The organism is Proteus vulgaris (assembly GCF_033708015.1).
In the GTDB taxonomy this organism is placed as follows: domain Bacteria; phylum Pseudomonadota; class Gammaproteobacteria; order Enterobacterales; family Enterobacteriaceae; genus Proteus.
Window position 1 is genome coordinate 1557127 of the sequence record NZ_CP137920.1, and the last position, 57671, is coordinate 1614797.

A 57671-nucleotide genomic window follows, 5' to 3' on the forward strand; every position below is an offset into this window, starting at 1 on the left:
AAATATTAACACTGACAAACAGCGTATTGATAATAGTGGTACGTCAACAAATGGCGGTATTATAAGTAAAGGCGAATTAAAAATTAATGCCGGTAATATTGATAATTTTGAAGGTAAAATCACGTCAACGGCTAAGCAGTCACTGTTTGTTGACGATATTAATAATAAGAAAGGTAAAATTGGTAGCATAGAAGAACGCGTATTAATCGAAAGTGGTGCCATTAATAATCAAAATGGTCTTATTACAGCAAAAACACAATTAGCTATCACAACAAAAAATAATCAATTAGATAATAGCAATACATTGTCTCAAGCTGGGATTATTAGTCATGGGATATTGAACCTTGTGACAGGGAATTTAAATAATCAATCGGGCTATATCTTTTCTGCTAAATCTTTATTGCTTAATAGCTTAGGTATGAACAACCGTGGTGGCGAAGTTATTAGTCAGGCAAACGGCTTTAAATTAACGACTCAAACGTTAGATAATCAACAAGGCACACTCTATTCAGCCGATAATTTCACTTTAGATACACAAGGTTATGTATTAAATAATAATCAGACGTTATCGGGTGGTATTATTAGCCAAGGAAAACTAGATCTAAAAAGTGGTGAGCTTAATAATACTCAAGGGCGCGTTATTTCTGATGACGACTTAAATATTTCTAGCGCAAAACTGATTAATCACCAAGCACAATTAGGCAGCAAACAGGGGGGATTAAATTTAAAATCGGCTGAACTTGATAATAAAAAAGGTGTGATTAGTGCAGATCAAAATGTCGTTATTAATACACAGAAACAGAATATTAATAACCAAAATGGACTAATAAGCGCATTAGCTAACCTGACGATTTACAGTGGGCAGCTGGTTAATCAAACAGGAAAAATAACCACTAATCAGCAAGCAACGATTAACTCAGCCGATCTTGATAATAGACAAGGCAGCATCGCCAGTAATAGCCATCAATTAACCATTAATGCCAATAATATACATAATGCGAAAGGACTAATTTACGCTGTTAAAGCGCTCACCATTAATGCCGATGGTAAGTTAACGAATACGGATAACAAAGCGACAGCGGGCATTATTACGCAACATAACCTGAATACAACGGTTAAACAGCTAGATAATCAAAATGGATTAATTTCTGTCGCGGGTATGCTGAAACTTATTAGCCCTGAAAAATTAAATAATCAGCAAGGGTTAATAACGGTGGGTCAAAAAACAGACCTACAAACAGAACGGTTAAACAACTATCAAGGAAAAATCTCTGCTGGGGATCTATTAACGATTAGCCACGCCAATACACCCCTAATTAATCGTGAAGGGGCGCTTGTCTCTGCGGGTAAAATTTCATTAAACAGTGGTGATATTGATAACCAACAAGGGAAAATAACGGCGCTTAATGCCGTTACTATTAACAGCGGTGAGTTACAGAATAATCAAGGCACTCTATACGCTAAAAAAGAGTTAAATATCCATTCAAAAAAATTGGTTAATACGGATGGATTATTGCAATCAGACAGCCAGCTTAAGTTAAATACCAGACAAAATGATCTGATCAATTTAAATGGTAAAGTTATTGGTGCGACTGAAACCCAACTTAATATTGCTGGGCTTAATAACCAAAAAGGACATATTCAGGCAACTGACAAACTGGCGCTTCAGTTAAACCAAAGTGAGTTAGATAATCAGCAAGGAACACTGTTATCAGCTAATAACTTACTGATTGACGGTAAAAGTATTGATAACCAACAAGGTGTTATTCTTGCGGGTAACAATACGGATATCACGCTCAGTCAGGACTTAAATAACCAGATAGGGCAGATCCAATCTCAAGAACAACTCACTGTCACGGCTCAACAGCTTGATAATCAGCAAACAGATGATGAAAACCTAGGGTTAAAAGCCAATAATATTCATATTGCAGTAAACGATTTGCTTAATCATCAAGGCGTTATTCAAGCCAGCGAACAACTCAAACTAATTCCTGCTGAAAACCTGAATAATCAGCATGGCTTGATATCTGCTGCCATGTTAGCCATTGAAGGCAAAAACGAAAATAAATTAGCTATTGATAATAAAAAGGGACTATTAGCTGCGACACAACAGCTTCGTTTATGGGCTGAAAAGCTGAGTGGTAATGGTGAAATTATCTCGGCGGGTGACAGTGAAATTCAATTAAAAACCGCCTTTAAGTTAGAACAAGATGCCACAATTAAAGCGCAGAATGCTTTAACACTCTCTTCAGAGGATAAGATCCACAACGCTGGATTTATTTATGCGGGTGAGAGGCTTTCACTTCAAGCGATGAACTTAAATAACAGTGAGTCAATAGCATCAGTAGAAAGTGATGATTTGGTGACGACTCGCAGCAAAAGAAGTATCGATGATAATGAAAAACGTAACGGCGAAATAAGTGCAAAGCAGCTGACATTAACTATTTCAGAAAAACTGCAAAATACAGGATTGATTGATGCTTTTGGTGGCACACTCACATTAGCTGCTCATACTATTTATAACCAAGCGGGTGGGCGTATTTATGGTGATAATATCCAGATAAAAAGCCAGCAATTTGATAATCATGCACCGTTTGAAGATATTGCTCCGGTATTAGCTTCTCGTGAAAATCTACAACTATTTAGTAATACAATAAATAACCGTGATCACGCCCTTATTTACAGTGGTGGCGATATGGCTATTGCAGGTTTTGAAACAGAAAATCTGCCAGAAAGTGTTGCTGCTGATGTACTAAATAATGAAAGCGCATCAATTGAAGCAAGTGGAAATTTATTTGCTCATGTTTCAGAAATTAATAATCGTGACCTCTATTTAAAAATCAGCGATCCCGAAAAAGTATCAGAAGTACCAATGTATCAATTTGGTGTCGATCATAGTGGTGATAAATTTGATTCTGATGATGAGCGGATCTGGTACAACATCAATACGCGTGAGCATTTATTAAATATTAATGGTCGTCAATACAAAGACTTCTATGAGTTTAAATATAAGATAATTACAGAAGAGTCAAAATTATTACATCGTGATCCAGCTTTAATATTAGCGGGCAAAGATATCACTTTAAAAGGTGATAATTTAAACAATATTGATAGCCATATTATTGCGGGCGGTAAACTGATCATTGATGGTATGCATATTAATAATCAAGAAACTGCAGGTCAGCGTATTGAATACCATGAAGGTACAGCAATAAAACATAAACGCCCAGGTAAGCGTAGAGGCGGTAAGAAAAAAAGTAGTTCGACTTCATATTCTCAATATGGGCCGTTTGAAGTGGTTACTGATTTACCATTAGGTTTATTGGAATATAAAGAAAATACTGATCTCACCTCAGATAAACGCCCAGAATTAAGTGAACAGAGTGAAATAAAAGTCTTCACTACTCGAAGATTAGGTCGATTAATTACTCATCATAATCAAGTCGATGTTGATACAGCGGAGTTAACTGCGATTACGCCTGAAAAAACAGATTATGATTTGGGTGATGCTCTCTCACTAACAAAATATAAAGAGGGATTATTAACAGACCAAAGTGATCTTGCTCTCTTTGATAAAATAACCACCACAAAACTTGATGATACGATTAATGGTAATCAATCGACAGAAATCGTATTAGAAAGTAGTGATACGGCTTCCACATTTAACGCTGAAAAAACGGTAATTACGCAGCCTAATAGTGTATTACCCGAAATAAAACGATCAGAGAAACACCCTGAGTTTCCTATTGGTAAAATAATTACGGTTCCTCAATTAGAAAAACCAATGGAAGAGAAAACCATAGAAGTTAAAATTCAGACCGTAGCGCCTATATTAAAGCTCCCTGAAAACCGTTTATTTAATGTCAATAAAGGAACTGATAGCCAATATATTGTTGAAACAGACTCCCGCTTTACCAATAAAAGAGAGTGGTTAAGCTCAGATTATATGCAGAATGCATTATCGGTTGATCACAATAATACCCATAAGCGTATTGGCGATGGTTTCTATGAACAACGCCTAGTCCGTGATCAAATTATTCAGCTTACCGGCAATCAATATCTAGATGGGCATAATGATAACGAACAGCAATATCACGCTTTAATGGATGCGGGTATTCGTTTTAGTGAAGAGTTTGGCATTAAACCCGGTGTGACATTAACGGCTGAACAAATGGCAATGATCACAACGGATATGGTGTTATTAACCAGTAGGGAGATCACACTCGCTAATGGCTCCGTTGAAAAGGTATTAGTGCCTCAAGTTTATGCACGTGTTCTACCAGGGGATTTACAAAACAGTGGTGCATTACTTTCAGGTAGCGAAGTTATTTTAAATAACATTCCTGAGTTAAAAAACAAAGGCACGATTTTAAGTAAAACGAGCTTACAAGCTTCAACTAATAATTTAATCAACCAAGGACTAATTAAAGGGCAAACGGTAGATTTATTTGCGTTGCAAGATATTAAAAATGAAGGCGGACAAATTGCAGGACAAAACCGCATTAATCTGCAAGCAGGTAATAACATTATTAGTACAGCAACCGTATCGGGTAATAGTACCGACCAATGGTTAAACCGTGGGGCGGCTATTTATTTAACAGAGCCAGAAGGTGAGATTGCATTAAAAGCAACGCATAATTTAACGCTGACAGCAACAGATATTCTCGCCAGTGGTGATAACAGCCAATTGGCGTTAACCGCAGGTAAAAATATTGAATTAGGCACTATTAATACGCGTCGCCAAGAGAATATTGATTGGGATAGTAATAATTATCTGCATAAAACCAATGAAGAGGAGATTGGATCTCATCTTTATGCGGGGGATATCTCAATAACATCGGGCGAAGATCTTCATCTTACGGCAACAGATATTCAAACCACAGGCTCGCTAGGATTAACTGCAGGTAATGATATTTCGTTACAAAGTGGTTATTCCTCTATTGACCAAATCGCACACAGTGTGACGAAAGACAAATCATTTGGTTCTTCGGAAACTCGCACTACACATGCTGAAATTCATAATAAACAAGCAACGGGAACACAGCTAAAAGGAAATGAAATTTCTCTTTCTGCTGGCAATGATTTAATTGCACAGGGTGGTGAGATTATTGCGACACAAGATATCAATCTTGATGCGGGTAATCAATTATCGCTGACGACCGCAGAAGAGCTTGCTTTCCAATCTTATGAAGAAAAAATCAAAAAATCAGGCATTGGTGGTACTGGCGGTATTGGTTTTACCGTCGGAAAATCAACTTTTGAACAACTGAATAACAGTGATGCTATTACTTATAAAGGCAGTGTAATCGGCAGTACGGATGGCAATATTCGCATTAGCTCAGGGAATAATCTCACCATAGATGGCAGTGAAATGATTGCCAAAAAGGAGATATCGCTTACTGGGGATTCTGTGGATATTTCCTCTGCTGAAAATAGCTATACGGAATTAAGTCGAACCAAAAGTAAACAAAGTGGTGTGACGGTTGCCTTAAGCGGTACGGCAGGAAGTGCTATCAATGGCGCTATTGCGGGATACAAAGCCGCCAAAGAAGCTGATGATAGCCAAATTAGTACCTTACAAAGTATCAAAGCGGGGCTTTCGGGGGCTCAAGCAGTGGGAGCTGTGGCGTTAGATAATGCCCAATCAGGTACAGATAATGAAAGCACAACGTTAATTGGCGCTAATGTTTCTTATGGTAAAAGCTCGTCTGAATCAGAAACCATACACCAACGAAATATTGCTCAAGGCAGCAGTTTAAGCGCGGGTGAAAACCTCTCTATTACAGCAACAGGAAAAGAGCAAGGTGATATCACCATTACAGGCAGTGAGTTACAGGCGGGGGGTGATCTCACCCTAAGTGCCACGCGAGATATCACATTACAATCAGCACAAAACCAAGAAACAACAGACAGCAAAAACAGCAGTAAAAGCGCTTCTGTTGGTGTTGGTGTCACGGTGGGCTCGGGTGGTGTTGGCGTTAACATTAATGCGAATGGAAGTCGAGGTAAGGGATTTGAGGAGGGCGATCACACCTATTACACCAATAGCACATTAAATGCAGGGCAAACGCTCACCTTACAAAGTGGTCAAGATACGACCTTAAAAGGCGCACAAGCTCAAGGTGATAAAGTTATTGCGAAAGTGGGTGGAGATTTACACCTTGAAAGCCAGCAATCCATTGATGACTATCAGTCGAAGCAATCGAGCGAAAGTGTGGGGGGGAGTGTCAATGTGATCGGCACACCGGGAGGCTCGGCAAATATTTCGTTTAGTCGCGATAAAATGGACAGTAAATACCGCTCAGTGGAAGAACAAACGGGCTTATTTGCAGGCAATCAAGGATTTGATCTTACCGTGGGTAAACATACCCAACTTGATGGCGCGGTGATCAGCAGTAAATCTGATGCAAAAAATAATCAGCTAGATACAGGTACATTAGGCTTTAGTGATATCCATAATTACGCAGAATATAAAGTTGAGCATCAATCCGGTGGTGTAAGTACTTCTGGTGGTGTTGAAGGGAATATGCTGGCGAATATGGGACATGCATTAGCCATGGCAGGCAACCATAGTGACAGCGCTGAAAACACCACCCGATCTGCGGTATCACAAGGGACATGGACAGTGCGTGATAGCGATAATCAACAGCAAGATATTGCGCAATTAAGCCAAGATACCGACAACGCTCACAGCACGTTAACTAAAATCTTCGACAAAGAAAAAGAGCAAAATCGCCAACAAAAACAGCAATTAGTAGGCGAAATTGGGGCGCAGGTTATCGATTTGGCAACCACGGTTGATACTCTTCGTGGTACGAACCAAGCGAAAGCTGATTCAAAACTCGATAATCTTTCTGATACGGCTTACGACGATCTCTACCAAGCCCTTTCTGAAACTAAAGAGAATGTTACTGAGCGTGACGTTCAAAATTACCTTTTCCAGCAAGCATTACAGGACTATACCAACCAATCCGATTTTGGTACGGGCGGTAAATACAACCGAGCTATTCAAGCCGTTACGGCATTTACGCAAGGCATAATGGGTGGCAATATTGTCACCGCGATTGCCAATGGCTCTGCACCTTATCTTGCCAATGAAGTAAAAAACCAAATCCAAGGTAACAGTGTTGAAAGTGATATTCAGCGCACACTTGCCCACGGTTTACTCAATGCGGGTCTTGCTCTAGCAAAAGGTGAAAATGTAGCAGCACAAGCCACAGGTGCGATGACAGGGGAAACGGTGGGCATTTTATCGCATTCACTTTATGGCAAAACCCCCGAAGAATTGACTGAGTCTGAAAAGCAGAATATAAGTGCATGGGCAACGTTAGCTTCAGGGATTGCCGGCGGTTTAATTAGCGATAATAGCACAGGCGTTGCCAATGCTGCCCAAGCCGGGAAGGTTGTGGTTGAGAATAATGTCTTTAACTTGGCTGGTAGAAAACAGAAAGACATTGAATCTAGCATACAAAAACAAGTAGATGGCATTGATTTAGATTCAGTCTATGGCGATGACCAGAATAAAAAAGATGCCTATAGAAAAGGTCGGGAGCAAGGCGCTAAAGATGGCTTGAAGGATGGGATATCAGAAAGTATAGAGGGTACAATCAATACTATTCTAAACCCAATAGATGCTGTTACTGACTTAACAACAGCAGTCTGGAACTATGATAAGACTTATGATGCAATTAAAATATCCGTTACTGAATGGAATCAATTATATGAATACGCGTTAGTTAACGATCCGGAGCTTGCAGGACAGATGGTGGGATCTTTGCAAGGAAAAATGTTAGGCAATTTAGGAACCAGCGTTGTTGTATCTAGTACAACAGCAAAAACCATTCAAAAAATTGCTCAAATGGAAAGCGGTATTAAATGGTTACCCGATGCTCATGGTAAAATTCACGCAACAATAGTAAAAGGTGATGCAATAATACCTATAGATAAGATTGAATTATACTTAAGAGGCAAAGCATCCGGTGATTTGACAGCATTAAAAGCGGATTACAATGCACTTAAAGATCTGCAAGTGCAAAATCAAAAATTATTTGCTAAAGATCCTAATAATTTTGATAAATTACGAATACTAGAAAGTAAAATACATAATGTTGAAAAATCAAGAGATATGAATAAGGTGTTAAATAATGCAGGTATGCCAGACACACCTTTAAATAATTCAATTATTATCAATGAATTATTAAAATCTGCTAATGATGTAACTGCTACAAATAGAAAAACATCTATTGTTATTAATGGCTCAAAAGGAAATGTTCGAATTTATGGTACATGGACCATCCTACCAGATGGCTCGAAACGTTTATCTACGGTTGAAGCTGGGGCTTTTAAATAATAAGTGCAACTTATGAGTGAAAAAAATAAAAATATTGAACAAATATTAGTAGGCATAAATAATTATATAACCTATGGTTATGTAGACCCAAGGTCATTTGATGATCCAGTAAATGATCTACTTGACTATTTATCTGAGTTAACTTCTTTAGATAATAAAAAGGCATTTTTTTATTATAAAAAAATATTGACTGATAAAAATATAAACGATGATTTCTTGAAGTCTCTCTGTCTAAATAGATTATTACTATCCGAATTTGAATGGAGTTACGCATTTGACTTTTTAAATAAAAATGCTCATCAATTAAGTATCCCTTGCCTAGAAAAAGCTTTATTTTATTTCTATTGTGCAAAAAATGATCCAGCATCACATCCAACACCAGATAGGCTCATCGAGAAACTAGTAGCTAGATACCAAGAAGTAAAAAATGATCCTAATGCAGATTTTTATCATCTAACTGAATCATTTGAAAATTTCTCGCGAGCTTATGGGGTTTAATTGTTGAGAATAATTGGTTGAGCGTGTCTGAAAAGACAGAGCTCGAGATAGCAAAAAAGACACTTAGAAATAGTACAGATCCAATAGAACGAGAGAAAGCGCAGCAGAAATATGATGCACTGCGTGAGAAGGATATCGTTAGTGATCAGAAAGTGATTGATGCATGTAATAACGGTAATGCGGCTAGTAGTGGATGTGCTCAGGCTCGTCTGGATGTGATTACCGCGAAAGGGGAATATGAAAATACGGGTAACTATAATTCCAGAGCTAGCCAACAGTATGCGGATGCCTATAGCAAGATAACAAGTCTGTTGAGTATGACTAGTGTTGATGCGCAGAATCAGAAACAGGTGCAGGATGCGATGGTGAATTATGCCATGGTGCAGCTTAGCGTCGATAAGCCCACAGCAGAGGCTTATATTAAAACCTATGATGGAATGAAAATAATTAGCGCGTCAATGACGCCGTTAATAGGTTCAGTCGCTGCGAGAAAAATAGAAACTCTAGTGAGTCAACAGAGGTTATCCAGTAATTTTTCAATTCACTCGTTACCAGATGCTCATGGTCGGGAGCATATAACTGCGGTTAAAGGCGATGCTGCTATACCTGTAGATAAGATAGAAATATGGCTTAGAGGCAAAGCAAAAGGAGATTTAGAATCGTTATTAGTAAGGCAATCAGTGTTAATAAATGAAAAACGTGATAACCAAAGAGCTTTTGCTAAAGATCCGAATAAACCAAAGGAATTGGGTAAAATCAGTACTCATATAGAAGGAATTGGGCGATCACGAACAATGGGAATGGATCTAGAAAAAATAGGATTTAATGATACAAAAGAAAATAATAAATTTATAATAGATAAATTACTTGATACTGCAAAAATGGTGACACCAGAGAATCGTTGGACATCAATAGTATTAAAAAGTCAAAATGGTAGCAATGAATCTGTTCGTATAAATGCTGTATGGGTAATATTACCAGATGGTTCAAAGCGCTTATCAACAGTGACGACAGGAAGATTTTTAAATGAGAAAAAAAGTTGAAAAAATAAAATTAGGATTAGATAGTTATCTTAAAAATGGGTATTTAGATATTAATTCCTTTGAAAATCCTGATGATGAGGCTGCTAATGCACTTAATGAGTTATCAGTTCTAGATGGAGAGTTATGTGATAAATATTGTAAGGTTATTATAGAGTCATCGAGAATAGGAGATGATTTTTTAAAAGCACGTTGTTTATCACTTTTATTTGATGTGAATAAAGAATATGCATTAGACTATATTAAAAAAAATGTGGAATGGATGTCTCCATCTATATTATCTACAACGATGATTGGATTATCAATTAATAGCAAAGAAAAGTTAAAAATAGAAGGTATAAATGAATTAATTTCTAAGATTATTATTCGCTATAATGATCTTTCTAATGATTCTTTTTGTAAGGAGTTATTAGCTCCTTCTCATAAGTTTTTCCAGGATAGTTTTTTTTCAGAAATTGAATTGATGGTTAATAAATATATTTTATAAATTTAATAATAAAAATAAAGTAACACTCTGTCTCAATAATCTGGATAATTAATTGCCTGTGCTTAATGCACAGGCCTACCTACACCTGCTACCCAGCCACAAATTCTACCATTTTCAGCAAGTATGACAGGATCACACCAACCAGTCTGACTTTGGCACAGGCGGTAAATACACTCGAGCCATTCAAGCTATCACCGCATTTACGCAAGGTGTAATGGGCAACAATATTGTTACCGCGATTGCTAATGGTTCCGCGCCTTATCTTGCCAATGAAGTGAAAAACCAAATTCAAGGCAATAGTGTTGAAAGTGATATTCAGCGCACACTTGCCCACGGTTTACTCAATGCCGGTCTTGCTCTAGCAAAAGGTGAAAATACAGTAGTGCAGGCTTCTGGCGCAATGACCGGCGAAACGGTGGGTATTTTATCGCACTCACTTTATGGCAAAACCCCCGAAGAACTGACTGAGACTGAAAAGCAGAATATAAGTGCATGGGCAACGTTAGCTTCAGGGATTGCCGGCGGTTTAATTAGCGATAATAGTGCCGGTGTCGCCAATGCCGTGATCTACCTGATGGTACAGTTGTTATTATAAAATTAGAAGAATCATCTGGAAAACAAGAAAAAGATAGAGGAAAATAAGAATGGGATTTTTTATAGACAAATTATTATCAATTTGTAGTGATGATATCTCGCCTAATCAATTGAAAAAAAATATTGAATCAAATTATGGGCAATCATTAATAGACCAACTAGTTTTTTTGCTAGAGAAAAAGAACGGTTTTTATGGATTTGAATCAGCATTACATTTATTTCCATATGAAAGTATAGGTAAGGAAGTCGGTGTAATTGATTGGAATAATAATAGATTGTGGATTTCTGCATATAAAGATATGGCTCTAGAAGCATTTTTTTTTGCAGAAGATATTTTTGGAAACCAGTTCTGTATTAAAGGTGATCTGATTCAAGTTTTTGATCCAGAGACAGGTTCATTTAGTGAGTTGGCGGGAAGTTTTGAGGAGTGGAGTAAAGCAATTTTAGATGATTATAATTTTTTAACTGGGTATTCATTAGCTAATCAATGGCAGAATATTTATGGAAAAATTCCATCAATGCATAGGCTAATTCCTAAGGTTCCATTTGTTTTAGGTGGGGAATATACATTAGAAAATTTATATCTATCAAATTCTATAGATGCGATGAAGTTTAGAGCGCATCTTGCATTACAAATTAGAAATATTCCAGATGGTACAGGAATTTCTATTGATACGAGAAACTAGTTATAGATAGTAATTCCAGTTCCACACAGAAGCCTTTTGAGTTGATTTATTCTTTCTCCACCAGTTGAGTAAATAGTTATTCGACTGGGAGAATGAACTGAATTTCAGTGTAAATCTGAGTTCTCTCAGCGAAATTGCAGTTATGATTTTGGCCTATCACAATCGCCAGATACAACGCCGTTATATCACATTACAATCAGCACAAAACCAAGAAACAACAGACAGCAAAAACAGCAGTAAAAGCGCTTCTGTTGGTGTTGGTGTCACGGTGGGCTCAGGTGGTGTTGGCGTTAACATTAATGCGAATGGAAGTCGAGGTAAGGGATTTGAGGAGGGCGACCACACCTATTACACCAATAGCACATTAAATGCAGGGCAAACGCTCACCTTACAAAGTGGTCAAGATACGACCTTAAAAGGCGCACAAGCTCAAGGTGATAAAGTTATTGCGAAAGTGGGTGGCGATTTACACCTTGAAAGCCAGCAATCCATTGATGACTATCAGTCGAAGCAATCGAACGAAAGTGTGGGTGGTAGTGTCAATGTAATGGGCACACCGGGAGGCTCGGCAAATATTTCGTTTAGTCGCGATAAAATGGACAGTAAATACCGCTCAGTGGAAGAACAAACGGGCTTATTTGCAGGTAATCAAGGATTTGATATTAGTGTGGGTAAACATACCCAACTTGATGGCGCGGTGATCAGCAGTAAATCTGATGCAAAAATAATCAGCTCGATACAGGTACATTAGGCTTTAGTGATATCCATAACTACGCAGAATATAAAGTTGAGCATCAATCTGGTGGTGTAAGTACTTCAGGGGGTGTTGAGGGCAATATGCTGGCGAATATGGGGCATGCATTAGCCATGGTAGGCAACCACAGTGACAGCGCTGAAAACACCACTCAATCTGCGGTATCGCAAGGCACATGGCGAGTACGAGATAGCGATAATCAACAACAAGATATTGCGCAATTAAGCCAAGATGCCGACAACGCTCACAGCACGTTAACTAAAATCTTCGATAAAGAGAAAGAGCAAAATCGCCAACAAAAACAACAGTTGGTGGGCGAAATTGGGGCGCAGGTTATCGATTTGGCAACCACGGTTGATACTATTCGTGGTACGAACCAAGCGAAAGCTGATTCAAAACTCGATAATCTTTCTGATACGGCTTACGACGATATCTACCAAGCCCTTTCTGAAACTAAAGAGAATGTTACTGAGCGTGACGTTCAAAATTACCTCTTCCAGCAAGCATTACAGGACTATACCAACCAATCCGATTTTGGTACGGGGGGCAAATATACCCGCGCAATTCAAGCTATCACCGCATTTACGCAAGGCATAATGGGCAACAATATTGTTACCGCGATTGCTAATGGTTCCGCGCCTTACCTTGCCAATGAAGTGAAAAACCAAATTCAAGGCAACAGTGTTGAAAGTGATATTCAGCGCACCCTTGCCCATGGTTTGGTGAATGCTGGCCTTGCATTAACTAAAGGCGAAAATGCCTTAGTGCAGGCCTCTGGTGCAATGACAGGGGAAACAGTGGGCATTTTATCGCATTCACTTTATGGCAAAACGCCCGATGAACTGACTGAAACTGAAAAGCAAAATATAAGTGCATGGGCAACGTTAGCTTCAGGGATTGCTGGCGGTTTAATCAGCGATAATAGCACAGGCGTTGCCAATGCTGCCCAAGCCGGGAAAGTGGTGGTTGAGAATAACTTTTTGGGGGATATTTCACGTGAGGCATTGGATAAAAGCCGTGAGGCGTTGCGAGAAACAAATATACGGAGAGGGATATTCGTGAGTTACTGGCGTTGGAAGTCCGTGACCAAATCAGCGATGACCTGTTAAACCAGTACCGGAAAGATCCTGCGTCCCTGACGCCAGAGCAGCAACAGTGATTCCTGCAGGAATTACAGCAATATGCCTATGAAAAAACTCAGTTGTACGGTACAAAAACTGCTGAACAGTTGGTCATTTTGTTGTTAAAAGAAGGGGACTCGACGCTGATCCCAAACAAAGGCTTCCCATACGCGGGTAGCACAGACGCGAAAAATGCTTGGGCAGACAGGGAAAGATTACAGGTGTATGAGCAAGACGGATGGTTAGGAGCTCTGAACTGGACGCGTACACAAACAGAAGAAGAAAAACTGTTCAAAAAAGCCAATAATCTAGTCAATACGTATGGTTACCATAGAGATAATGCGGCTATAGGTGATACCCCCCTTCAGGTATTGCAGGGAGGTGTAGCAAGCAAAGTTATGGCACCGTTATTGGGTGGGGCAGGCAGAATGACAACATATTTCTTGGGGGATGGAGTAGGCAAAGTTATGGCACCGTTATTGGGTGGGGCAGGCAGAATGACAACATATTTCTTGGGGGATGGAGTAGGCAAAGTGATGCTTACAACCGGAACAATAGGAGCCACAGCAAGTGCTGGGATTCAATATGTGTTTACAGGAGAAGTCAACCCAGAGGATGTGGTGTTTGCTTTTGGGACAGGTGCTATGACGGAATATACGAAATTTGGTGGAACCGTCGCTTGGAATGCAGGCATGGGAGGAGCTTTAAGCATGTTTAAAGGTGATGATCCTTTTACAATTTTTACAAATGCCACTACTGCAGGTCTCGGTTCTAGTATGGGGTATGGTTTCGCGGGTAAACCTATAAGTTATGGATGGAATCAATATAGATTGTGGAAAACAGGAGGTTGGGATCCCAAATACAACCCTAAATTGCAAGGTGGAGCTATAAACGGATTATACGGACTTTCGAAGGATATGAAACCTCATCTTTTGCCTGGTATTTTGGGAAATGTTGGTTCTGCTTTTACAACAGAGACTATAAACGCTCTGATGCAAGAGAAAATTAAAGAAGTTAAGGAAGAAAATAGTGAATCAAAAAACTAATCTATTTGAATACTTTCTTGTTGTAACTATTTGGTGTGTGGTAGGCCTGTTTATTATGGGGCTGTTTATATACTGCATAGGTGAGTGTATTCTTTGGTTATTATTCGATGGGAATTTTCTTTTTTCGATCGATTTTTTAATGAAAATTATTAAAGCGAGTCTATGGGCTGGGTTGGTCGTTGGGATAGGAATGTGGTTTATAGAATATAAGTTACGTAGATGATGCTAAGATCCCTGTCTAAGTGCTGGGATTTTCCTATTAGTTGTAATGCCATCAATTACAGCTCCGCCGAGTGTATCGCCAATGCCTGGAATTATAGGTAACCTTCTTGGATCCGCGGGTTCAGAGTATTTAAATAAAGAAACTAGCGAAGTATTGAAGGAAATCATAATAGAGAACGAAAATGAAAGTAATTAATTATTTTTTAATGTTATTTTTTTGTTATTTTGTACTGGTTTTTATTACATTCTTATTGCTTGGTTTTATTATTGAATTTGTTCATTATATGAAATTAGGTGTTTTTTATATTGATATATTTTTTTTAAAAAGCCGATTATTTTTGGGGGAGTCTTTGGTTTGAGTTTTAGTGGTATTCATCTATTTGTGAATTATTGGGAAAACAAACATTGAGTGGCTGATTCAATCATTAAGTAGATATTAATTTTGTAGTCTCTAGTCAAACACCACTCTGTAATTATTATCACTAAAAAGCGCAAGATATAATGCTGAATATATGTGATTGAGTAGTATCAATTACATATAATCGCCGAGTGTTATGTTAAATTACGGAAGGCATTGTCCTGCGGTGATGAAGGTTATAACCAATAATCCAGAGTTTTATGAAGTGTTGAGAAAATATTCAGAGTCAGAGGTGAAGGGAAACTCTTATATTATGCAGAAAGTATCCGAAAGTAAAATTCCTTCTGGGGCAGGAAACTTAAGTAGTCGTGCTATATCTGAGTTAGGTGGTTTGTATATACAAGAAAAGCTGAGGAGGAGAAAAAAGAGTGAAAAGAATTTTTCTTATTATAATATTAATGATTATGTTTATATTTGTTTCATTTGTAAGTGTAATGATTTTTTATTTTTTAGTGGAGGTGTTTTTTTATTTTCATTCAGACGTTTCAATGTCATTTAAAGTTAATGAAATAAAAAAAGCATTAAAAGTAAGTATTGGTGGAGGTGCAATTATGGGATTGGGTATTGGGATTCTATATATAAAAGAACATAAAATAAAATAATTCTTGTTCGGATTTTAATTTTAGATGTTTTAATAAAAATTAATTATCCTATAAATATAAAATTCATCGAATGTTTGTATTCGATTTATCCAGAATCACCTATCGATGTTAACAGGAGGAATAACACCAGGAATGGGGTATTGGGGAACGCTCACAACCAATACAACCAGCGCAGGTATTTCAAGTTTAATTGATGGGCAATCACCTTGGGTCTCAATGGGAGGCGCATTAGCGGGTTCAACAGTCGGCTATGGAGGCACAAAATGGTTAACTTATCGTCTGGATAATAAATTTAATTCTTGGTCTAGCGGGCTTAAAGAGCGCCCATTAGTTGTAATGCCATCAATTACAGCTCCGCCAAGTGTATCAGTAGTACCAAGTATTGTTGGAAGTGGTGCTGGTGCTATGGGTTCTGAAGGTGCGAACAAAATAGTTACAGATAAAATAAAAAAATTGAATAACGAGGAATAAAAATGAGATTGCTTAAATATTTTCTTCTACTTTGGGTTGCATTCTCTTTTATGGTTTTCCTTATTTTATTAATAATAAAAGCTCTAGTAGAATTAATATTCTATTTCTTAATAGAAGGTAGTTTTTTTTCTATTACTAAAGAGAATATTATAGATTATATATGTTTGGGAATGGGATTTGGTTTTTTCTTTAGCATAGTTACTTGTTTAATCAGTTACCTTGAACATAAAAGACACTAATATTCTGATAAAGAAAAAATTAGCATTACACTAAGTTTTGTATGATTATTTTACTCCTCAGCCAACTGGATCCTTAACAGTTTGATTTGGTGGATGAGGGGGAATATCAAACTCTTTCAGAAAACAACAATAAGCCTATAAGTTATGGATGGAATCAATATAGATTGTGGAAAACAGGAGGTTGGGATCCCAAATACAACCCTAAATTGCAAGGTGGAGCTATAAACGGATTATACGGACTTTCGAAGGATATGAAACCTCATCTTTTGCCTGGTATTTTGGGAAATGTTGGTTCTGCTTTTACAACAGAGACTATAAACGCTCTGATGCAAGAGAAAATTAAAGAAATTAAGGAAGAAAATAGTGAATCAAAAAACTAATCTATTTGAATACTTTCTTGTTGTAACTATTTTGTGTGTGGTAGGCCTGTTTATTATGGGGCTGTTTATATACTGCATAGGTGAGTGTATTCTTTGGTTATTATTCGATGGGAATTTTCTTTTTTCGATCGATTTTTTAATGAAAATTATTAAAGCGAGTCTATGGGCTGGGTTGGTCGTTGGGATAGGAATGTGGTTTATAGAATATAAGTTACGTAGATGATGCTAAGATCCCTGTCTAAGTGCTGGGATTTTCCTATTAGTTGTAATGCCATCAATTACAGTTCCGCCGAGTGTATCAGTAGTACCAAGTATTGTAGGAAGTACAATAGGTGCTATTGGTTCTGAATCAGCAAATAAAATAATTACAGAAGAACTAAAGCTAGAGGATGAGAAATGAAACTATTTATATATTTTTTATTTTGGTTTTTGAGTATGTGTGTAACTATTTTTTTGACAATAATCTTAATTAAATTTCTAGTCAAACTAATTTTATATTTTGAAAAAAAATCGTTTATTTGGGAATTAAATGACTTTATTGAGGCATTAAAAATAGGAGGAGTAATGGGGTTATTTTTAGGTGTAGTAATTTGTTTAATTAACTATTTAGAATATAAAAGGCGTTAGTATGCGTTTATAACATGGCTAATTATAGATAGTCATTCCATTTTCACACAGAAACATTTTGGGTTGCTCTATTCTTTCTCCACCAGTTGAATAGCTAGTGCTTATACATACAGAAAACTCTTTACCTAGAGTAGGTAATCATGTTGATAACAATGCCCCCCAATCTGCGGTATCATTATATAGATGAAATAAGGGAATAATTTTACAGTTGCAACTTATATAGTGCATATTATGAGAAAGTATTACTGAACATAATTGCAAAATAAGTAATAGATTATTGTAGATCCTTAAGGAATACAAAGTGACCGTTAATTTGGCTTAGTTAAAAAGAACGTTATCAATAAAGCCTAGCTTAAGCGAGGTAAGCATAAGCTAGGCTTTGTTATTTAAATCATACTATAGTTTAAAATGAATAAAGCGAATCTTTAGACTCTTTTAATTTTTGTGCTAATTCAGAAGCCTCATATCGTTCGGTTACGATTTCGATATAAGAGGCGCTATTGGTTGATTCTGCTACTTCAAGTGCTTTATTTAATTCATCTATCGTTGTGACTTTCTCACAATACCAGTCTTTTGCGCCAAAGGCTTTAGGTAATTGATGATAATTCCATTGAGCGAGATCGTTATAATAAGCTTCAGGATAATCACATAATAATCGTTCAATTAAGTAGCCATCATTATTTAAAACAAGAATAATTGGCTTTAATCCGAAACGAACAAATTGGCTAATTTCTTGAACAGTTAATTGATGAGAACCTTCACCGGTAATTAAAATAACGCGTTTTTCAGGTGCGGCAAGCGCTGCTCCGAATGAAGCGGGTGTAGCCCAACCAATAGAGCCCCATAATGTTTGGTTATGGAATTGTGCACCTTCGGGTAATAGGGCAAAACCTAATCCCATTGATGAGGTGCCTGTTTCAGCAATAACAATATCATTAGGTTTAAAGAACTGCTCTAAACGTGGATAGAGATATTGCGCTGTAATTTGACCATTATCTGATATAACCGCTTTACCTAATCCCTTGGCTTTTATCTGATGATAAGTTTTATTTGGTAGGCGTTTTGTTAATTCAGAAAGAACATCTTCCATGTAAACGGAAGGGTAAATAACAGAATCAATCTCAACATAATCTGACATGATGCTGATAAATTGTTTTGGTTTAATATTGGCAGTGAAACTTCCTGTATTGAAGTCAGTCATCATTGCACCAATTCCTAATACATACTCGCTATTTTCCACAAATTCTCTGACTTCAGGTGTCATTAATTTGCCATCATACATACCAACATATTGAGGGTGAGATTCACTTAAAATACTTTTATCCATAAACATAGTGGCATAAGGCAAGCCTGTCTTATCGATAAAATTTTGGACATTATCCGATAACCCTAAACGTGTGGATAAGATACCTGGCAATACGCAGATATTATTGCTGTGTGTAAGCTTTTTAATAATGAGTGATACCACTTTTTCTAGTACTTCTTTATCACTTATTATTTTTTTCGGTATGGTAACAGGTGAATTTTCTATCACTTGCATAGTGGCATAATCAGAAGGTAGACCAATATAAACAGGACGACGTTCTTTTAATGCGGTAGCAATCAAACGTTCCATTTCTGTAATACAATTTTCAGGTGTTAAAATTGCGTGAGCACAAGCAAGGCGCTGACCTAATTGATAAAAAATGTCAAAGTCACCATTGCCTAAGGTATGATGAACAAGGCGCTTACTTTTTTGTACACCACTTGCTGGCATACCGACTAAATGGAAGATAGGTAGGTTTTCTGCATAAGCACCAGCAATGGCATTAATCGCACTTAATTCACCAACACCAAATGTTGTCGATAACGCAGCCATACCTTTAATTCTGGCATAACCATCAGCAGCGTAGGCTGCATTTAGTTCGTTGCAGTTGCCAATCCAACGCATATGATTACTATTACAAATAGTATCTTCTATGGGAAAAGCATAATCACCCGCAACACCAAAAATATCACTTATTCCTAAGTCATATAAGCGGGTTAATATATATTCAATGACGGTTTTATTCATATTATCTCCTGAAAATCCGAATAATGAACTGTAAAAGTGGAGTAATACTTTTACATTATGCTTTATGTTGTATCGCGGATATTATTTAATATGAAATGGTTTATTATTATTGAGGGTATAACTAAATGTAATAAGGTAAGCGTTGCTAATGGATGTTCGCACATTGCGCTATTTCGTTGAGGTTGTTCAATTAAATGGCTTTAGCCGAGCCGCTGATGCACTATTTATCACGCAACCTGCGATTAGTCGTAGTATTAAGAAGTTAGAAGATGAGTTAGGCGTTATTTTATTAGTGAGGGAGGTTGATGGGGTTAGATTAACGGATGATGGTGCAATACTATTTGAGCATGCTAAACAAATACTTGCACAATTTAATAATATGAATAAAGCATTACAAGACAAGTCTGGACCATTAACAGGAACACTAAATGTTGGATTGCCTCCTGTCATAGCCTCAACGTATTTTGCTGATATTATTATGGCGTTTAGTTCTCGCCATCCTCAGGTTGAATTAAAAATATTTGAATTAGGTACTAAGCAAATGGCTGATGCCATGAGAGAAGGAAAAGTTGAAACCGCGGCGGTCGTATTGCCTTTTAATGAAGAGAGTTTTGAATTAACTCCTTTTTCAGAAGATCATTTAATGCTATTAATGTCTCCCTCCCACCCTTTATCAATAAAAAAAGAAATTCATTTTAATGAGTTGATCAATGAGTCTTTTATTTTCTTTTCTGAAGATTTTCGTATCAATGATTTAATTTATAGTGCTTGTGGTATTTACAATACAGTGCCTACTATTGCGGGGCGTAGCAACCATCTAGATTTAATTATTGCGATGGTGAAAGCAGGGGTAGGGGTAACGCTTTTACCTAACAGTATGTGTAATAAAAATCCTACTGATGATTTGGTTGTTCTTCCTGTGGTGGAACCTATATTGTCATATCAAATCGCGCTCGCAAATTATAAAAATAGTTACAAAAGTCGAAGCTGCCAAGCATGGGAGCAGTTAGCAAGAGAAAAGCTAATATTAAAATAGTACTTATTTATATTCTATTTAATAAAAAAATATTAAATTTATCTTTAAATAATAAAAATGTTTAGAAACAAATAAGTGTTATTTTTTAAGAAATGAGAATAGCAGTATAAAAGCAGTTATATAAATGATAAGTTTATATTTTGCACATTGTCTTATGAGTAATAATAAAAATGGGCAAATAAAAGATTAATCAGATAATACAGGTATAGGATAGGGAAAATGAATGAGAATAATAGTTCTGTAAATCAACATTTTATTCGTAAACTTGAAGGCATCGTTGGTAAAAAACACGTATTAACACAAGCACATAAAACAGAACGTTATCGTAAAGGCTTTCGCTCAGGGCAAGGTAAGGCGCTGGCAGTTGTCTTTCCCGCAGATCTATTAGAACAATGGCGAGTTTTTAAAACCTGTGTTGAAGCCGATAAAATTATTATTATGCAAGCGGCGAATACTGGATTAACAGAGGGCTCGACGCCTAATGGTGATGATTATGATAGAGATATCGTCATTATCAGTACATTACGTCAAGACAAAATACAGGTTCTTTCAGAGCATAATCAAGTTATTGCTTTCCCCGGCAGTACGCTATGGCATTTAGAAAAAGTATTAAAGCCATTAGGGCGTGAGCCTCATTCTGTTATTGGATCTTCTTGTATTGGTGCGTCAGTCATCGGGGGAATTTGTAATAACTCGGGCGGTGCTTTAGTTCGTCGTGGACCCGCTTATACTGAATTATCCCTTTATGCTCGGGTTAATGAAAAAGGTGAAGCTGAATTAGTTAACCATTTAGGGATTGATTTAGGTGAAACACCAGAGGAAATATTAACCAATTTAGATAATCGTCATTATCATGAGAAACAGATAAAAATAACAGAGAAATTAGCTTCTGATCATGAATATCATGAACGTATACGTGATGTTGATGCTAATACACCTTCTCGTTTTAATAATGATGAACGGCGTTTATATGAGGCCGCTGGGAGTGCAGGAAAATTATCTGTATTTGCTGTGAGGTTAGATACTTTCCCCGCCGATCATCGTACTCAGGTTTTTTATATTGGTACTAATAATCCGGACGAACTTGAAGATATTCGCCGTCATATTTTAAGCCATTTTAAAAAGTTACCTGTTGCTGGGGAATATATGCATAGAAGCTATTATAAAATGGCTGAAGTGTATGGAAAAGATACGTTCTTGGTGATTGATAAATTAGGTACAGACAAAATGCCAATATTATTTGCTGTAAAAGGGCGAATAGATGCGGTATTAAATAAAGTGCCTTTTTTACCTAAAAATATGGTAGATAGAACAATGCAGTTTATGAGCAAACTATGGCCAGCTCATTTACCAGAGCGTATGACAGATTTTCGTGACAAATATGAACATCATCTTATGTTAAGAATGGCAGATGATGGAATTGAAGAAGCGGCAACTTATTTAAAAGAGTACTTTAAGCTAGCATCAGGTGATTATTTTGAATGCACTGAAGAAGAGGGAAATAAAGCCTTCTTACATCGTTTTGCTGCTGCAGGTGCTGCTGTGCGTTATCATGCCGTTCATGTTAATGATGTAGAGGATGTGTTGCCATTAGATATTGCATTGCGCCGTAATGATAAAGATTGGTTTGAAAAATTACCGCCTGAAATAGAGAATAAATTACTTTATAAACTCTATTGTGGGCATTTTATGTGTCACGTTATGCACCAAGATTATATTATTAAAAAAGGTGTTGATGCTAAGGCACTAAAAGCAGAAATGCTAGCATTATTAGATCAACGTGGTGCGGAATATCCAGCAGAGCATAACGTAGGTCATATGTATTATGCTAAGCCTCAATTAAAAGCATTCTATAAACGTAACGATCCAACCAATAGCATGAACCCAGGTATTGGCAAGACCTCAAAACTAAAATATTGGGGAGAAGAGTGTGGTTGTGGACGTGCACATAATGACACTAGTGCAGAGAATAAAGAATAACTATTGTAGATTGTGTTTATTAAATTAAAAATAAAAGGCAGGATAAAACCTGCCTTTTGTCTATTTAGTCATTAGCCCATAATGCTTTGCTATTATGAGCAATAAAATGAACATCAATTTTATTAGGGTTAATAAAATGACTAATGCGAGAATAAAAATAATTACATTTATCTTCATATTTATCATCCATCAAAATCACAATCCCAAGGTTTTCAATTTTATCAAAAGGGATTTGTTTTAATATATGCTCATCTTGAGTACCCATATTCCAGCCTAAAATGAGTAAACTATCATTAATGGTTGGAATAGCTTCATGATAAATACGTGTTAAATAGTTACTGGAACGTATAGTTTTTAGTTTTTCTTCACTTGTACCTTCAGAGATAAATAGCGGAGAGTAATTATGATCATCCCAATTTTGACTAATTTGATCGATAAGATGGTTATCGCCTTGAATACTTAATTTTAACTCTTCATCATTTTCATTCTTTGCAAGGATAAGATTACCATGAGGATAAAAAACAAGATTAGAACGATTACCTCTGTATTCGCGGTATTCTTCAAAATCTTCATAAAAACTACTACGATTGAAACAATCTTTAAAAAGTGGATATGGATGATTATCATTAACTTGCATGATAGCCCAATAAAGCATAATGTCGTAATTTAAACTGAATATTGTGTCAAACTGCTTAATAAAACTAGCACAATTATTAATTTTATCTCTTACTTTATCAATGCAAGGGTGAATACTTTTAACGGTATTAATTAAGGTTTTTTTTACTTGACTGTGAGCCTGATGAATATGATCACAATCAATATTAAATATATTATTTATTACTGTCGCTTGGGTGAACTTTCTTAAAATATATTCAAAATCTTGAGAGTGAAAAGAATCAAAAATACTTTTTACATTTTCCGGTAACTTAGCATTAGAAAATAAATTAGAGTAATTAAAACTAGGATCTATAGCAATTGATGAACCATTTCCTAATAATAAACTTCCTGTAAATAACTCAGAAACAGCATTCCACTCTTCTACTTTAAAGCTCATAATAACCTCGATATAAAATATGAGTGGTTATTATATTTATTTGTATTTAGTCTTTATGCGTAGCTATTCGTAAATATATAATCAATTTATACCTAGAAAGGTATATTAATACCAGAGATCACAATAATCTCTGGTATTGATTAATAATTTATTGAATAGTATTAACTAGCAATCTCTTGAGCGTATGAATAAAGTGCTTGTAGCTGTTTTAATTTTTCCTCATTATCGGCGTGTTCTTCTGCTAATAACTGAATGGTATTAATATATTCGGTTAGTTTTTCTGGTGTTAACATCTCTTTTCTATGCGCCAACCAACGTTGTTGTTCGTCATAATTAAGCGTTGAAGGATAATTTCTGGCACGATAACGGAAAAACAGAGGTTCCATTCTTGCATCTTCAAACGTTAAATTTAAAGCGGGTAAGTTCTGTGGCTGTGTTGAGCGAATAATCTCCATCGCACTACGATCGTTTTCACTGAAAAAACCATTATAAATTTGTGAATCAACATTATTAGAAACAACAAAAGGCGTTTGTTGCGCAAATATTTCCACTACTTTATTGCGTATTTCAGGATGCGAAAACAAGATTGTTTGGTTTTTTAAGCAAGTATCAACATCTAAACCAATCCTATCTGCATCTTGCTGTCTTAATGTATTTTGCGGTGCCACAATGGGACATTTATTAATATGCAGTAATTTAATTGGAACAGGTGGTTCATCAATTGATAATTCACTACGTGGTGTATATAAACGTTCACGCAATTGGTCTGCATCGAGTGTTAATAAAGGGGATATATCTGCGGCTAAGTCGCAAACAATAACCGCATTGCGATTATCAGGATGCCACGCTAATGGTGCAACAAGACTTAAATTAGAACGTGCGGCACCAAACATACCTGAAACATGCACAATGGGTGTCATTGCCGGAATATCAATGAGTGCCTGAACTTTGCGTTTATCGCGTAAATTAAAGAAATAATCAAACATACGCGGTTGTGCTTGTTTTAATTTTTTTGCCATCGCAATGGTGGCGTAAACATCAGACATTGCATCGTGCGCATTCTCATGAGAAATACCATTGGCTTTGGTTAATAACTCTAAACGGAAGCTTGGAAAACCGTCTTCATTTTCAGGCCAAACAATACCTTCTGGGCGCAGTGCATAACAGGCACGTAAAACATCAAGTAAATCCCAACGTGAATTACCTTTTTGCCAGCTATAAGCATAAGGATCATAAAAATTACGATAAAGGATATTACGAGTCACTTCATCATCAAATCGGAGATTGTTATAACCCATAATACAGCTATTCGGCTGGCTAAAAGCTTGATGAATTTGACGAGTAAATTCAGCTTCAATCACTCCATTTTTTGCCGCAATTTGTGGTGTTATTCCTGTGATCATGACAGCTTCTGGGTGAGGTAAATAATCATCATTAGGTTTGCAATAAATCACAAGAGGATCTTCAATGATGTTGAAATCCATGTCTGTTCTTACACCTGCAAACTGAGCGGGACGATCTAGCGCTGGGTGAGTACCAAAGGTTTCGTAGTCATGGATGTAAAATGTGGGCGTTTTCGCTGAATTAGACAAGGTTTCCTACCGTAAATGTATTGATGATTTTTTAAATCATTATTCAATGAGTTGTATTGGGCTTAATGAAGACCATGGTAAACCATAATGTAGTAAACGTGAAATACCAGATTAAAATGCGTTAATATAAGGTATTGCGGTGAGGATAAGTAGGAGCGTACCACCGCTAATATTGATCACTTTTTTCATAGTAACAATATTGATTTTTTTTGATGATAATAAAATAAAACAACAACAAGTCATCAGCCAGAGACTCATCATTAAGATATGAATAGAAGATAAAACAAGATAATGACCTAGTGTTGGTGTCGCACCTGCATAACTGGAAACAACCACAAGATATAATATAATTGCTTTAGGATTAAGCACATTAGCAATATAAGCTGTTTTGATAGAGGCTTTTTGATGAATAATTGTGGTGTTTTTAGCGGCTTTTAATCCTGAATGTATTAGTGAAATTCCAAGATAAATTAAATATAAGTTACCAAAAATGGTTAATACCATAAAAGCAGAAGGGGATGAAACTAATAATTTGGTTATTCCCAATCCGACCAAAATTCCGTGAGTAATAATGCCTAATGCGGTGCCTATAATCGTGGTCAATAACCCTTTTATGCCATAGGTTAAGGTGCTATCTAAAGCAATTGTAAAGCTTGCACCTGGAGAGATAATTATAGGTAGCAACGTAATAATAAAACCAAGTATATCCATCGTATTATCTTAACCAGTGGTCCTTATATTCTTCACTTAGTCGAAAAATTGCATACCAGAATAAGGATGTTGACGACAAGTTTCTAAGCGACTTTTTAAATCACCCACATGGACTTCAAGTTTATGATGATCAGGATCGTAAAAATAGAATGAATCACCTTCACTTTTATTTTCTTTCCATGCAGTAATACCATGGGATAAAAGGTGCTGTTTAAAGGTTTCAAAATTATTTGCAGATAAGCTGAAAGCATAGTGGGTGTAATCACTGTCTTCAGTAATATGGCGTTTATCGTGAGATAAACATAACCATAAGGAGCCCAGTTGTAGATAAGCACCGTTATCCCATAAAGCAAGAGGTTTAAAACCTAATATTTCAGTATAAAAGGCAAAGCTCTTGGTCACATTATTGACAGTGAGTGTTAGATGGTTTAAATCAGTTAACATAGTTTTAAGCGAGTTATAGAGGATATCGCTATTTTATCAAAGGAAATTAAAGAAAAGGAATTATATGGTATCTGTTTGTGCGTTTTACTGTTAGTCCTCGCAATAAAAAATAAGTAGATCCAGTACACACAACTCAAATTGTTAACGTTAACTTATGTGCTTTATATCACATTAAAGCGATATAATTGTTTGTGAAGTTAAAAGTTAACGTTAACATTTAAGGGTGAAATGATTTTATAAGGCGCTCAACCAATGAACAAAGACTCAAAAAAATACTATGCGATCTTAAGTGCGCTATTATTTTTCTTCTTTTTTACCTGGTCTTCATCCTTCTCGTTAGTTTCTATTTGGCTAAATCAGTATGTAGGATTAAAAGCGACTGATACTGGATTAATATTCTCTGCAATTTCTCTGATTGCGTTATGTGCTCAACCTTTATATGGTTTTATTCAAGATAAATTAGGGTTAAGAAAAAATTTATTATTAGTGATTGCAGTTTTACTGATTCTTTCTGGTCCTTTTTTTCTGGGTTTCGCATCAATATTACGTTGGAATATTTTTGTTGGCTCCATTCTTGGAGGCTTATATGTTGGTATGACATTTAATGCGGGGATTGGTGTATTAGAATCCTATACAGAGCGTGTTAGTCGTATTCGTGGTTTTGAATACGGTAGGGCGAGAATGTGGGGATCATTAGGTTGGGCATCTGCAACATTTATTGCCGGACACAATATAAATATCGATCCTAATTATAATTTTGTAATGGCTTCTATTTCTGGTGTTGTGTTTTTAATTCTTTTAGCACTGTTAAAAACAGGTAAATCAGACGCATTTAATCAATTAGAGCATGGAAAAACATCCGCTATTACCATAAAAGATGCACTGAATTTACTTTCATTGCCTCGTTTTTGGGCGCTTATTTTGTTTGTTATTGGCACCTGTGTTTATGGGGTTTATGACCAACAATTTCCCGTCTTTTTCTCATCGCAATTTGCGACCTTGCAACAAGGTAATGAGATGTACGGATATCTGAATTCATTGCAGGTATTTTTAGAAGCGGGTGGTATGTTTATCGCGCCTTTCCTTGTAAATAGAATTGGTGCTAAAAATGGGTTATTACTGGCAAGCAGTGTTATGGCTGCACGTATTATAGGTTCTGGGCTAGTTGAAGGACCCATTTTGATCTCTTGTATGAAATTATTACATGCTGTTGAATTACCCATTTTATTGATTTCAATTTTTAAATATAACAGCCAACACTTTGATAAACGTTTATCTTCAACGCTCTATTTAGTCGGTTTTCAATGTGTGAGCTCTATTGTCGCTACATTATTATCTCCATTAGCTGGCTATGGTTATGATCATTATGGTTTTGCACCAACCTATATGGTGATGGGATGTATTGTGATAGGCACAACGCTTCTCTCAGCGGTGTTATTACGTTCAGATGCGAAAGCGTTATTGCCAATTGATGATTTACAACACGAAGATCAAAATAAAGCACAACCTATTTAATTGCTGATTAATTTATCTTTTGTCATGTTGATTTGGGCTACCCGTAGAAATGTGTAGCCCTTTTCTTATTATTAATGAAGTGAACATTTACGGCTTAAAGAATGTTAACTATATTTATTAATGCATATCATCCTAATTAATTGTTAATTAAGTGAAATCAATTAAATTTGTAAACTTCGCTTGTTTATTGACACGATTAAGCGATAATCTTAAACAGAACTATTTATCTTAAATATCAATTGTAAAGGTGTAGGAAATGGATAACGCAAACAAGCCGTCTTTCCAAAACGTACTGGAGTTTGTGCGTATGTATCGTCGTAAAAACAAAATCCGTCGTGAGATCACTGACAATGAGAAAAAGATCCGTGATAACCAAAAACGTGTTCTTTTGTTAGACAACTTAAGTGAATACATTAAACCGGGTATGTCGATTGAAGATGTACTAGGCATTATTGCTAATATGCGTAGTGACTATGACGATCGTGTTGACGATTACATTATTAAAAATGCTGACCTCTCTAAAGAGCGCCGTGAATTATCTAAGCAGTTAAAAGCGATGGGTGAAATTAAAAATCTCCCTGATCTAAAAGATTAATTGCTTGACTAAGAATAAGAAATGAAAGGCCTCTGAATTGAATATTCAGGGGCCTTTTTTATTTTATTGTTGGCTGAATAAGCACTAAGTTAATTGACTCGTCATTATCAAAAAAAAGAACCCACTCAAAGGTGGGTTCTCAATTTAGAAGTATTATTAGGATACTTTTAATAACAGTTTGTTATCAGTTTTGACTTTCAGCTTTCGTCATCTCTGATGAAGCGTGATTAGTAGAACAATGTCCACCTGCACCTGTGCGGCCTTTCTTATCAAAAGCTGGACGTGCTTCCCACGCTTTGATTTCAATTGCCACAGGCGACTCATCAGCAGCTGGCGCTTTTGTCATTGGTGAGCTTGCATGTAGTTGGCGTGCAGCTACAACAGGCGCTTGACGAATAACAAGCGCAGTTGGCTTGCTCTCTGTTACTGTTTCAACTTCCACGGCAGGGCTTACGCTTTCTTCTTGCTGATTTTCAGTAACCGCTTCAGTAACAGAGTCAGTCACAGTTTCAACAGCAACTTCTTTGTGTGGTTCAACAGGTTCTTCAGTTGTTATTACTGCTTCAACAGGTTGAGGCGCTGATACCTCACGCTCTACAAGTGCAACAGTATCTTGTTCAACTTCTTCTGGTGCGGTATTAGTTTCAGTTTGTTGTGAAGTTTCATGCAAATAAGCTTCAGTGGTATTGAGTACCGCTGAAATATTCTCTTTACGAGTAACGTGCTCTTCTGTATTTACCTCATTAATTACATCACTGATAACGTTGTTTTCTACGACGTTATTAGTTTCAGCTGCGACTTCTTGTGGCTCTACGGCAATAATTTCAGCGACAGCCTCAGTGGTTGATTCAGTGCTAACGGTGACAGAATAAGTTGATTCAGTAGAACTTTCCTGTGCAATATCAGCAACAATAGCTTCTGAAACCGCAGGCGCGATGGCTACCATTTGTGGATCTTTATGAGTAATAATGTGGTTTTCAACAGACGCGTTACTGTTGTTTTCAACACTATTTTCAATAAATGGTGCATCACTTACTGGTGTGATTGGGTAGCGAATGAAGACTTTACCTGAAGCAAGTTCAGGAGAAGCAACCGCCATTGTCAGAGGCATTGGTGATACTGTTAAAGTCCGCTCATCACGATAGCGACGACGACGTTGGCCACTTACACGTAAATGACGAGGTGAACGGCGAGAACGACGTGGCATAACATTATCTTGCCCGTTATTATCTTCGTTTTTATTGTCATCTTGTGGTTTAGCTGCATCAGGTAAGGCTTTTACAGTTTGTTCTTCATTTGCTTCAATTTTTGCAGTAGCGACGGCTTTAGGTGCGGATTTTTCAGTTGGCGCAACTTTGGTTTGTGATGTTGAAACTGGTGGCTCAGAAACCGCTTTTTCAGTCACCGCTGGTACAACGGCTAATGCATTATCATTGTCAGTCACACGCACAGATTGTGTTAGCTGACGACGATTACGGCGTTGCATAGCAGGGCGACGAGGCTCTTCTTTCTTCTCATCAGCACTATTTTTTGCAACGGTGTCATTTTCAGCAAGCGCAGCTTGTGCTTTAGCGGCTTCTTGTTGTTGACGTTTTTCTTCTTGGCGACGACGCTGTTCAGCACGTTGTTCACGACGCTGTTGGCGACGAGCTTCGCGTTCCGCAATCTCTTGTTCACTACTCACTTCAGTCGTTGGCGTTGATTGTGATTTTTGATTACGATGTTTGCGATTGTCTTCGTTATTTGCGTTATCACGATTACGATCGTTATCACGGTCGCGGCGATTATTGGTGTTACGTCGATTATTGTTATTGCGACGTTCACGACGATTGTCGTTATTCTCTTTTTTATTTTCTTGTGGTTTTTCTTGAGTTACCACTGGCGCAGGTTCACTGCTAAATAAGTTAGAGAAGAATTTTGCGATAGAGGCAAAGAAACCTGCACTTTGAGCTGGTTCTGATTTAACAGGTTTAGCTTGAGGCTGAGGTGCTTTTTTATTACTTTTCGTTGCTTCTGTTGTCTCTTCTTCTTGCAATCCAAAGGCTGAAATAGCAGGTTGTTCAGGCGCTTTACGCTCTGTAACAACATCGTCCTCTGCTTCATTTAACTGACTTTCATGGAATTGCGCCAAGTTGTAGCTCAGAGAGGTAATTTCTTCGCCTTTGCGTACACGAATAACAGAGAAATGTGGTGTTTGCATTTGGTCATTAGGCACAATAACCACTTTGACATTAGATTGACGTAGTTCAATGTCTGTAACAGCTTTACGTTTCTCATTAAGCAAATAAGAGGCGATTTGAACAGGTACAATCGCATGAACTTCATGTGTATTTTCTTTAAGTGCTTCTTCTTCGATAAGACGTAACACAGAAAGTGACAGTGATTCGTTATCACGAATCGTGCCGGTGCCTAAACAACGCGGGCAAACGTGATGGCTAGATTCGCCTAATGAAGGACTTAAACGTTGACGAGACATCTCTAATAAACCAAAGCGAGAGATGCGTCCAATTTGAATGCGGGCACGATCTTGGCGAACCGCTTCGCGCATTCTGTTTTCAACTTCACGCTGATGGCGCACGGGTGTCATGTCAATAAAGTCGATAACAATTAAACCACCCAAGTCGCGTAAACGTAATTGGCGTGCAATTTCGTCAGCGGCTTCTAAGTTAGTATTAAATGCCGTTTCTTCGATATCACCGCCACGGGTTGAGCGTGAAGAGTTGATATCAATCGCTGTTAATGCTTCAGTTGTATCAATAACTAAAGCGCCACCAGAAGGAAGACGAACTTCACGCTGAAATGCAGATTCAATTTGTGATTCAATCTGGTAATGGCTAAATAAAGGTACTGCACCTGTGTAATGGCGAATTTTACTCGCAAAATCGCCACGGCCAATCGCTTCAATATGGCTACGCGCCATTTCAACGACTTTTGCGTTATCAATTAAAATTTCGCCAATATCAGGGCGTAAGTAGTCGCGGAATGCGCGAACAATGACATTACTTTCCTGATGGATTAAGAATGGGGCAGGGCGATTCTCAGCGGCTTTCTTAATTGCATCCCAGTGTCTTAGGCGATAGCTTAAATCTTGTTGTAGCGCTTCGGCAGATTTACCAACACCTGCTGTACGTACAATGAGACCCATACCATCTGGGATTTCAAGGCTTGATAAGGCTTCTTTGAGTTCAGTACGGTCTTCACCTTCAATACGACGAGAAATACCGCCTGCCCGAGGATTATTTGGCATTAATACCAAATAACTTCCAGCAAGACTGATAAAAGTGGTTAATGCCGCACCTTTATTACCACGCTCTTCTTTATCAACTTGAACAATAACTTCTTGGCCTTCTTTTAAGACATCTTTGATGTTAGGACGACCATGGGAGTGATAGTTACTAGGAAAGTATTCGCGGGCTATTTCTTTTATAGGAAGGAAACCGTGGCGTTCCGCACCATAATCAACAAAAGCGGCTTCTAAGCTGGGTTCAATTCTCGTAATTTTACCTTTATAGATATTCGCTTTTTTCTGTTCATGACCGGGGCTTTCGATATCCAGATCGTATAAACGTTGCCCATCAACAAGGGCAACGCGCAACTCTTCCTGCTGAGTTGCGTTAATTAACATTCTTTTCATATTGTGACTTACTCGTTATTTTCACGTTTTATAATGTGCCACTAACATACGTAATTACACTATTGATAACCGATGACCTCGTGTCTTTTACAAATGCGTCAACCTCACGGTTGTCGATTGTATAGAGGTGCAATATGTCGGTGAGTCTGATTTTTAGTTCAAAAATTCAGCACTCTTTAATTGAACACGATGTTTCAACTCAATAAGCGATGTATTTATGGCATACTAAATTGTTTGATTTTCGACTATGTCTTACGCCATTGCTGCATTTTGAAAATCAAACAAACAAAATTTTCATAAATATACCTGATAAACTTAATCAGGAGAGTCTGCATTATTCCATTGGTGTTAGGGTTATAGCAAGATGACTTTTCTGCTTTGGTGACTTTTTCTGTATAAATATGAGAGATTAGCTAATGTTTCGTCTTTTTCCCATTATTCAGGTTAAAATAGACGACAGATTTGATGTTATTTTGTACACCACAAAGTTGTTTGTTATTTTTATTTTAAGAGAGCCAAAGAATCGCCACTATGAAATCATTTAATCAAGTTCAGTTCGTCACCATTGATGGCGATGAAGCAGGCCAGCGTATCGATAATTTTTTACTGGCACGCTTAAAAGGTGTACCAAAAAGTATGATTTACCGAATTATCCGTAAAGGGGAAGTTCGAGTTAACAAAGGGCGAATTAAACCTGAATACAAACTCAATGCGGGTGACAGTATCCGTATTCCTCCTGTGCGAGTATCGGAAAAAGAAGAAATCGCTGTATCACCAAAACTTGATAAAGTTTCAGCGTTGGCAAATTGTATTTTATATGAAGATGACCACTTAATGCTCATCAATAAACCTTCTGGTACAGCAGTACATGGGGGAAGTGGATTAAGTTTTGGTGTAATTGAAGGTTTACGTGCTCTGCGTCCAGAAGCCCGTTTTTTAGAGCTTGTACATCGTCTTGATAGGGATACATCAGGTGTTTTGTTAATAGCAAAAAAACGTTCAGCATTGCGTGCTTTGCATGAACAATTACGCTTAAAGCAGATGCAAAAAGATTATTTAGCTTTAGTTCGTGGTCAGTGGCAATCTCACACTAAAGTTGTTCAGGCACCCTTATTGAAAAATATTCTCCAAAGTGGTGAGCGTGTGGTTAAAGTGAGCAATGAAGGAAAACCTTCAGAAACACGTTTTAAGATTGAAGAACGTTTTGAATTTGCCACACTTGTAAAAGCAAGTCCTGTGACAGGAAGAACACACCAAATTCGTGTGCATACATTACATGCTGGTCATCCTATTGCCTTTGATGATCGTTATGGTGATCGTGATTTTGATTCGCAATTGGTAGGAACAAAGCTTAACCGCTTATTTTTACATGCAAGTTCTTTAACATTTACTCATCCTTCAACGGGCGAGCAAATGCGCATTGAAGCGCCAATGGATAATCAGTTACGCCATTGTTTGCAAGTATTACGTAGCCAAAAATCTTAAGTTTAACGTTTTTGCCTCGACAGAAAACCTGAATACCCAATGCGCCCAGTTAGCTGGGCGTATTGTTTTTCTTAAAACACGAAAAAGCGAATAGCAAATTGGGCTAACCTTCCACTTTTGTCATGCATTGTTCAACGACTTTATCAATATTCCACTCTTTAGGCAGTGATTTTGAACCATTTTTGCGCATTTCCATATCTACACGGATAAATTCTGTAATTCCGTAATTTTTAATAATACCGTCGTAAGTACATTCACATACTTCGGCAATTTGAGGGATGAGCGCATCATCAGTAATACCCGAACCTAATATGCAGCTACTGACAAAATTCTTTTTGAATAAGGATGTGCTGTCATCTTTTTTGTCTGAAATGACACTATCTTGGATAGTAATTACCGTGTTAGTGTTTTTTGTTGTCGAAATTTCAGTGTCTTTTTCATCAGAACAACCCACTAATGCTGTTGCCACCACTAAAGCTGTTAAGACTGATGCTAATTTATTCATAATACGCTTTATCGCTACATAAGATTAAAAATAAGATGACCAGATTTATTTTTGATCATCAGAGAAAAATAATGGGTTTATTCTTTGCGAGAGTAACATTTTATTCAATCGGATAAGTGGTAAACCAATTAAAGAATTTGGATCGTCGCCGACAAGTTTATCAAATAGAGTAATACCTAGTCCTTCTGATTTAAAACTTCCCGCGCAGTTGAAAGGCATTTCTTTATTTAAATAACTGATAATTTCTTCATCAGTTAAGTGGCGAAAATAAACTTGAAATAATTCACAATGCGTTTGATGCTCTAAAGTTAGGCTATTATATACAGTTAATCCGGTGTAGAAAGATATGCATTGCCCAGAAGCTTGTTTTAATTGTGCAAAGGCATTATCAAAATTATGAGGCTTTCCTGTGATCTTTTTATTCAGTACACAAACTTGATCAGAGCCAATAATGAGGTGATGCGGAAATTTTGCTTGTAAAGCGCTGGCTTTTTCATAGGATAAACGACTGACAAGATCTTGAGCGCATTCTGTGGGTATCGGGGTTTCGTCAATCTCTGGAGATGCCTGTATAAAGGGCATTCCAAGCTTTTTTAGCAACTGAGCTCGAAAGGGTGAAGTAGACGCAAGAACGAGTGGCAACATATTTTTTTTAAAATCCGTAGCAAAATGATGCCTGACATTCTAAACTATGCGCCGCTGATAAAGCGAATTTTGGTGGAAAGGTGTAGATAACCCGCCTTTTTCTTTGACTATATTCCATTACAAAGATAATATGCGCGCCTTATGCAAAAGGTAAAATTACCCCTGACCATTGATGCGCTGCGAGCAGCTCAAAAGAATTTAGACTATGACGGTCATTATTCTCCAGAGCAAGTAAGCCGCTTAGCTGAATCGGTGGTCAGTGTGGACAGTAATATTGATGTGGTTTTATCATTTGATATTGACCATCAGCGTCTTGCCGTGATTAAAGGACATTCCGATGTGGATGTGACTTTAGAGTGTCAACGTTGTGGTGGCCATTTTCCGTATCATGTTCACGCAACATATTGTTTTAGCCCTGTTGTCAGTGATGAACGGGCCGAGGCATTACCGGAAGAATATGAACCAGTCGATGTAAACGAATTTGGTGAAATAGATTTACTGGCGATGATTGAAGATGAAATAATCCTCAACTTGCCGGTAGTTCCGGTACATGATTTTGAACACTGTGAAGTGTCCGACGCGGATATGGTATTTGGTGAACTCCCTGAAGAATTATCAGAGAAGCCAAATCCATTTGCCGTATTAGCCAGTTTAAAGAAAAGTACTAAGGAGTAAGGTCAATGGCCGTACAACAAAACAAACCAACTCGTTCTAAACGTGGTATGCGTCGCTCTCATGACGCGCTGACAGTAACTCAGGTTTCTGTTGACAAAACTTCTGGTGAAACTCACCTGCGTCACCATGTAACTGCTGACGGTTACTACCGTGGCCGCAAGGTTATCAACAAGTAATTAGCTTTATAGCTCGTTGATACCTTGACAAATCTAACCATAGCGTTAGATGCGATGGGCGGGGACTTCGGTCCTCGCATCACAGTGCCTGCTTGTTTGCGGGCGCTGGCATCTAATCCTCATTTAAAAATATTGCTGGTAGGTCAACCAGACTCTATCTCTCCTCTGCTTGCAAATCAAAATGCTGAGCTAATCTCCCGTTTACAAGTTATACCCGCAGAACATATTGTCGCCAATGATGCCAAACCTTCACAAGCTATTAGAGCGAGTAGAGGCACATCAATGCGAGTGGCACTTGATCTTGTGAAAACAGGAGAAGCACAGGCTTGTGTAAGTGCAGGAAATACTGGCGTGTTGATGGGATTAGCAAAACTTCGACTCAATGCGATTGATGGAATTGAACGTCCTGCACTGGTTTCGATATTACCTAATCAGAAGAAAGGTAAGACGGTTGTTCTGGATTTAGGCGCTAACGTTAATTGTGATAGCAAAATGCTGGTACAGTTTGCGGTAATGGGCGCAGTAATGGCCGAAGAGATAGCAGAGATCGATTCACCGAAAGTGGCGCTTTTAAATATAGGTGAAGAAGAAAGTAAAGGGTTAGATAATATTCGCGAAGCTGCTACGGTATTAAAATCAACACCGAATATTAATTACATTGGTTATGTTGAAGGTAATGAGTTATTGACAGGCAAAACTGATGTATTGGTGTGTGACGGCTTCGCAGGTAATGTCTCCCTTAAAACAATGGAAGGCGTTATCCGAGTTTTCCTTTCATTGATTAAATCTTCTACTACCGAAAATAAAAAAACGTCGTGGTGGATGAAATTATTAAAGAAATGGTTACAAAAACGGCTAATTAAGCGTTTTGGACATATGAACCCCGACCAGTATAACGGTGCTTCTCTGTTAGGATTACGCGGTATCGTCATTAAAAGCCATGGTGGCGCAAATGAAAGCGCGTTTACAGCAGCAATAGAACAGGCTGTTCATGCCGTTGAGCGAAAAATTCCAGAGCGAATTGCTTCACGACTGACAACAGTATTACCCAAGAGCGATTGATAGAATGTATACAAAAATCTTAGGTACTGGTAGTTACTTGCCTGTACAAGTGCGTACTAATGCCGATTTAGAAAAAATGGTTGAGACATCTGACGAGTGGATTGTTACCAGAACGGGTATTCATGAACGTCGAATTGCGACAGAAGACGAAACGGTCGCCGTGATGGGGGCGGGTGCTGGCGAAAAAGCATTAGAAATGTCAGGTATTGATAAACAAGACATTGGGTTGATCATTGTTGCAACGACATCTGGTTCACATGCATTTCCAAGCGCGGCTTGCCAAATTCAAAATGCATTAGGGATTAATGACTGTATTGCTTTTGATGTTGCAGCTGCATGTTCAGGTTTTGTTTATGCATTAAGTATTGCGGATCAATTTATTAAAGCGGGCTCTGTTAAAAAAGCGCTGGTTATTGGTGCTGACAGATTATCTCACGCGTTAGATCCCGAAGATCGTGGCACGATTATCCTATTTGGTGATGCAGCTGGTGCTGTGGTTGTGGGTGCATCAGAAGAAGAAGGCATTATCTCTACCCATTTACATTCTGATGGACGTTTTGGTGAACTATTAGCATTACCTTATCAGAGTAGAGAAAATGACGATTTACCTGCTTACGTGACGATGGCAGGAAATGAAGTTTTTAAAGTCGCAGTTCGTGAACTTGCCCACATTGTGGATGAGACACTTGAAGCTAACAAAATTGATAAATCTGAACTGGACTGGCTTGTGCCTCATCAGGCAAATTTAAGAATTATTTCAGCGACAGCGAAAAAGCTGGATATGACAATGGATAAAGTAGTGGTGACATTAGATCGCCACGGCAATACGTCAGCAGCATCAGTCCCAACAGCATTAGATGAAGCTGTAAGAGATAATCGCATTCAACGTGGTCAGTTAATCTTACTGGAAGCGTTTGGTGGCGGTTTTACTTGGGGTTCTGCACTTATCCGTTTTTAATATTATCAGGAAAATAAACATGACTGATTTTGCAATGGTTTTTCCCGGACAGGGATCACAAGCTGTTGGAATGCTTGCAGAACTTGCAGAGCAATATCCAATCGTGACTGAAACATTTGCTCAAGCATCTGATGTATTGGGTTATTCTCTTTGGGATTTAGTTCAAAATGGGCCTGAAGAAGAGCTAAACAAAACATGGAAAACACAGCCAGCATTATTAGCCGCTTCTGTTGCTATCTGGCGTGTGTGGCAAGAAAAACAAGGCAAAATGCCACAAATGATGGCAGGTCACAGTCTTGGCGAATATTCTGCTTTAGTGTGTGCAGGCGTCATTGATTTTTCTGCTGCAATTAAACTGGTAGAACTACGTGGTCAACTGATGCAGGAAGCAGTGCCTGCGGGGACGGGGGCAATGTATGCGATTATCGGTTTAGATAATGATGCTATTGCAAAAGCTTGCGAAGAAGCTGCGCAAGGACAAGTGGTTTCTCCTGTAAACTTTAATTCACCAGGTCAAGTTGTTATTGCGGGTAACAAAGAAGCCGTAGAGCGCGCGGGTGTGTTATGTAAAGAAGCGGGCGCTAAACGTGCATTACCATTAGCGGTAAGTGTGCCTTCCCACTGTGCTTTAATGAAACCTGCCGCTGATAAGCTTGCGGTTGCGTTACAAGAAATCGAATTTAAACAACCTGAAATTCAGGTTGTTAATAACGTTGATGTGATAGCCCAAACGGATGCAAATGCAATCCGTGATGCGCTAATTCGCCAGCTTTATAATCCAGTTCGCTGGACTGAAACGGTTGAACTTATTGCTGAAAAAGGTATCACACAACTATTAGAAATCGGACCAGGAAAAGTATTAACTGGCTTAACAAAACGTATTTCTAAAGAAATGAACGCTGCAGCAGTTAATGATATTGCATCATTAGATGCTGCATTAGGAAATGACTGAGGGATCTCATGGGATTTGACGGAAAAGTAGCGCTAGTTACTGGTGCAAGCCGTGGTATTGGCCGTGCGATTGCAGAAGATTTAGTTGCACGCGGTGCGACAGTAATTGGTACAGCAACGCGTGAAAACGGTGCGCAAGCTATCAGCGAATATTTAGGTGATAAGGGTAAGGGTTTTGTGTTAAACGTCACAGAAAACGACTCTATCGAAAAATTTTTAGCGGATGTGCGTGCTGAATTTGGCGAAATTGATATTTTGGTCAATAATGCAGGTATTACTCGTGATAACCTGTTGATGCGCATGAAAGATGATGAGTGGCAAGATATCATCGACACTAATCTTTCATCAGTCTTCCGTCTGTCTAAAGCAGTTATGCGTGCTATGATGAAAAAACGTTATGGTCGTATAATTACTATTGGTTCTGTTGTTGGAACCATGGGTAACGCAGGACAGGCAAACTACGCGGCGGCAAAAGCGGGTGTGATTGGTTTTAGTAAATCATTAGCACGTGAAGTTGCTTCCCGTGGCATTACGGTGAATGTTGTTGCTCCAGGCTTTATCGAAACTGATATGACTAGAGCATTAACAGAAGACCAAAGAGCAGGTATTTTATCTCAAGTCCCTGCTAACCGTTTAGGTGATGCCAAAGAGATTGCCAGTGCTGTAGCTTTCTTGGCTTCTGATGAAGCAAGCTATATCACGGGTGAAACATTGCATGTCAATGGTGGCATGTACATGATCTAATTATGGGGACGTCTTTATATTTGCTTTTTGCGTACAATATAATGCAAAATATAGCGAATAAAGTAGTCCACACAGTCGGGATTGGTTAGATCTTTTCCTGTATTTATAAACTAAGAAAATCATCGCGCAAGCGAGTTTTGATAGGAAATTTAATAGTATGAGCACTATCGACGAACGCGTTAAGAAAATCATTGTTGAACAACTGGGTGTTAAAGAGGAAGAAGTTGTAAATTCAGCTTCATTTGTTGATGACTTAGGCGCTGATTCTCTTGACACAGTTGAGCTGGTAATGGCTCTGGAAGAAGAATTCGATATCGAAATCCCAGACGAAGAAGCAGAAAAAATTACTACAGTTCAAGCTGCTATTGATTACGTTGAAAACGCAGGTAAATAAGCTTGCTAATCTAGGCGGTCACTCGACCGCCTATATTTTTAATCCTAAACTTTTTCCCTCCTTGGAGGATAAGCGTGTCTAAGCGTCGTGTAGTTGTGACCGGACTAGGCATGTTATCTCCTGTCGGTAATAACGCAGAAGCTTCTTGGGAAGCTGTGTGTGCCGGACAGAGTGGTATCGGCCTTATCGAAGATTTTGACACCAGTCATCATGCGACTAAATTCGCTGGATTGGTAAAAGATTTCAATCATGAAGATTATAATCTTTCGCGTAAAGACGCGCGTAAGATGGATCTTTTCATTCAATATGGTATTGCAGCTGGTGTGCAGGCCATTGCGGATTCAGGTCTTGAAGTAACAGAAGCCAATGCAAGTCGTATTGGAGCTGCTATTGGTTCTGGTATTGGTGGCTTAGGCCTTATCGAAGAAAACCATACATCGATGATGAATGGTGGCCCTCGTAAAATTAGCCCATTCTTTGTACCTTCAACCATCATTAACATGGTTGCAGGGCATTTAAGCATTATGTATGGTCTTCGTGGCCCTACAATCTCTATCGCAACAGCGTGTACTTCAGGTGTTCATAATATTGGACATGCTGCACGTATTATCGCTTATGGTGATGCAGATGCAATGCTGGCAGGCGGTGCCGAAAAAGCAACCACACCATTAGGTTTAGGGGGCTTTGGTGCTGTACGTGCATTATCAACACGTAACGATAACCCTCAAGCAGCTAGCCGCCCATGGGATAAAGATCGTGACGGTTTTGTATTAGGTGATGGTGCGGGTGTTCTTGTTCTCGAAGAGTATGAACACGCTAAAAACCGCGGCGCTAAAATTTATGCTGAAGTGGTTGGTTTTGGTATGAGCAGCGATGCTTATCACATGACTTCACCAGCAGAAAATGGCGAAGGTGGTGCGCTGGCAATGACAAATGCACTGAAAGATGCGGGTATTGCCTCATCAGAAGTGGGTTATATCAACGCACACGGTACATCAACAAATGCTGGCGACGTTGCTGAAGCACAAGCAGTAGAAAACGTATTTGGCAAAGGCACTAATGTGTTAGTTAGCTCAACAAAATCGATGACAGGTCACTTATTAGGTGCTGCGGGTGCTATTGAGTCTATCTTTACTATCCTTTCATTGCGTGATCAAATTGTACCACCAACAATTAACCTAGATAATCAAGACGAAAATTGTCATCTTGATTTTGTTCCACATAAAGCTCGTAAAGTTGAGAACATGGAATATGCGCTATGTAACTCATTTGGCTTTGGTGGTACTAACGGTTCAATTCTCTTTAAACGCGTATAAGCCGTTTTTTGTAGAAAGTTGAAATAATATTTAAAGGCCCAGGATTATTCTGGGTCTTTTATTTTGTCCTTTTACTGCCAGTTGCTTTATCATGTGCAGGTTGATATCAATAACATAGATGTAAGGTGTGTTAGATGTATTGGGTAAATGGACAACAGCAGCAAAATGTAGATGCCAGTGATCGCGCGATACAGTTTGGCGATGGCTGTTTCACAACACTTGCTGTTAAGCAGGGTGATCCCATTTTGTTATCTGCACATATAAATCGCTTAAAACAAGGCTGTAATACGCTCTTTTTACCTCATCCTAATTGGTCTGAACTAAAAAAGCAGGTTATAGATATCGCCTCTCTGGCGCAAACACCCAGTGTTATTAAAATTATTATTAGTCGTGGTTATGGTGGGCGAGGATATTCTTCCCATGGATTTATAGCACCGACGGTAATCATGTCGTTGTCATCTTATCCTACTCATTATCTTCAACAGCAAAGTGACGGTATATCGCTAGGGATAAGTCCTGTTACCTTAGGGCAAAACCCTTTGTTGGCTGGGATCAAACATCTCAATCGTTTAGAACAAGTTCTTATCAAATACCATTTAGAAAAAACAGAATTTGATGATGTTTTAGTGTGTGATAATGACGGATATTTAGTTGAAGCTAATGCGGCGAATATTTTTTGGCGCAAAGGAAATCGGCTTTTTACGCCCAATCTGACTAATTCAGGAGTCAATGGCATTATGCGTCAATCTATTTTTCAATTCGCTCAAAAAAAACATTGGGAAGTCGATATTGTGAGAGAAAAACCTGAAACACTTTATCAGGCTGATGAAATATGGTTAACAAATGCGTTGATGCCAGTGATCCCCGTTTCACAAATCACTTTTTCAGATGATAAGTGCTATCTCTATCCTAATAGGGATTATTATCATGTTGTTTTACAACACAGTTCGTCACTTAAATAGAATGTAATGAGTTATAAATGAAGATAAAAAAAATAGTATGGATAGTTTTTTTTGCCTTATTGATTAGCCTTGGTGCAGTGGCATTGTATATGGTGCAACATATTCGGGGCTTAGAAGAAAATATTGTTGTAAAACAAGATGAAATGTTACTGACTGTGCCAGCAGGAACTGGGCGTGTTGCCATGGAGCAACTATTAATAAAAAATAATCTGCTGAATGAAGGGGATTATTTTCAGATTTTATTAAAAGTCAAACCAGAATTAAGCCAATTTAAAGCAGGCACTTACCGTTTAACAAAAGGGATGACATTGCGTGATGTTTTACTGCTTATCAAGAGCGGTAAAGAGGCGCAGTTTTCTATCCGTTTTATTGAAGGCAGTCGTTTAAAGGATTGGCAATCTATTTTTGAGCAAGCACCTCAACTTGTGGCTGTCGCACACACGATGGATAGCGATAAGCTACGTCAAGAAATAGGAATAAAACCTGAAATTACTAATTTAGAAGGTTGGTTTGCACCTGATACTTACCATTACACGGCGGGCACGACCGACGTTGCAATTTTAAAACGTGCCTACCAGCAAATGGAAAAAACATTAGAAGAAGAGTGGATTAAACGCGATAGTGATTTACCGTATAAATCGGCTTATGAAATGCTTATCATGGCATCAATCATTGAAAAAGAAACAGGTATTGATGCTGAAAGAACCAAGGTTGCATCTGTTTTTGTTAATCGATTAAAAACGAATATGCGATTACAAACTGATCCAACGGTTATCTATGGTTTAGGTGATAAATATAGAGGTACGATTTATCGTAGTGATTTAAATGGCTACACACCGTATAACACGTATCAAATTGATGGCTTACCGCCAACACCAATAGCAATGCCAGGTGTCGCTTCAATTAGAGCTGCTGCACATCCAGCGGATACACGTTATCTCTATTTTGTTGCGGATGGAACGGGTGGTCATAAATTTTCAACTACACTCAATGAACATAATAAAGCCGTCGCACAATATCGACGCTTACAACAAAGATAATTATGAACAACAGTAAATTTATTGTAATTGAAGGACTTGAAGGCGCTGGAAAAACCAGCGCGATCCAAACGGTTATCGATACACTTAAAGATAAAGGTATCACCAACCTAGCATTTACTCGTGAACCGGGTGGTACCCCCCTTGCAGAGAAATTACGGGAGCTTATCAAGCAAGGTATTGAAGGCGAAAAAGTCACGGATAAAGCTGAACTGTTGATGTTATATGCAGCGCGTGTTCAGCTTATAGAAAGCGTGATAAAGCCTGCGCTTGCGGAAGGTAAATGGGTTATTGGAGATAGACATGATCTCTCATCACAAGCTTATCAAGGAGGCGGGCGCGGCTTAGATAAAGATCTGATGTTGTCACTTCGCAATACGGTGCTTGGTGATTTTCGCCCTGATTTAACCTTATATCTTGATTTAGATCCGGCTATTGGTCTTGCTAGAGCGCGTGCACGCGGTGAGTTAGACCGAATTGAGAAAGAATCTATGGATTTCTTTTATCGCACTCGTGAACGTTATCAAGCATTGGCGAAAGATGATGAGACCATTATCACGATAGATGCCTCCCAATCGATTGAAAAAGTACAAGCAGATATCCGTCAAACATTAACAGCGTGGCTCGTTCAGCAGGAAAATAAATCACTATGAATTGGTATCCTTGGCTAAATCAGGCATATCGACAACTTATTAGCATGTATCAAGAAGGGCGAGGTCATCATGCTTTGCTTTTACATGCGATACAAGGCATGGGAGGAGAAGCGCTCTCTTATGGATTAAGTCGTTGGTTAATGTGCCAGAATAAACAGGGATTAAAAAGTTGTAATGAATGTCATAGCTGTCGTTTGATGCTCGCTGAAACACACCCTGATTGGCATATTTTGCAGAGTGAAAAGGGTAAGTCCTCAATAGGTATTGAAGCAGTAAGAAAAGTCACTGAAAAGCTGGAGCATCATGCTCAACAAAGTGGTTTTAGAGTGGTTTGGATAAAAGACGTTGAAGCATTAACAGAAGCAGCAGCAAATGCATTGCTCAAAACGTTAGAAGAGCCACCTAAAAACACTTACTTTTTACTGAATTGCCAGCAACCGGAAGTGTTATTAGCAACATTGCGTAGTCGTTGTTTTTATTACCATTTAGCAACGCCAGATCTTCAACACGCAACGCACTGGTTACAGCAACAATTACCAAACATTCCTTATGCAAATAGTGTGACGGCATTAAATTTATCTCAGAACGCACCCGTTCTAGCGCTTTCATTATTGAAGGATGAGTGGAAAGAAAGAGACGCTTTTTGCCAAGCCTTATATGCAAGCATACAAAAACGTGATTTATATGCATTTTTGCCACAATTAAATCAAGATAATGCTGAACGTCGCTTGTATTGGTTATTATCACTGCTGCTTGATGCCTTAAAATACCAAACCAATGCACAAGTGTATTGTGTGAACCAAGATCAGCAAGCATTGATTATGGCGTTATCACAATGGTCTTCGGGTACTTTGTTATCCATTATTGATGGTTGGAAACAGTGTCGTTATCAGTTAATGACTATTCCTGCATTAAATAGAGAGTTATTACTAGTAGAACAGCTGCTAGATTGGGAAAATCAGCTAGATACAAAAAATTAATTAGCTATATATTAATAATGATTTAGTTGTAATAAAAAACACTTATAAGTTGTACCAGATAAATGAGAGTAAGTTATGTTTTTAGTTGATTCACACTGCCATCTTGACTGCTTAGATTATGAAAAATTGCATGAAAATATTGATGATGTTGTTAAAAAAGCACAGCAGCGTGATGTTCAATATATGTTAGCGGTGGCAACAACTTTACCAGGTTTTAAGAGTATGCGTGAGCTAATCGGTAAACGTGACAATATCGCCTTTTCATGTGGGATCCACCCTTTAAATTTAGATGAAGGTCATGATATTGAAGCATTAGCACGTTTAGCTGCCGCACCTGATGTTGTTGCTTTAGGTGAAACAGGATTAGATTATTATTACCAACAAGAAAATGCTGCGCTACAACGTGAAATTTTCCGTGAGCATATTCGTATTGGACGCCAAGTTAATAAACCCGTTATTGTGCATACACGCAGTGCTCGCGAAGATACGTTATCCATTTTAAAAGAAGAGAAAGTTCAAGATTGTGGTGGTGTTCTGCATTGCTTTACTGAAGATAAAGAGACTGCAACAGCATTACTTGATCTTGGTATGTATATCTCTTTTTCCGGTATCGTGACATTTAGAAATGCGGAACAAATTAGAGAAGCTGCTCGTATTGTTCCTCTTGATAGAATTTTAGTTGAAACCGATTCCCCTTATTTAGCGCCAGTTCCTCATCGTGGAAAAGAAAATCAACCTGCTTATGTCCGAGATGTTGCAGAGTATATGGCTGTCTTAAAAGGGGTGAGTGTTGAAGAGTTAGCGCAACAAACAACACGCAATTTTGCTAAACTCTTTCATATTCAAAACTTACCTGCTTAATAGAATTAATCAGGGATTAAAATAAATAATAAGGTGATGGAAATGGCAGAAGAAACAATTTTCAGTAAAATTATTCGTGGTGAAATTCCAGCCAATATCGTTTTTCAAGATGATACAGTGACTGCATTTCGTGATATTTCACCTCAAGCACCCACTCATATTTTAATTATTCCTAATAAACTTATTCCTACGGTAAATGATGTTACTGCGGAAGACGAGCAAGTATTAGGACACCTGTTTGTTGTTGCAGCAAAAATTGCACAACAAGAAGGTATTGCTGAAGATGGTTATCGCTTAGTCATAAATTGTAATAAACATGGTGGGCAAGAAGTTTTCCATATTCATATGCATTTACTTGGTGGAAAACCATTAGGGCCATTATTAAGCCAGTAATTGATGTGATGCTAACAGCAGGATAACAGGAAGTCATACATGATAAGACAAGCTAAGGCCGTTTATTCATTACTTATCGCTGTATTTATGACGACATTGCTTTCAGGATGTTTATCATCTCATTCAGATAATAAACTCTACTTCAATCGTCAACAGGCTATCATTATGGAGCCTTCAGTATTAGTGGTAGGCGTTGTTGCGGGTCAGCCAACTATTGAACACCACGCTAATGGTACAAAAGCGACAGTCATGTTATCAAATACACAATCTTATCCTGTTTCTATTCGCTATCGTTTTTATTGGTATAACGAACAAGGACTTGAAGTTTCCCCTGCTGGAAATGTAAATGATGTGACTATTCTTGGTGATGGTGATACCGAAATTAGTGGTGAGATACCAAATAAAACCATTAGTTATGTCAGAGTTTATCTCTTTACTTAGGATAAGGTAACACGAGCATGAAAAGAGTTATATTTGTGGCAATGTCTGTGTTTTTATTAGCAGGTTGTCCATCAATGTTGCCACAACAACCGCCTGCACCTGTTGAACCCGTTACACCTACAGAGCCAGTAGAGCCGCCTAAACCCATAGAGCCACCGATTGAAGTTGTGCCAACGCCACCTAAAATCACGAGTATTAATTGGAATGCCGCTGTCACACCGTTAATTAGAGAAATGGCGGTGACTGATGATTTAGAGGCAGGTAAGCTTATCGTTGTTGATAATGTTAAAAACAATTCAGGTGGGAATATCCAAGCAGTAAATGCAACAAATACTATCATTGAATCAGTTAATAGTATTAGTGCATTGCAAACGGTGCCTTATGCGCAAATGATGTCAGCGCGAAAAGCGCTCGGTTTATCTGGTGAAGATAGCCTAGGTCTTCGTAGCGCAGCAATTGGCCTCGCCCGTTATTTAAAAGCGGATTATATTTTATTCTCAACGGTTGATGGCAAAAAAGATAACCGTGTGATTAGTATGCAGTTAATGTCGGTTTCTTCTGGCGAGATCCTTTGGCATGGGCGCCATAAGGTTGAATGATCCGCATTACTCGAGTTTGCTTAATGCCTTGCAAGCACTTTTCCCTGCAACGGCATTAAGTCAATGGAAAATCACTGCATTAGAAGGATCTGGCGGTGGTGTTTTTCGTGTGCAGTGTGAACGTATTGACTGGGTCGCTCGCTATTATGGCGATGAAAAAAAATTGCTTTATGTACATGGAAAAAAAGAATACACCATTTTAAAACAGCTATCAGGCTCTCACTTATCACCTAAAGTTGCGACACGTTATAAAGCGTGGTTTTTTCTTTATTGGTTACAGGGTGAACATCTTACCCACGAATCACTTTTTAGTACTTATTTAAAACCATTGGCTGAAAAAATAGCAATTCTCCATCAGCAGACACCGTTTGGCTTTCCTCTTAATTTAAAGCATGAGTTATTAATTTATTGGCAGGGTATTGATAGAAAACGCTTATCTGCTAAATGGTTACGCTTGCAACAATCTTTTTTACGCCAACCGCAATGCAATCTCATAAAATACGCGCCTGCTCACATGGATTTGCATGTTGATAATATTCTTCTTAGTGATTCCGGTATAAAATTTATTGATTGGGAATATGCGGCCGATATTGATACGGCGGATTCGTTGATGACATTCTTTGCAACAAATCAACTCAATGAATCGCAGCAAAACACGTTTTTGGATTATTATTATTCGTATCATTGTCATTATGCTCAACCCAAAGAGACGGATGTTCATTCTATGAGCGAGTTGAGAGAGCGTATTTTTTCAAGAGAACCATTCATTTTTTATATGATGCTAATGTGGTATGAAGTCCGTTGGCAACAAACAAAAGATGGATCATTTTTAATAATGTCTGAACCTTTACGTCGCTATTTCAGTCTGACGAATTAAAGACATTATCTTGTCACAATTACAAAGAGAGGAATGTTATGGGTCCAGTAATGCTTGATGTTGAAGGATATGAACTCGATAGTGAAGAGCGTGAAATTTTAAAGCATCCTCTTGTCGGTGGATTAATCCTTTTTACCCGCAACTTCCACGATGCTGAACAATTAAATGAATTAGTTCGTCAAATTCGTGATGCATCTCATGAGCGTCTTGTGATTGCAGTAGATCAAGAAGGGGGACGAGTACAGCGCTTCCGTGATGGTTTTACGCGTATACCTGCGGCCCAATCTTATGCGGCATTAAATGAAAGTTATCAAGCGAGTCATTTAGCACAAGAAGCGGGATGGTTAATGGCATCAGAAATGATTGCCATGGACATTGATATCAGTTTTGCACCTGTGCTCGACTTAGGTCATAACTGTATTGCCATAGGTGAGCGTTCTTTCCATGATTCACCTGAAATTGCAATGACAATGGCAGAGAGCTTTATTAAAGGTATGCGCTCAGCGGGTATGAAATCAACAGGTAAACACTTCCCTGGGCATGGTGCTGTAAGGGCTGATTCGCATAAAGAAACACCTCGGGATGATCGCTCTTTAAATGACATTAGACAACGTGATATGTCTATTTTTAAAGATTTTATTCAACGCCAGTTATTAGATGCGATTATGCCTGCTCATGTTATTTATTCTCAGGTTGATGAACGTCCTGCAAGTGGCTCATCGTACTGGTTGAAATCTATTTTACGTGAACAGTTAGGCTTCCAAGGTGTTATCTTCTCTGATGATTTATCAATGGAAGGTGCTGCCATTATGGGGAGTTACGCGGAAAGAGCACAACGTTCACTAGATGCTGGTTGTGATATGCTTTTAGTGTGTAATAACCGAAAAGGGGCGGTGAGTGTGTTAGATAACCTGTCCTCCGTCAAAGCAGAACGCATTTCCACATTGTACCATCACCGAGGTCGTTACACATTGAGTGAGCTACAAACCTCTGATCGTTGGAAAAAAGCGAATCAGTTGCTGACTCAATTACAGGAGCAATGGCAGGAGCGAGCATGATTATATATTTACATGGTTTTGATTCCACGAGTCCTGGAAATCATGAGAAAATTTTACAGCTACAGTTTATTGATCCTGATGTCCGATTTTTAAGTTACAGTACGTTGCATCCTCGTCATGACATGCAGCATTTACTGAAAGAAACGGATAAAGTGATTAAATCCACAAAAGAGCCTGTATTAATTTGCGGTGTAGGATTAGGTGGATATTGGGCAGAGCGTATTGGTTTCTTATGTAATATTCGTCAGGTAATGATTAATCCCAATCTTTTTCCTTACGAAAACATGACAGACAAAATCGACAGACCTGAAGAATATTTAGATATTGCAACGAAATGTATTAAAGATTTTCGTTCTAAAAATAAAGATAACGCTTTAGTGATCCTATCCCGTAATGATGAGGTTTTAGATAGTCAGCGTTCTGCTGATGAATTATCGCCTTATTACTCCGTCATTTGGGATGAAGCGCAAACGCATAAATTTAAGAGTCTCTCTGAGCACCTATTTAAAATTAAAGCGTTTAATCGTAAAGAGTCAGACTAAAGTAAAGTGTCTAAAATGGATGGCGTTTGTTCCATCCATTTTTTTATCTAACAAGCCAAATCCTCATACCATCTTTTCTACCTATCTCTTTTCAACATCTGTGTGGCTTCCTTATTTTTCACGACGGATTTTAATGCGCCTCTTATGCTTCTTTTTCTAGTTCATTGTATTAAATGATAAAAATAAATATCCTTATATTTTTTATGGTTATTAGCTCTTCAGCAAAAGGCAAAAAGCGCTTATTTTCTTCAAAAAATAGATATGAATATTCAAATATTTTTGATATAAATCAATTTTGGTATGACCATCTTTCCAATTAACTTGCTTAAGAACAAAAATAACAGCCGAAACGATTTAACTGTCGTTATTTAAGTAGATTTCACTAAGGCTATTTAAATAACAACAGTAAATATCTTTATGGAGTGACGTTAAATGTCATTAAAAAAAATTGTTATTGTCGGTGGTGGTGCGGGTGGTTTAGAACTGGCAACCAAATTAGGCAATAAATTAGGGCGCAGCAAAAAAGCAGAAATCACCTTAGTGGATCGCAACAATAGTCATTTATGGAAACCCCTTTTACATGAAGTGGCAACGGGCTCTTTAGATGATGGTGTTGATGCTTTAAGTTATTTAGCACACGGCTATAATCATCATTTCAATTTCCAATTAGGCTCCTTAACAGGGCTTGACCGTGACCAAAAAAAGATAACACTGGCTGCCATTTATAATGAAGAGCAAGAGCTACTCGTGCCTGAACGCACATTAGACTATGATATTTTAGTGATGGCATTAGGCAGTAAATCAAACGATTTTGGCACACCAGGCATCAAAGAAAACTGTATTTTCTTGGACAGTCCTCAACAAGCACATCGTTTCCATAATGAAATGTTGAATTTGTTTTTAAAATACTCAGCAGATAATAATGCACAAGAAGAAAATCGTAAGGTCAATATTGCGATTGTAGGTGGCGGTGCGACGGGGGTTGAGCTTTCAGCTGAATTACATAATGCAGTGCGTCAGCTTAATAGCTATGGATTAAAAAAATTAGCACCTTCAGCATTAAATATCACTTTAGTTGAAGCTGGAGAGCGCATCTTGCCTGCATTACCAGTGCGTATCTCTAGTGCTGCACATCAAGAATTAACAAAATTAGGTGTGCGAGTTATGACCAAAACGATGGTCACAAGTGCGGATGAAAGTGGATTAAATACCAAAGAAGGTGAGCATATTGATGCTGACTTAATGGTGTGGGCAGCAGGCATTAAAGCGCCTGATTTTATGAAAGAGATTGCAGGCTTAGAGACTAACCGTATTAACCAGCTAGTTGTTAAACCAACCTTACAAACAACCTTAGATGAGTCTATCTTTGCGATTGGTGACTGTTCTTCTTGTCCAAGAAAAGAAGGTGGTTTTGTTCCTCCACGAGCACAATCTGCACATCAAATGGCAAGTCGTTGTTATGGCAATATTTTAGCAATGTTAAAAGACAAACCACTAAAAGATTATGTGTTTACCGATCATGGTTCATTAGTTTCACTCTCTAAATTCAGTACTGTGGGGAGTTTGATGGGGAATTTGATGAAAGGGGACATGATGATCGAAGGACGCATAGCGCGGATTGTTTATATTTCTTTATATAGAATGCATCAGATAGCTTTACATGGTTATATCAAAACTGGGCTTATGATGTTAGTCGGATCAATCAACCGAGTTATTAGACCTAAACTAAAACTTCATTAAGTTATCTTTTGCCTCGCAAATAAGACAAAAGTTATCTTTTTTAACCCTCATATTATATGAGGGTTTTTTATCTATTTTTCTTTTAAATTAAATAATTAAATGAGAATATCCAAATAAGATAAATAATCTCAGCATAAAGCACTAGATGATTTATCTTTCTATATCAAAAATAACCAATAACTCTAAATATCAATAGAACAATGATAAAGATAATTTTATTATTAAGAATAAACTTCTAATACTAAAGGTAGTGTTTATTTTATTTATTACGCTAGATTATTTAAGATTTTTCTTAAATAAAAAATGATGTTTAATTCAATAATTCATCAATAAAAATGTTATGGTGTTTGAAAGATTTTAATTAGAAAGATAATAAGTAAAAATTATTAGATGTAAGCTTAACTCTTTATTTTTATTCATATTTAAGCAACTAAAATAATTTTACAAATCTTAAAAGTAAATTTTATAATATGAGTTAAATAGGAAATACTTCCTATTTTCAGACGACATTTGTTAACTTGGTGTTATCATAATGATATATTATAAATTGCATAACGATTGTTATTTTTCAGCTTAATAAATTAAGATCTATCTTAATATAATGTATAAATCTTAAGAATATAGTCAGTATTTATTTAATTAAGTAATTAAAACAGAAATAAGTGGTGTATTTAACATGTCATAAATACGTAGTTTACTTATTATGTTAATCAGCATGGATGTTGAATTAAGCTATCAGATTAGAGAATTCATTTATTGAATACTAAATATATTAGCCAGTTAGCGCGAAACGGTGGCTTTTATTACGTATCTGTGGCAATTAAGGATAAAACAAATAAAAAGGGGTAAAAGTGGGTGTTAATGTCAGAAAGTGCACACTAATAGGACTAATCATTGCATTAGCAATTCTTTCATTTATTGCATGGAGGTGGGTATTTCCCCAACCTCAATACGCTTATGTTGTTTCGGCTACGCCTATTAAATCGACCGTTTTTGTGACAGAAGAGTATTGTCACCGAATTGGCTTACCGACACCTTTTACACCAGAAAAATTGTCACGATTTCATCCAGCAGAGCAAGAGTGTCGAGTGTTTTATATGATTGAAGCACTCAACAATAGCAATATAGCTAATTTTCCTTATCCTCAATTTAAAGAGTGCATCCCGATTTATCGTCAAGAGCGTAGGATCGTTGGTTATGATGTACTTTACACTATCGATGGAACACCGGGCAAAGTGCGAACCACGTTTAAACCTGGTGAAGTTATCGCGTTAGACTCTGATGGTAGACTGATTTTAGAACAAGAGCCTTATTGTTCTATGAATGAAAAAATACCTTGTCGTAAAGAGTAAACCCAACAATATAACAATTAACATAAAAGAAAGGCGTAATTGAAATGACTCCAATTACGCCTTTTGTTGATAAAATAACCGTTATTTTGTGATTATTTTATGCTCATTAAATGCACTTAACATATCATCAATAAAAGTGAGTCGTTTTTCACGCTCAGTTAAATCAGTAATAAATTTCAGTTTTGATGGACCATCTAAACGGAAAATAGCAGGTTGCTTTTGAAGTAAGCTGATTAAATATCCCGGATCAACCTTATTCTTTTCACTAAACTCAATAAATCCACCTTTATCATGGGCTTCAATTCGAGTGATCCCTAAACTCATAGCACTTAAGCGAATCGCAGCATTGCGCAATAGATAACGCCCCGCATCAGGTAATTTACCAAATCTATCGATTAATTCTGCTCTTAGATCATTGAGCTCTGTTAGGTCGATTGCACTGGCAATTCGTTTATAGAATGAAAGTCTGACATTAACATCAGGAATGTAATCATCAGGCAACAAGACTGGCATTCTTAATTCAATTTCAGTTTGTTGATTGGTGAGATCTTCAAGTGATGGCTCTCGGCCTTCTTTAAGCGCTTCTACTGCACTTTCTAACAATTCCATATAAAGTGAGAAGCCGACTGTATTCATTTGACCGCTTTGTTCTTCACCTAATAATTCACCCGCGCCTCGAATTTCTAAGTCATGAGTCGCTAATGCAAAACCTGCCCCCAAATCTTCCAGTGAAGCAATTGCTTCTAAACGTTTATGAGCATCTTTTGTCATTGCTTTAGGATGTGGTGTTAACAAATAAGCATAAGCTTGATGATGAGAGCGACCTACTCGACCACGTAGCTGATGCAATTGCGCTAAACCAAAGTGATCTGCACGTTCAATAATAATAGTGTTCGCACTGGGTATATCGATACCTGTTTCAATAATGGTGGTGCAAAGCAATACATTAAAACGTTGGTGATGGAAATCATTCATCACACGCTCAAGTTCACGTTCACGCATTTGTCCGTGACCAATACCAATACGCGCTTCAGGAACGAGTGCCGCTAGTCTCTCACGAGCTTTTTCGATATTTTCAACATCGTTATACAAGTAATAAACTTGCCCACCACGCAATGTTTCACGCAAGATAGCTTCACGTACCACTAAGTCATCATATTCTCGTACAAAGGTTTTTACGGATAAACGACGCGCTGGTGGCGTTGCAATAATGGAAAGATCACGCATACCACTCATTGCCATATTCAACGTACGCGGGATCGGTGTCGCCGTTAGCGTTAAAATATCAACATTTGCACGCATGGCTTTTATGCGCTCTTTGTGACGTACACCAAAGCGGTGCTCTTCATCGACAATTAATAACCCTAAATCTTTCCATTGGATATTCGGTTGAAGGAGCTTGTGTGTACCAATCACAATATCAACGGTTCCTTCAGCCAGTTTATCTGTGATTTGCTGTTGCTCTTTTGCACTACGAAAACGCGAAATCATTTCAATGTTAACGGGCCAATTAGCAAAACGATCTCGGAAATTATCAAAATGCTGCTGAGCCAATAGGGTCGTTGGCACTAAAATGGCGACTTGTTTATTGTTATTAACAGCAAGAAATGCAGCACGCATCGCAACTTCTGTTTTACCAAACCCAACATCGCCACAGACGAGTCTATCCATTGAAATGGCTTGGCACATATCGCTAAGTACAGCATTAATCGCTATTTCTTGATCTGGCGTTGTTTCAAAAGGAAAACTTTGGCGGAATGATTGGTATTGCTCTTTGTCCATTTTAAAGGCAAAGCCTGTTTTTACTTCACGCTGAGCATAAATATCTAATAACTCTGCGGCAACATCACGCACTTTTTCGGCGGCTTTTTGGCGGGCTCTTACCCATGCATCGCCACCTAATTTATGCAGTGGGGCATTTTCATCTGCGCCACCAGAATAACGACTGATTAAATGCAGTGATGAAACAGGCACATAAAGTTTGTCATTACCCGCGTAGCTTAACATCAAGTATTCAGCTTTAACGCCACCCGCTTCTAGTGTTGTCATTCCTTGATAGCGGCCAACACCATGCTGAAGGTGAACAACGGGTTGTCCTATATTTAATTCAGCAAGATTGCGAATTAAAGTATCTGTATTAATCGCACGACGATTGTCTTGACGACGGCGATTAACACGTTCACCTAACATATCACTTTCACAGATCATGGCTAATTGACGATGACTGTCAATAAATCCATGTTCAGCAGCGCCAATGATAAAGTAAAAACCTTTCTCTTGAGCGTCAGATAATTCAATGATCTGTTTGGGGGCTATTTTTATCCGCGATAAAAGCTCTTGTACGGTTTCGCGCCGTCCTTCACTTTCCACTGAGAAAATAATACTGCCTGAAAATTGTTCTTGGAATCGGCGTAAGTTATCTAACGGTGATTTGCTTTGAGCGTTAATCGATAAATCAGGAAGGGGTTGATAGCCTAAATTGGTCTGTCCAGCTTTTTCTGGCAACGTTTCTGTTTTAAGTTGAATACGAGGCCACTGCTTTAATGCTTGATTAAATTTATCAACATTCAGCCAAATGTCATCAGGGGGTAATAGTGGTCGCATAGGATCAACACGACGGCTTTCAAAACGTTGATTAATGTCTTGCCAAAATTTTTCCACAAAATCGTGTAAATCTTGCGTCACTATTAATGTGTTTTTAGGGAAATAAGCAAATAAGCTAGATAAAGGCTGTTCAAAAAATAGGGGTTGCCAATATTCAATGCCCGTTGGCAATATGTGTTTACTGACTTGCTGATAAATATGTTCAGGATCACGTCTTACATCAAACCGTTCACGCCATTGGCTACGGAAAATTTCTATCGCATTTGCATCAGTTGGAAATTCATGGGCAGGCAGTAAATTAATTTGATCAACTTCAGCTAATGTTCGCTGTGTATCGACATCAAAAGTACGTAGACTATCTATTTCGTCATCAAAAAAATCAATACGATAAGGAAATTCACTTCCCATAGGAAATAAGTCTAATAAGGCGCCACGCGTTGCATATTCACCATGTTCTAATACTTGTTCGACATGACGATATCCCGCTTCATCTAATGTTTTACGTAAATTATCACGAGAAAGTACCTCTCCTTTTTGCATTACCAGCGCATGACTTGCGAGATAATCCGTAGGACAGACCTTCTGCATTAACGTATTGACAGGTAAGATTAAAATTCCCTTGAGAAGTGATGGAATACGGTATAGCGTAGAAAGGCGGTTTGAGATAATTTCTTGGTGAGGTGAAAAACTGTCGTATGGCAGCGTTTCCCAATCTGATAATGTCTCAACAGGATAATCACAAAACTGACGGATTTCATCTTGTAAACGCAATGCATTTTGCATATCACGAGTAACAAGAACGACTAATCCAGAGTGACGTTTGATGATCTCTGCACATTCTAGAGCACAAGCGGCACCAGTCAGTTGACCTAGCTGACGAGTATCCCCTTGTTTTATAGGAAGTTGATAACGATATTCTGAGGACATAAGCGTGTAATGTGAACTCTTTGTTGTAGTTAACTCCCAACACATCTTTAGCATAATGGCTAAAGCTTAAACTGGCGGGCAGGTTAAGATAAAAGAAAAACCACAGTTTGGGAATAGAGTGGTTCCATTCAGTAAGACTACCCTTTATTATCCCTGAACACTTCGCATTAGCAACAGGAACAGCACAGATTTCATGTACAATTCTGTCTCATTTTATATAGGGCTCCGTTATATGCGGGGTCGTGCGGTCGATAAATTCGGTCGCTTTGTCTCATGGCTATCCGCTTTAGGGATTATGTTAGGTGTAGCAGCACTGATCACAGTGACTTCTGTCATGAATGGCTTTGAACGTTCATTGCAACAAAGCATTCTAGCGTATATTCCACAAGCAATCGTGACATCACCTAACGGGCAGTTACCCCGAGATCCAAATATAGCTGAAAGATTACTGACGCGTGAAGGTATCATAAACGTTACCCCTTTAGTAGAAGGTGATGTCGTTTTACAAAGTAAAGACAATATCAGCGTTGGTGTCATGCTGGGAATAGAAAAAGAGCAAGATGAACCTTTAACGAAATATATTCGTTATGGGGATTTTTCTATGCTGAAAGCGGGAGACTATGGTGTGATTTTAGGAAGTGGCCTCGCTAAACAGTTAAAAGTAAAAGTGGGGGATAACATCCGTCTTATTGTACCAAGTGTTAGCCAATTAACACCCATGGGAAGATTACCTAGTCAACGATTATTTACCGTTAAAGGTATTTTCCAAAGTGGTGGTGATGCAGATGCTTCTCAAATCTTAGTTAATCAGCAAGATGCTGCTCGTTTAATGCGTTATCAGTCGGGTCATATTACCGGGTGGCGTCTTTTCTTTACCGATCCTCTCAATATTGAAAAATACAGTGCACAATCTTTAGATAAAAATCTAAGTTGGAAAGATTGGCGCGAACGTAAAGGTGAATTTTTCCAAGCGGTTAAAATGGAAAAAAATATGATGGGATTATTATTAAGCTTAATTATAGCCGTGGCGGCTTTTAATATTATTACCTCACTTTCTTTATTGGTCATGGAAAAACAAGGTGAAGTTGCTATTTTGCAAACGATGGGGTTAAAACGCGCTCAGATCATGTCTATTTTTATGCTACAAGGTGCGGGGGCTGGTATTTTAGGGGCGGTAGCGGGTGGTTTATTAGGGGCATTACTCTCAAGCCAATTAAATGTCATCATGCCTGCGGTAGGACTTATCCCTCAAGGGGTTGAATTGCCTGCAACACTTGATTGGGGACGCGTTTTTATGATTGGTTTCTCCGCTATTATCATTTCCCTTTTATCCACTTTATACCCGTCTTGGCGGGCCGCGGCAATTCAGCCAGCAGAGGCGCTACGTTATGAGTAATTCTTCTTTGAATAAACAATCAATGACATCAGAAAAACAAATACAAATTAACAAAGAGGGTTTATTGGATTGCCACGCTCTATGTAAACAATACCAAGATGGCTCTATTTCTACACAAGTGTTGAAATCCGTCTCTTTTAAAATGGATAAGGGCGATTTTCTTGCCATCGTGGGAAGTTCAGGTTCAGG

The 57671-nt window shown here is 38.0% G+C and carries 49 protein-coding genes (2 of these 49 only partly in view); 40 read left to right on the forward strand and 9 right to left on the reverse strand.

All coding sequences use genetic code 11. The features are described from left to right. The 12 genes from SB028_RS07375 to SB028_RS07430 form a co-directional block, all read left to right on the forward strand. On the forward strand, positions 1-8350 hold the 3' portion of the coding sequence (locus tag SB028_RS07375; protein ID WP_318860041.1) for a hemagglutinin repeat-containing protein. 4931 nt of this gene lie to the left of the window's left edge; 8350 of the gene's 13281 nt are visible here — the last part of the coding sequence; its start codon lies beyond the left edge, outside the window; its stop codon occupies positions 8348-8350. Positions 8351-8362: 12 nt separating this feature from the next. Then, entirely contained in the window at positions 8363-8848 is a 486-nt protein-coding gene (locus SB028_RS07380; protein ID WP_069368301.1) for a hypothetical protein, read from the forward strand. A 23-nt stretch (positions 8849-8871) separates the two neighbouring features. Then, entirely contained in the window at positions 8872-9891 is a 1020-nt protein-coding gene (locus tag SB028_RS07385) for a DUF6862 domain-containing protein (protein WP_069368302.1), read from the forward strand. Next, positions 9875-10375 carry a hypothetical protein gene (locus tag SB028_RS07390; protein WP_069368303.1) on the forward strand — a complete coding sequence of 167 codons (501 nt, stop codon included), beginning with the start codon at positions 9875-9877 and terminating at the stop codon, positions 10373-10375. Before SB028_RS07385 ends, SB028_RS07390 begins: the two co-directional genes overlap by 17 nt. Before the next feature lie 214 nt (positions 10376-10589). After that, a complete protein-coding gene (locus SB028_RS07395; protein WP_069368304.1) occupies positions 10590-10970 on the forward strand; it encodes a VENN motif pre-toxin domain-containing protein in 381 nt (126 codons plus the stop codon). A 49-nt stretch (positions 10971-11019) separates the two neighbouring features. After that, positions 11020-11655, forward strand: a complete 636-nt coding sequence (locus tag SB028_RS07400) for an SMI1/KNR4 family protein (RefSeq protein ID WP_069368305.1) — start codon at positions 11020-11022, stop codon at positions 11653-11655. Positions 11656-11803: 148 nt separating this feature from the next. Further along, complete coding sequence (locus SB028_RS07405) at positions 11804-12406, forward strand: hemagglutinin repeat-containing protein (protein ID WP_171729925.1); 603 nt, start codon at positions 11804-11806, stop codon at positions 12404-12406. A gap of 86 nt (positions 12407-12492) precedes the next feature. Continuing rightward, entirely contained in the window at positions 12493-13518 is a 1026-nt protein-coding gene (locus SB028_RS07410; RefSeq protein ID WP_069368307.1) for a VENN motif pre-toxin domain-containing protein, read from the forward strand. Positions 13519-13610: 92 nt separating this feature from the next. Then, the gene (locus tag SB028_RS07415) at positions 13611-14576 is read left to right on the forward strand and encodes a hypothetical protein (protein ID WP_318860045.1); all 966 of its coding nucleotides are present in this window, start codon (positions 13611-13613) and stop codon (positions 14574-14576) included. A 1008-nt stretch (positions 14577-15584) separates the two neighbouring features. Beyond that, positions 15585-15818 carry a hypothetical protein gene (locus tag SB028_RS07420; RefSeq protein ID WP_069369152.1) on the forward strand — a complete coding sequence of 78 codons (234 nt, stop codon included), beginning with the start codon at positions 15585-15587 and terminating at the stop codon, positions 15816-15818. Between the two features lie 105 nt (positions 15819-15923). After that, positions 15924-16289, forward strand: coding sequence for a hypothetical protein (locus SB028_RS07425; protein WP_139151998.1), 366 nt, complete (start codon positions 15924-15926; stop codon positions 16287-16289). A 328-nt stretch (positions 16290-16617) separates the two neighbouring features. Further along, a complete protein-coding gene (locus SB028_RS07430) occupies positions 16618-16908 on the forward strand; it encodes a hypothetical protein (protein WP_318860047.1) in 291 nt (96 codons plus the stop codon). A 1030-nt stretch (positions 16909-17938) separates the two neighbouring features. On the opposite strand, the gene SB028_RS07435 is transcribed toward SB028_RS07430, so the two are convergent. After that, the gene (locus SB028_RS07435) at positions 17939-19588 is read right to left on the reverse strand and encodes an alpha-keto acid decarboxylase family protein (RefSeq protein WP_069368100.1); all 1650 of its coding nucleotides are present in this window, start codon (positions 19586-19588) and stop codon (positions 17939-17941) included. 148 nt (positions 19589-19736) lie between these two features. Between SB028_RS07435 and SB028_RS07440 the strand changes: the two genes are divergently transcribed. Together SB028_RS07440 and dld are read left to right on the forward strand one after the other, a co-directional pair. Continuing rightward, positions 19737-20624, forward strand: a complete 888-nt coding sequence (locus SB028_RS07440; protein ID WP_069368101.1) for a LysR family transcriptional regulator — start codon at positions 19737-19739, stop codon at positions 20622-20624. A gap of 219 nt (positions 20625-20843) precedes the next feature. Further along, the gene (gene dld / locus SB028_RS07445) at positions 20844-22604 is read left to right on the forward strand and encodes a D-lactate dehydrogenase (protein ID WP_069368102.1); all 1761 of its coding nucleotides are present in this window, start codon (positions 20844-20846) and stop codon (positions 22602-22604) included. Positions 22605-22668: 64 nt separating this feature from the next. On the opposite strand, the gene SB028_RS07450 is transcribed toward dld, so the two are convergent. The 4 genes from SB028_RS07450 to SB028_RS07465 all read right to left on the reverse strand — a co-directional run bounded on the left by SB028_RS07450 (position 22669) and on the right by SB028_RS07465 (position 26405). Then, positions 22669-23658: a DUF4917 family protein gene (locus SB028_RS07450; protein ID WP_069368103.1), complete on the reverse strand. Its 990-nt coding sequence runs from the start codon at positions 23656-23658 to the stop codon at positions 22669-22671. A gap of 161 nt (positions 23659-23819) precedes the next feature. Then, positions 23820-25250 carry an exodeoxyribonuclease I gene (gene sbcB / locus SB028_RS07455; RefSeq protein ID WP_069368104.1) on the reverse strand — a complete coding sequence of 477 codons (1431 nt, stop codon included), beginning with the start codon at positions 25248-25250 and terminating at the stop codon, positions 23820-23822. Between the two features lie 111 nt (positions 25251-25361). Next, positions 25362-25961 (reverse strand): LysE family translocator, encoded by a 600-nt coding sequence (locus SB028_RS07460; RefSeq protein ID WP_069368105.1) that lies wholly within the window; start codon positions 25959-25961, stop codon positions 25362-25364. Between the two features lie 36 nt (positions 25962-25997). Further along, entirely contained in the window at positions 25998-26405 is a 408-nt protein-coding gene (locus tag SB028_RS07465) for a VOC family protein (protein WP_069368106.1), read from the reverse strand. 252 nt (positions 26406-26657) lie between these two features. On the opposite strand from SB028_RS07465, the gene SB028_RS07470 reads away from it, so the two are divergent. Together SB028_RS07470 and tmaR are read left to right on the forward strand one after the other, a co-directional pair. Beyond that, complete coding sequence (locus SB028_RS07470; protein ID WP_069368107.1) at positions 26658-27920, forward strand: MFS transporter; 1263 nt, start codon at positions 26658-26660, stop codon at positions 27918-27920. Between the two features lie 256 nt (positions 27921-28176). Continuing rightward, positions 28177-28515, forward strand: coding sequence for a PTS system regulator TmaR (tmaR, locus tag SB028_RS07475; RefSeq protein WP_036937771.1), 339 nt, complete (start codon positions 28177-28179; stop codon positions 28513-28515). A 184-nt stretch (positions 28516-28699) separates the two neighbouring features. Here the strand turns inward: tmaR and rne are convergent, their stop codons facing one another. Then, positions 28700-32149 (reverse strand): ribonuclease E, encoded by a 3450-nt coding sequence (gene rne / locus SB028_RS07480; RefSeq protein WP_069368108.1) that lies wholly within the window; start codon positions 32147-32149, stop codon positions 28700-28702. Positions 32150-32680: 531 nt separating this feature from the next. Here rne and rluC point away from each other — a divergent pair. Next, the gene (gene rluC / locus SB028_RS07485; protein WP_069368109.1) at positions 32681-33634 is read left to right on the forward strand and encodes a 23S rRNA pseudouridine(955/2504/2580) synthase RluC; all 954 of its coding nucleotides are present in this window, start codon (positions 32681-32683) and stop codon (positions 33632-33634) included. A gap of 103 nt (positions 33635-33737) precedes the next feature. On the opposite strand, the gene SB028_RS07490 is transcribed toward rluC, so the two are convergent. Next, on the reverse strand, positions 33738-34139 hold the full coding sequence (locus SB028_RS07490) for a hypothetical protein (RefSeq protein WP_069368110.1): 402 nt from the start codon (positions 34137-34139) through the stop codon (positions 33738-33740). Between the two features lie 45 nt (positions 34140-34184). Next, on the reverse strand, positions 34185-34784 hold the full coding sequence (locus SB028_RS07495; protein WP_069368111.1) for a Maf family protein: 600 nt from the start codon (positions 34782-34784) through the stop codon (positions 34185-34187). 141 nt (positions 34785-34925) lie between these two features. Here SB028_RS07495 and yceD point away from each other — a divergent pair, with 141 nt between their 5' ends. The 21 genes from yceD to umoD all read left to right on the forward strand — a co-directional run bounded on the left by yceD (position 34926) and on the right by umoD (position 52555). Continuing rightward, positions 34926-35459 (forward strand): 23S rRNA accumulation protein YceD, encoded by a 534-nt coding sequence (gene yceD, locus SB028_RS07500; RefSeq protein ID WP_069368112.1) that lies wholly within the window; start codon positions 34926-34928, stop codon positions 35457-35459. A gap of 5 nt (positions 35460-35464) precedes the next feature. Next, a complete protein-coding gene (rpmF, locus tag SB028_RS07505) occupies positions 35465-35635 on the forward strand; it encodes a 50S ribosomal protein L32 (protein ID WP_006537252.1) in 171 nt (56 codons plus the stop codon). 24 nt (positions 35636-35659) lie between these two features. After that, entirely contained in the window at positions 35660-36697 is a 1038-nt protein-coding gene (plsX, locus tag SB028_RS07510) for a phosphate acyltransferase PlsX (RefSeq protein ID WP_074454081.1), read from the forward strand. Positions 36698-36701: 4 nt separating this feature from the next. Next, positions 36702-37655, forward strand: coding sequence for a beta-ketoacyl-ACP synthase III (locus SB028_RS07515; protein WP_069368114.1), 954 nt, complete (start codon positions 36702-36704; stop codon positions 37653-37655). Between the two features lie 19 nt (positions 37656-37674). Then, positions 37675-38607, forward strand: coding sequence for an ACP S-malonyltransferase (gene fabD, locus SB028_RS07520; protein WP_069368115.1), 933 nt, complete (start codon positions 37675-37677; stop codon positions 38605-38607). 8 nt (positions 38608-38615) lie between these two features. Further along, complete coding sequence (gene fabG / locus SB028_RS07525) at positions 38616-39350, forward strand: 3-oxoacyl-ACP reductase FabG (RefSeq protein ID WP_318860052.1); 735 nt, start codon at positions 38616-38618, stop codon at positions 39348-39350. A 157-nt stretch (positions 39351-39507) separates the two neighbouring features. Next, positions 39508-39744, forward strand: coding sequence for an acyl carrier protein (acpP, locus tag SB028_RS07530; RefSeq protein WP_004247087.1), 237 nt, complete (start codon positions 39508-39510; stop codon positions 39742-39744). 74 nt (positions 39745-39818) lie between these two features. Further along, positions 39819-41060, forward strand: a complete 1242-nt coding sequence (fabF, locus tag SB028_RS07535; RefSeq protein WP_069368117.1) for a beta-ketoacyl-ACP synthase II — start codon at positions 39819-39821, stop codon at positions 41058-41060. 134 nt (positions 41061-41194) lie between these two features. Beyond that, positions 41195-42022 (forward strand): aminodeoxychorismate lyase, encoded by an 828-nt coding sequence (gene pabC, locus SB028_RS07540; protein ID WP_069368118.1) that lies wholly within the window; start codon positions 41195-41197, stop codon positions 42020-42022. A 17-nt stretch (positions 42023-42039) separates the two neighbouring features. Next, positions 42040-43062 carry an endolytic transglycosylase MltG gene (gene mltG, locus SB028_RS07545; protein ID WP_069368119.1) on the forward strand — a complete coding sequence of 341 codons (1023 nt, stop codon included), beginning with the start codon at positions 42040-42042 and terminating at the stop codon, positions 43060-43062. A gap of 2 nt (positions 43063-43064) precedes the next feature. Further along, positions 43065-43712, forward strand: a complete 648-nt coding sequence (gene tmk, locus SB028_RS07550) for a dTMP kinase (protein WP_069368120.1) — start codon at positions 43065-43067, stop codon at positions 43710-43712. Continuing rightward, positions 43709-44692, forward strand: coding sequence for a DNA polymerase III subunit delta' (holB, locus tag SB028_RS07555; RefSeq protein WP_069368121.1), 984 nt, complete (start codon positions 43709-43711; stop codon positions 44690-44692). The genes tmk and holB overlap by 4 nt, the downstream gene beginning before the upstream one ends. A 75-nt stretch (positions 44693-44767) precedes the next feature. Beyond that, positions 44768-45553, forward strand: a complete 786-nt coding sequence (locus tag SB028_RS07560) for a metal-dependent hydrolase (RefSeq protein WP_069368122.1) — start codon at positions 44768-44770, stop codon at positions 45551-45553. A gap of 42 nt (positions 45554-45595) precedes the next feature. After that, positions 45596-45946 carry a purine nucleoside phosphoramidase gene (hinT, locus tag SB028_RS07565; protein WP_069368123.1) on the forward strand — a complete coding sequence of 117 codons (351 nt, stop codon included), beginning with the start codon at positions 45596-45598 and terminating at the stop codon, positions 45944-45946. 39 nt (positions 45947-45985) lie between these two features. Further along, positions 45986-46387 (forward strand): YcfL family protein, encoded by a 402-nt coding sequence (locus tag SB028_RS07570; protein WP_069368124.1) that lies wholly within the window; start codon positions 45986-45988, stop codon positions 46385-46387. Positions 46388-46404: 17 nt separating this feature from the next. Continuing rightward, positions 46405-46986, forward strand: a complete 582-nt coding sequence (locus SB028_RS07575) for a penicillin-binding protein activator LpoB (protein ID WP_069368125.1) — start codon at positions 46405-46407, stop codon at positions 46984-46986. Then, entirely contained in the window at positions 46964-47863 is a 900-nt protein-coding gene (locus SB028_RS07580; RefSeq protein ID WP_069368126.1) for a phosphotransferase, read from the forward strand. The genes SB028_RS07575 and SB028_RS07580 overlap by 23 nt, the downstream gene beginning before the upstream one ends. A gap of 38 nt (positions 47864-47901) precedes the next feature. After that, positions 47902-48921: a beta-N-acetylhexosaminidase gene (gene nagZ, locus SB028_RS07585; RefSeq protein ID WP_036937719.1), complete on the forward strand. Its 1020-nt coding sequence runs from the start codon at positions 47902-47904 to the stop codon at positions 48919-48921. Continuing rightward, positions 48918-49463 (forward strand): alpha/beta hydrolase YcfP, encoded by a 546-nt coding sequence (gene ycfP, locus SB028_RS07590; protein ID WP_069368127.1) that lies wholly within the window; start codon positions 48918-48920, stop codon positions 49461-49463. Before nagZ ends, ycfP begins: the two co-directional genes overlap by 4 nt. A 432-nt stretch (positions 49464-49895) precedes the next feature. Then, positions 49896-51203 carry an NAD(P)/FAD-dependent oxidoreductase gene (locus SB028_RS07595; protein ID WP_069368128.1) on the forward strand — a complete coding sequence of 436 codons (1308 nt, stop codon included), beginning with the start codon at positions 49896-49898 and terminating at the stop codon, positions 51201-51203. Between the two features lie 851 nt (positions 51204-52054). Then, the gene (gene umoD / locus SB028_RS07600) at positions 52055-52555 is read left to right on the forward strand and encodes a flagellar biogenesis regulator UmoD (RefSeq protein WP_069368129.1); all 501 of its coding nucleotides are present in this window, start codon (positions 52055-52057) and stop codon (positions 52553-52555) included. Positions 52556-52636: 81 nt separating this feature from the next. Here the strand turns inward: umoD and mfd are convergent, their stop codons facing one another. Beyond that, complete coding sequence (gene mfd, locus SB028_RS07605) at positions 52637-56086, reverse strand: transcription-repair coupling factor (protein WP_069368130.1); 3450 nt, start codon at positions 56084-56086, stop codon at positions 52637-52639. Positions 56087-56279: 193 nt separating this feature from the next. Between mfd and lolC the strand changes: the two genes are divergently transcribed. Continuing rightward, positions 56280-57482, forward strand: a complete 1203-nt coding sequence (lolC, locus tag SB028_RS07610) for a lipoprotein-releasing ABC transporter permease subunit LolC (protein ID WP_069368131.1) — start codon at positions 56280-56282, stop codon at positions 57480-57482. Positions 57483-57528: 46 nt separating this feature from the next. After that, on the forward strand, positions 57529-57671 hold the 5' end (the start) of the coding sequence (lolD, locus tag SB028_RS07615) for a lipoprotein-releasing ABC transporter ATP-binding protein LolD (protein ID WP_069368148.1). It continues 562 nt past the right edge of the window; the window shows 143 of its 705 coding nt (coding positions 1-143); the start codon lies at positions 57529-57531; its stop codon lies beyond the right edge, outside the window.

Excerpts from the sequence above, each read along its gene's own strand:
- rpmF (WP_006537252.1), top strand. The coding sequence starts at position 35,465 with ATGGCCGTACAACAAAACAAACCAACTCGTTCTAAACGTGGTATGCGT.
- lolC (WP_069368131.1), top strand. The coding sequence starts at position 56,280 with ATGTACAATTCTGTCTCATTTTATATAGGGCTCCGTTATATGCGGGGT.
- SB028_RS07450 (WP_069368103.1), bottom strand. The coding sequence starts at position 23,658 with ATGAGCTTTAAAGTAGAAGAGTGGAATGCTGTTTCTGAGTTATTTACA.
- SB028_RS07560 (WP_069368122.1), top strand. The coding sequence starts at position 44,768 with ATGTTTTTAGTTGATTCACACTGCCATCTTGACTGCTTAGATTATGAA.
- SB028_RS07465 (WP_069368106.1), bottom strand. The coding sequence starts at position 26,405 with ATGTTAACTGATTTAAACCATCTAACACTCACTGTCAATAATGTGACC.
- SB028_RS07570 (WP_069368124.1), top strand. The coding sequence starts at position 45,986 with ATGATAAGACAAGCTAAGGCCGTTTATTCATTACTTATCGCTGTATTT.
- SB028_RS07380 (WP_069368301.1), top strand. The coding sequence starts at position 8,363 with ATGAGTGAAAAAAATAAAAATATTGAACAAATATTAGTAGGCATAAAT.
- SB028_RS07490 (WP_069368110.1), bottom strand. The coding sequence starts at position 34,139 with ATGAATAAATTAGCATCAGTCTTAACAGCTTTAGTGGTGGCAACAGCA.
- mfd (WP_069368130.1), bottom strand. The coding sequence starts at position 56,086 with ATGTCCTCAGAATATCGTTATCAACTTCCTATAAAACAAGGGGATACT.
- SB028_RS07440 (WP_069368101.1), top strand. The coding sequence starts at position 19,737 with ATGGATGTTCGCACATTGCGCTATTTCGTTGAGGTTGTTCAATTAAAT.
- yceD (WP_069368112.1), top strand. The coding sequence starts at position 34,926 with ATGCAAAAGGTAAAATTACCCCTGACCATTGATGCGCTGCGAGCAGCT.
- SB028_RS07575 (WP_069368125.1), top strand. The coding sequence starts at position 46,405 with ATGAAAAGAGTTATATTTGTGGCAATGTCTGTGTTTTTATTAGCAGGT.
- SB028_RS07435 (WP_069368100.1), bottom strand. The coding sequence starts at position 19,588 with ATGAATAAAACCGTCATTGAATATATATTAACCCGCTTATATGACTTA.
- rluC (WP_069368109.1), top strand. The coding sequence starts at position 32,681 with ATGAAATCATTTAATCAAGTTCAGTTCGTCACCATTGATGGCGATGAA.
- dld (WP_069368102.1), top strand. The coding sequence starts at position 20,844 with ATGAATGAGAATAATAGTTCTGTAAATCAACATTTTATTCGTAAACTT.
- SB028_RS07425 (WP_139151998.1), top strand. The coding sequence starts at position 15,924 with ATGTTAACAGGAGGAATAACACCAGGAATGGGGTATTGGGGAACGCTC.
- holB (WP_069368121.1), top strand. The coding sequence starts at position 43,709 with ATGAATTGGTATCCTTGGCTAAATCAGGCATATCGACAACTTATTAGC.
- SB028_RS07460 (WP_069368105.1), bottom strand. The coding sequence starts at position 25,961 with ATGGATATACTTGGTTTTATTATTACGTTGCTACCTATAATTATCTCT.
- SB028_RS07470 (WP_069368107.1), top strand. The coding sequence starts at position 26,658 with ATGAACAAAGACTCAAAAAAATACTATGCGATCTTAAGTGCGCTATTA.
- SB028_RS07410 (WP_069368307.1), top strand. The coding sequence starts at position 12,493 with ATGCTGGCGAATATGGGGCATGCATTAGCCATGGTAGGCAACCACAGT.
- SB028_RS07400 (WP_069368305.1), top strand. The coding sequence starts at position 11,020 with ATGGGATTTTTTATAGACAAATTATTATCAATTTGTAGTGATGATATC.
- SB028_RS07580 (WP_069368126.1), top strand. The coding sequence starts at position 46,964 with ATGGGCGCCATAAGGTTGAATGATCCGCATTACTCGAGTTTGCTTAAT.
- tmaR (WP_036937771.1), top strand. The coding sequence starts at position 28,177 with ATGGATAACGCAAACAAGCCGTCTTTCCAAAACGTACTGGAGTTTGTG.
- ycfP (WP_069368127.1), top strand. The coding sequence starts at position 48,918 with ATGATTATATATTTACATGGTTTTGATTCCACGAGTCCTGGAAATCAT.
- rne (WP_069368108.1), bottom strand. The coding sequence starts at position 32,149 with ATGAAAAGAATGTTAATTAACGCAACTCAGCAGGAAGAGTTGCGCGTT.
- pabC (WP_069368118.1), top strand. The coding sequence starts at position 41,195 with ATGTATTGGGTAAATGGACAACAGCAGCAAAATGTAGATGCCAGTGAT.
- acpP (WP_004247087.1), top strand. The coding sequence starts at position 39,508 with ATGAGCACTATCGACGAACGCGTTAAGAAAATCATTGTTGAACAACTG.
- hinT (WP_069368123.1), top strand. The coding sequence starts at position 45,596 with ATGGCAGAAGAAACAATTTTCAGTAAAATTATTCGTGGTGAAATTCCA.
- SB028_RS07515 (WP_069368114.1), top strand. The coding sequence starts at position 36,702 with ATGTATACAAAAATCTTAGGTACTGGTAGTTACTTGCCTGTACAAGTG.
- fabG (WP_318860052.1), top strand. The coding sequence starts at position 38,616 with ATGGGATTTGACGGAAAAGTAGCGCTAGTTACTGGTGCAAGCCGTGGT.
- tmk (WP_069368120.1), top strand. The coding sequence starts at position 43,065 with ATGAACAACAGTAAATTTATTGTAATTGAAGGACTTGAAGGCGCTGGA.
- SB028_RS07495 (WP_069368111.1), bottom strand. The coding sequence starts at position 34,784 with ATGTTGCCACTCGTTCTTGCGTCTACTTCACCCTTTCGAGCTCAGTTG.
- SB028_RS07390 (WP_069368303.1), top strand. The coding sequence starts at position 9,875 with ATGAGAAAAAAAGTTGAAAAAATAAAATTAGGATTAGATAGTTATCTT.
- nagZ (WP_036937719.1), top strand. The coding sequence starts at position 47,902 with ATGGGTCCAGTAATGCTTGATGTTGAAGGATATGAACTCGATAGTGAA.
- mltG (WP_069368119.1), top strand. The coding sequence starts at position 42,040 with ATGAAGATAAAAAAAATAGTATGGATAGTTTTTTTTGCCTTATTGATT.
- SB028_RS07395 (WP_069368304.1), top strand. The coding sequence starts at position 10,590 with ATGGGCAACAATATTGTTACCGCGATTGCTAATGGTTCCGCGCCTTAT.
- SB028_RS07595 (WP_069368128.1), top strand. The coding sequence starts at position 49,896 with ATGTCATTAAAAAAAATTGTTATTGTCGGTGGTGGTGCGGGTGGTTTA.
- fabD (WP_069368115.1), top strand. The coding sequence starts at position 37,675 with ATGACTGATTTTGCAATGGTTTTTCCCGGACAGGGATCACAAGCTGTT.